Source organism: Streptomyces sp. NPDC057743, assembly GCF_042798755.1.
In the GTDB taxonomy this organism is placed as follows: domain Bacteria; phylum Actinomycetota; class Actinomycetes; order Streptomycetales; family Streptomycetaceae; genus Streptomyces.
Genome location: NZ_JBHVJX010000017.1, coordinates 1 through 55858 on the forward strand (window position 1 = coordinate 1; position 55858 = coordinate 55858).

51 protein-coding genes and 8 tRNA genes (1 of these 59 cut by a window edge) are annotated in these 55858 nt (G+C 73.1%); 40 read left to right on the plus strand and 19 right to left on the minus strand.

Going from position 1 to position 55858, the window contains the following annotated elements:
• Positions 1 to 120: 120 nt before the first annotated feature.
• A complete protein-coding gene (locus ACFVFQ_RS20475) occupies positions 121 to 378 on the minus strand; it encodes a hypothetical protein (RefSeq protein WP_383417984.1) in 258 nt (85 codons plus the stop codon).
• Between the two features lie 411 nt (positions 379 to 789).
• Complete coding sequence (locus ACFVFQ_RS20480; protein ID WP_383417985.1) at positions 790 to 1659, minus strand: 3-hydroxybutyryl-CoA dehydrogenase; 870 nt, start codon at positions 1657 to 1659, stop codon at positions 790 to 792.
• 158 nt (positions 1660 to 1817) lie between these two features.
• Here ACFVFQ_RS20480 and ACFVFQ_RS20485 point away from each other — a divergent pair, with 158 nt between their 5' ends.
• A complete protein-coding gene (locus ACFVFQ_RS20485; RefSeq protein WP_383417987.1) occupies positions 1818 to 3038 on the plus strand; it encodes a glycoside hydrolase family 10 protein in 1221 nt (406 codons plus the stop codon).
• Between the two features lie 47 nt (positions 3039 to 3085).
• On the opposite strand, the gene ACFVFQ_RS20490 is transcribed toward ACFVFQ_RS20485, so the two are convergent.
• Positions 3086 to 3295 (minus strand): DUF1918 domain-containing protein, encoded by a 210-nt coding sequence (locus ACFVFQ_RS20490; protein WP_383417989.1) that lies wholly within the window; start codon positions 3293 to 3295, stop codon positions 3086 to 3088.
• A 184-nt stretch (positions 3296 to 3479) separates the two neighbouring features.
• The gene (locus ACFVFQ_RS20495) at positions 3480 to 4436 is read right to left on the minus strand and encodes a DMT family transporter (RefSeq protein WP_383417991.1); all 957 of its coding nucleotides are present in this window, start codon (positions 4434 to 4436) and stop codon (positions 3480 to 3482) included.
• Between ACFVFQ_RS20495 and ACFVFQ_RS20500 the strand changes: the two genes are divergently transcribed.
• Positions 4435 to 5901, plus strand: coding sequence for a PLP-dependent aminotransferase family protein (locus ACFVFQ_RS20500; RefSeq protein ID WP_383417993.1), 1467 nt, complete (start codon positions 4435 to 4437; stop codon positions 5899 to 5901). The two genes, ACFVFQ_RS20495 and ACFVFQ_RS20500, sit on opposite strands and share 2 nt — an antisense overlap.
• A gap of 64 nt (positions 5902 to 5965) precedes the next feature.
• Positions 5966 to 6463, plus strand: a complete 498-nt coding sequence (locus ACFVFQ_RS20505) for a GNAT family N-acetyltransferase (RefSeq protein ID WP_383417995.1) — start codon at positions 5966 to 5968, stop codon at positions 6461 to 6463.
• Between the two features lie 36 nt (positions 6464 to 6499).
• Here ACFVFQ_RS20505 and ACFVFQ_RS20510 read toward each other — a convergent pair whose 3' ends face one another.
• Complete coding sequence (locus ACFVFQ_RS20510) at positions 6500 to 7273, minus strand: LuxR C-terminal-related transcriptional regulator (RefSeq protein WP_383417997.1); 774 nt, start codon at positions 7271 to 7273, stop codon at positions 6500 to 6502.
• Between the two features lie 309 nt (positions 7274 to 7582).
• Here ACFVFQ_RS20510 and ACFVFQ_RS20515 point away from each other — a divergent pair, with 309 nt between their 5' ends.
• The 7 genes from ACFVFQ_RS20515 (at position 7583) to ACFVFQ_RS20545 (ending at position 14812) form a co-directional block, all read left to right on the plus strand.
• Positions 7583 to 7774: a DUF1059 domain-containing protein gene (locus tag ACFVFQ_RS20515; protein ID WP_383417999.1), complete on the plus strand. Its 192-nt coding sequence runs from the start codon at positions 7583 to 7585 to the stop codon at positions 7772 to 7774.
• Positions 7775 to 7980: 206 nt separating this feature from the next.
• A complete protein-coding gene (locus ACFVFQ_RS20520; RefSeq protein ID WP_383418002.1) occupies positions 7981 to 9558 on the plus strand; it encodes a N,N-dimethylformamidase beta subunit family domain-containing protein in 1578 nt (525 codons plus the stop codon).
• A gap of 101 nt (positions 9559 to 9659) precedes the next feature.
• The gene (argC, locus tag ACFVFQ_RS20525) at positions 9660 to 10688 is read left to right on the plus strand and encodes an N-acetyl-gamma-glutamyl-phosphate reductase (RefSeq protein WP_383418004.1); all 1029 of its coding nucleotides are present in this window, start codon (positions 9660 to 9662) and stop codon (positions 10686 to 10688) included.
• Positions 10689 to 10815: 127 nt separating this feature from the next.
• Complete coding sequence (argJ, locus tag ACFVFQ_RS20530; RefSeq protein ID WP_383418006.1) at positions 10816 to 11973, plus strand: bifunctional glutamate N-acetyltransferase/amino-acid acetyltransferase ArgJ; 1158 nt, start codon at positions 10816 to 10818, stop codon at positions 11971 to 11973.
• Positions 11974 to 12049: 76 nt separating this feature from the next.
• Complete coding sequence (gene argB / locus ACFVFQ_RS20535) at positions 12050 to 13003, plus strand: acetylglutamate kinase (protein WP_383418008.1); 954 nt, start codon at positions 12050 to 12052, stop codon at positions 13001 to 13003.
• Complete coding sequence (locus ACFVFQ_RS20540; RefSeq protein ID WP_383418010.1) at positions 13000 to 14250, plus strand: acetylornithine transaminase; 1251 nt, start codon at positions 13000 to 13002, stop codon at positions 14248 to 14250. The genes argB and ACFVFQ_RS20540 overlap by 4 nt, the downstream gene beginning before the upstream one ends.
• A 19-nt stretch (positions 14251 to 14269) precedes the next feature.
• A complete protein-coding gene (locus ACFVFQ_RS20545; RefSeq protein WP_383418012.1) occupies positions 14270 to 14812 on the plus strand; it encodes an arginine repressor in 543 nt (180 codons plus the stop codon).
• Between the two features lie 121 nt (positions 14813 to 14933).
• Here ACFVFQ_RS20545 and ACFVFQ_RS20550 read toward each other — a convergent pair.
• Positions 14934 to 15007: transfer RNA gene (locus tag ACFVFQ_RS20550), tRNA-Pro, on the minus strand.
• 249 nt (positions 15008 to 15256) lie between these two features.
• Here ACFVFQ_RS20550 and ACFVFQ_RS20555 point away from each other — a divergent pair.
• The 5 genes from ACFVFQ_RS20555 to ACFVFQ_RS20575 all read left to right on the plus strand — a co-directional run bounded on the left by ACFVFQ_RS20555 (position 15257) and on the right by ACFVFQ_RS20575 (position 21612).
• Positions 15257 to 15418, plus strand: coding sequence for a hypothetical protein (locus ACFVFQ_RS20555; protein WP_383418015.1), 162 nt, complete (start codon positions 15257 to 15259; stop codon positions 15416 to 15418).
• A 200-nt stretch (positions 15419 to 15618) separates the two neighbouring features.
• The gene (argH, locus tag ACFVFQ_RS20560; protein ID WP_383418018.1) at positions 15619 to 17049 is read left to right on the plus strand and encodes an argininosuccinate lyase; all 1431 of its coding nucleotides are present in this window, start codon (positions 15619 to 15621) and stop codon (positions 17047 to 17049) included.
• 133 nt (positions 17050 to 17182) lie between these two features.
• Complete coding sequence (locus tag ACFVFQ_RS20565; protein ID WP_383418020.1) at positions 17183 to 17734, plus strand: TetR/AcrR family transcriptional regulator; 552 nt, start codon at positions 17183 to 17185, stop codon at positions 17732 to 17734.
• Positions 17731 to 19359: an MFS transporter gene (locus ACFVFQ_RS20570; protein ID WP_383418022.1), complete on the plus strand. Its 1629-nt coding sequence runs from the start codon at positions 17731 to 17733 to the stop codon at positions 19357 to 19359. Before ACFVFQ_RS20565 ends, ACFVFQ_RS20570 begins: the two co-directional genes overlap by 4 nt.
• 282 nt (positions 19360 to 19641) lie before the next feature.
• The gene (locus ACFVFQ_RS20575; RefSeq protein WP_383418024.1) at positions 19642 to 21612 is read left to right on the plus strand and encodes a bifunctional metallophosphatase/5'-nucleotidase; all 1971 of its coding nucleotides are present in this window, start codon (positions 19642 to 19644) and stop codon (positions 21610 to 21612) included.
• Between the two features lie 92 nt (positions 21613 to 21704).
• On the opposite strand, the gene ACFVFQ_RS20580 is transcribed toward ACFVFQ_RS20575, so the two are convergent.
• Complete coding sequence (locus ACFVFQ_RS20580) at positions 21705 to 22376, minus strand: lysophospholipid acyltransferase family protein (protein WP_383418329.1); 672 nt, start codon at positions 22374 to 22376, stop codon at positions 21705 to 21707.
• Between the two features lie 327 nt (positions 22377 to 22703).
• On the opposite strand from ACFVFQ_RS20580, the gene ACFVFQ_RS20585 reads away from it, so the two are divergent.
• Complete coding sequence (locus tag ACFVFQ_RS20585) at positions 22704 to 23885, plus strand: glycerophosphodiester phosphodiesterase (protein ID WP_383418026.1); 1182 nt, start codon at positions 22704 to 22706, stop codon at positions 23883 to 23885.
• A 217-nt stretch (positions 23886 to 24102) separates the two neighbouring features.
• The gene (locus ACFVFQ_RS20590; RefSeq protein ID WP_383418028.1) at positions 24103 to 24591 is read left to right on the plus strand and encodes a GNAT family N-acetyltransferase; all 489 of its coding nucleotides are present in this window, start codon (positions 24103 to 24105) and stop codon (positions 24589 to 24591) included.
• Positions 24592 to 24642: 51 nt separating this feature from the next.
• Here the strand turns inward: ACFVFQ_RS20590 and ACFVFQ_RS20595 are convergent, their stop codons facing one another.
• Positions 24643 to 25104 (minus strand): hypothetical protein, encoded by a 462-nt coding sequence (locus ACFVFQ_RS20595; RefSeq protein ID WP_383418029.1) that lies wholly within the window; start codon positions 25102 to 25104, stop codon positions 24643 to 24645.
• Positions 25097 to 25465: a hypothetical protein gene (locus tag ACFVFQ_RS20600; protein ID WP_383418031.1), complete on the minus strand. Its 369-nt coding sequence runs from the start codon at positions 25463 to 25465 to the stop codon at positions 25097 to 25099. The genes ACFVFQ_RS20595 and ACFVFQ_RS20600 overlap by 8 nt, the downstream gene beginning before the upstream one ends.
• 661 nt (positions 25466 to 26126) lie before the next feature.
• Here ACFVFQ_RS20600 and ACFVFQ_RS20605 point away from each other — a divergent pair.
• The 8 genes from ACFVFQ_RS20605 (at position 26127) to ACFVFQ_RS20640 (ending at position 37993) form a co-directional block, all read left to right on the plus strand.
• Entirely contained in the window at positions 26127 to 27179 is a 1053-nt protein-coding gene (locus ACFVFQ_RS20605; protein ID WP_383418033.1) for a methionine ABC transporter ATP-binding protein, read from the plus strand.
• Positions 27176 to 27910 (plus strand): methionine ABC transporter permease, encoded by a 735-nt coding sequence (locus ACFVFQ_RS20610; RefSeq protein WP_383418035.1) that lies wholly within the window; start codon positions 27176 to 27178, stop codon positions 27908 to 27910. The genes ACFVFQ_RS20605 and ACFVFQ_RS20610 overlap by 4 nt, the downstream gene beginning before the upstream one ends.
• A 102-nt stretch (positions 27911 to 28012) precedes the next feature.
• Positions 28013 to 28870: a MetQ/NlpA family ABC transporter substrate-binding protein gene (locus ACFVFQ_RS20615; RefSeq protein WP_383418037.1), complete on the plus strand. Its 858-nt coding sequence runs from the start codon at positions 28013 to 28015 to the stop codon at positions 28868 to 28870.
• A gap of 284 nt (positions 28871 to 29154) precedes the next feature.
• Positions 29155 to 29790, plus strand: a complete 636-nt coding sequence (locus ACFVFQ_RS20620) for a GNAT family N-acetyltransferase (RefSeq protein WP_383418039.1) — start codon at positions 29155 to 29157, stop codon at positions 29788 to 29790.
• Between the two features lie 171 nt (positions 29791 to 29961).
• Positions 29962 to 31182, plus strand: coding sequence for a precorrin-6y C5,15-methyltransferase (decarboxylating) subunit CbiE (cbiE, locus tag ACFVFQ_RS20625; protein ID WP_383418041.1), 1221 nt, complete (start codon positions 29962 to 29964; stop codon positions 31180 to 31182).
• A gap of 235 nt (positions 31183 to 31417) precedes the next feature.
• Complete coding sequence (cobT, locus tag ACFVFQ_RS20630; RefSeq protein ID WP_383418043.1) at positions 31418 to 35701, plus strand: nicotinate-nucleotide--dimethylbenzimidazole phosphoribosyltransferase; 4284 nt, start codon at positions 31418 to 31420, stop codon at positions 35699 to 35701.
• 175 nt (positions 35702 to 35876) lie between these two features.
• Positions 35877 to 37118, plus strand: a complete 1242-nt coding sequence (gene cobA / locus ACFVFQ_RS20635; protein ID WP_383418046.1) for a uroporphyrinogen-III C-methyltransferase — start codon at positions 35877 to 35879, stop codon at positions 37116 to 37118.
• Between the two features lie 53 nt (positions 37119 to 37171).
• Positions 37172 to 37993 (plus strand): TrmH family RNA methyltransferase, encoded by an 822-nt coding sequence (locus tag ACFVFQ_RS20640; RefSeq protein ID WP_383418048.1) that lies wholly within the window; start codon positions 37172 to 37174, stop codon positions 37991 to 37993.
• A gap of 495 nt (positions 37994 to 38488) precedes the next feature.
• Here ACFVFQ_RS20640 and ACFVFQ_RS20645 read toward each other — a convergent pair whose 3' ends face one another.
• A complete protein-coding gene (locus tag ACFVFQ_RS20645) occupies positions 38489 to 39883 on the minus strand; it encodes a serine/threonine-protein kinase (protein ID WP_383418050.1) in 1395 nt (464 codons plus the stop codon).
• A gap of 609 nt (positions 39884 to 40492) precedes the next feature.
• Between ACFVFQ_RS20645 and ACFVFQ_RS20650 the strand changes: the two genes are divergently transcribed.
• Positions 40493 to 40702, plus strand: coding sequence for a hypothetical protein (locus ACFVFQ_RS20650; protein WP_383418052.1), 210 nt, complete (start codon positions 40493 to 40495; stop codon positions 40700 to 40702).
• 256 nt (positions 40703 to 40958) lie between these two features.
• On the opposite strand, the gene ACFVFQ_RS20655 is transcribed toward ACFVFQ_RS20650, so the two are convergent.
• From ACFVFQ_RS20655 to ACFVFQ_RS20675, 5 genes are all read right to left on the minus strand, one after another.
• Positions 40959 to 41030 (minus strand) — tRNA-Val (locus tag ACFVFQ_RS20655).
• 39 nt (positions 41031 to 41069) lie between these two features.
• Positions 41070 to 41141, minus strand: a tRNA-Val gene (locus ACFVFQ_RS20660).
• Between the two features lie 25 nt (positions 41142 to 41166).
• Positions 41167 to 41238 (minus strand) — tRNA-Val (locus ACFVFQ_RS20665).
• A 1-nt stretch (position 41239) separates the two neighbouring features.
• A tRNA-Cys gene (locus ACFVFQ_RS20670) sits at positions 41240 to 41313 on the minus strand.
• A 38-nt stretch (positions 41314 to 41351) separates the two neighbouring features.
• A tRNA-Gly gene (locus tag ACFVFQ_RS20675) sits at positions 41352 to 41424 on the minus strand.
• Between the two features lie 177 nt (positions 41425 to 41601).
• Between ACFVFQ_RS20675 and ACFVFQ_RS20680 the strand changes: the two genes are divergently transcribed.
• The 3 genes from ACFVFQ_RS20680 to ACFVFQ_RS20690 are packed head-to-tail and all read left to right on the plus strand — an operon-like array spanning position 41602 to position 44361.
• Positions 41602 to 42672 (plus strand): chorismate-binding protein, encoded by a 1071-nt coding sequence (locus ACFVFQ_RS20680; protein ID WP_383418054.1) that lies wholly within the window; start codon positions 41602 to 41604, stop codon positions 42670 to 42672.
• Positions 42669 to 43493, plus strand: coding sequence for an aminotransferase class IV (locus ACFVFQ_RS20685; RefSeq protein ID WP_383418056.1), 825 nt, complete (start codon positions 42669 to 42671; stop codon positions 43491 to 43493). The genes ACFVFQ_RS20680 and ACFVFQ_RS20685 overlap by 4 nt, the downstream gene beginning before the upstream one ends.
• Before the next feature lie 37 nt (positions 43494 to 43530).
• Positions 43531 to 44361 carry a GNAT family N-acetyltransferase gene (locus ACFVFQ_RS20690; RefSeq protein ID WP_383418058.1) on the plus strand — a complete coding sequence of 277 codons (831 nt, stop codon included), beginning with the start codon at positions 43531 to 43533 and terminating at the stop codon, positions 44359 to 44361.
• A gap of 52 nt (positions 44362 to 44413) precedes the next feature.
• Here the strand turns inward: ACFVFQ_RS20690 and ACFVFQ_RS20695 are convergent, their stop codons facing one another.
• Positions 44414 to 44965 carry a DsbA family protein gene (locus ACFVFQ_RS20695; protein WP_383418060.1) on the minus strand — a complete coding sequence of 184 codons (552 nt, stop codon included), beginning with the start codon at positions 44963 to 44965 and terminating at the stop codon, positions 44414 to 44416.
• Between the two features lie 173 nt (positions 44966 to 45138).
• Between ACFVFQ_RS20695 and ACFVFQ_RS20700 the strand changes: the two genes are divergently transcribed.
• Together ACFVFQ_RS20700 and ACFVFQ_RS20705 are read left to right on the plus strand one after the other, a co-directional pair.
• Positions 45139 to 45594: a hypothetical protein gene (locus ACFVFQ_RS20700; protein WP_383418062.1), complete on the plus strand. Its 456-nt coding sequence runs from the start codon at positions 45139 to 45141 to the stop codon at positions 45592 to 45594.
• 68 nt (positions 45595 to 45662) lie between these two features.
• Positions 45663 to 45818, plus strand: coding sequence for a hypothetical protein (locus ACFVFQ_RS20705; RefSeq protein WP_274916978.1), 156 nt, complete (start codon positions 45663 to 45665; stop codon positions 45816 to 45818).
• 73 nt (positions 45819 to 45891) lie between these two features.
• On the opposite strand, the gene ACFVFQ_RS20710 is transcribed toward ACFVFQ_RS20705, so the two are convergent.
• Positions 45892 to 46458, minus strand: a complete 567-nt coding sequence (locus ACFVFQ_RS20710; protein ID WP_383418065.1) for a CGNR zinc finger domain-containing protein — start codon at positions 46456 to 46458, stop codon at positions 45892 to 45894.
• Positions 46459 to 46683: 225 nt separating this feature from the next.
• Positions 46684 to 47097, minus strand: a complete 414-nt coding sequence (locus ACFVFQ_RS20715; RefSeq protein WP_003959770.1) for an SsgA family sporulation/cell division regulator — start codon at positions 47095 to 47097, stop codon at positions 46684 to 46686.
• A 344-nt stretch (positions 47098 to 47441) separates the two neighbouring features.
• On the opposite strand from ACFVFQ_RS20715, the gene ACFVFQ_RS20720 reads away from it, so the two are divergent.
• The 3 genes from ACFVFQ_RS20720 (at position 47442) to ACFVFQ_RS20730 (ending at position 48224) form a co-directional block, all read left to right on the plus strand.
• A tRNA-Val gene (locus ACFVFQ_RS20720) sits at positions 47442 to 47513 on the plus strand.
• Positions 47514 to 47599: 86 nt separating this feature from the next.
• Positions 47600 to 48070 carry an SRPBCC family protein gene (locus ACFVFQ_RS20725; protein WP_383418067.1) on the plus strand — a complete coding sequence of 157 codons (471 nt, stop codon included), beginning with the start codon at positions 47600 to 47602 and terminating at the stop codon, positions 48068 to 48070.
• An 82-nt stretch (positions 48071 to 48152) separates the two neighbouring features.
• Positions 48153 to 48224: transfer RNA gene (locus ACFVFQ_RS20730), tRNA-Val, on the plus strand.
• Between the two features lie 124 nt (positions 48225 to 48348).
• Here ACFVFQ_RS20730 and ACFVFQ_RS20735 read toward each other — a convergent pair.
• Entirely contained in the window at positions 48349 to 49074 is a 726-nt protein-coding gene (locus tag ACFVFQ_RS20735) for an exonuclease domain-containing protein (protein WP_383418331.1), read from the minus strand.
• 221 nt (positions 49075 to 49295) lie between these two features.
• Between ACFVFQ_RS20735 and ACFVFQ_RS20740 the strand changes: the two genes are divergently transcribed.
• The 6 genes from ACFVFQ_RS20740 to ACFVFQ_RS20765 form a co-directional block, all read left to right on the plus strand.
• Positions 49296 to 49883: a DUF4365 domain-containing protein gene (locus ACFVFQ_RS20740; RefSeq protein ID WP_383418069.1), complete on the plus strand. Its 588-nt coding sequence runs from the start codon at positions 49296 to 49298 to the stop codon at positions 49881 to 49883.
• Positions 49883 to 51112, plus strand: a complete 1230-nt coding sequence (locus ACFVFQ_RS20745; protein ID WP_383418071.1) for a hypothetical protein — start codon at positions 49883 to 49885, stop codon at positions 51110 to 51112. The genes ACFVFQ_RS20740 and ACFVFQ_RS20745 overlap by 1 nt, the downstream gene beginning before the upstream one ends.
• Positions 51113 to 51209: 97 nt before the next feature.
• The gene (thrS, locus tag ACFVFQ_RS20750) at positions 51210 to 53189 is read left to right on the plus strand and encodes a threonine--tRNA ligase (RefSeq protein WP_383418073.1); all 1980 of its coding nucleotides are present in this window, start codon (positions 51210 to 51212) and stop codon (positions 53187 to 53189) included.
• Between the two features lie 72 nt (positions 53190 to 53261).
• Positions 53262 to 53819, plus strand: coding sequence for an HIT family protein (locus ACFVFQ_RS20755; protein WP_383418075.1), 558 nt, complete (start codon positions 53262 to 53264; stop codon positions 53817 to 53819).
• An 89-nt stretch (positions 53820 to 53908) separates the two neighbouring features.
• Complete coding sequence (locus tag ACFVFQ_RS20760; RefSeq protein WP_383418078.1) at positions 53909 to 54709, plus strand: polysaccharide deacetylase family protein; 801 nt, start codon at positions 53909 to 53911, stop codon at positions 54707 to 54709.
• Positions 54709 to 55858: the 5' portion of a YncE family protein gene (locus ACFVFQ_RS20765; protein WP_383418080.1), read on the plus strand. The gene runs 50 nt beyond the window's last position; only the first 1150 of its 1200 coding nucleotides appear in the window; the start codon lies at positions 54709 to 54711; its stop codon lies beyond the right edge, outside the window. The genes ACFVFQ_RS20760 and ACFVFQ_RS20765 overlap by 1 nt, the downstream gene beginning before the upstream one ends.

Here is a 55858-nt window from a genome sequence, read left to right on the forward strand (position 1 = left end):
GCACCGGGCGACGACCCCAGTACGTCCAGTACAGGGGCCGCCGCCCGGCACGCCGAGAGCACGCACCGACCACCGCCCGGCCCGCCCTCCGGGCGGACGACGGGAGTTTGACGACAGGACCTAGCGCCCGTACGCCTGCCACAGGGCGGCGGCCCCCGCTATCAGCCCGGCCAGGGCGGCGAGCGAGGGCAGTGGCCAGCGCCTGCTCTCCAACCGCGTGACACGGGCCTGGAGTTCGTCCGCGTCGCGGGTGGTCTGCTCGCAGCGCTGGGCCTGGAGCCTGAGTTGGCCGTCGACCGTGGCGGTGCGTACGTCGAGTAGGCGTCGCAGCTCCGCTAAGTCGGCGGCGATCAGATCGGGGTCCCGATGGGCGGTCACGTTCCGCTCCTCTTTCCTTCTCCGGGTGGCGGTCGGGTGGTTACCGGAACCAGTCAACTGCGCTGGGGGAGAAGGCGGGAGCGTGTGCGGCGGGGAGATACGGGTCAGCGCTTCACACCCCGTGCGAAGTGACGCTCCGTAAGCATTTCGCACGGGGTGCGAAGCGCGCGCGCCGAGTTGGCGCATTCACACTCTGTCATCAACGGCCGGAAGGGAGTTCACTCTTCTTACGGGGACAAACGCCGGCGGTCGGGCGCCCGCCGGCCGGGTCCGCCCGCCGAACTTTCCCCCGAGCGGCGGGCGGACGGCCCTCGTATCCCGCCCGGGCGGAGGGCCCCCCTCTTTCCGCCCGGGCGGCCGGCCCACGCAACCTCCCCCGGCGAAGCGGCGGCTCCGCCGGGGGAGCCGGCCTCAGTAGGAGTAGAACCCGGACCCCGACTTCCGCCCGAGCCGGCCCGCGTCCACCATCCGCTGGAGCAACGGCGGTGCGGCGTACAGCGGTTCCTTGTACTCCTCGTACATCGAGGCGGCGACCGAGGCGACGGTGTCCAGGCCGATCAGGTCGGAGAGCTTGAGCGGGCCCATCGGGTGGGCGCAGCCCAACTCCATGCCGTTGTCGATGTCTTCGCGGCTGGCGATGCCCGACTCGAACATCCGGACCGCGGAGAGCAGGTAGGGGATGAGCAGCGCGTTCACCACGAAGCCGGAGCGGTCCTGGGCGCGGATGGCGTGCTTGCCGAGCACGTCCTGGGTCAGCGACTCGGCGCGCTTGAGGGTCTCCTCGCTGGTGGTGAGCGCGGGGATCAGCTCGACCAGCTTCTGCACCGGTGCCGGGTTGAAGAAGTGGATGCCGATGACGTGGTCGGGCCGGGAGGTGGCCACCGCCAGTTTCACCAGCGGGATGGACGAGGTGTTGGAGGCCAAGATGGCGTCCGAGCGGACCACGACCTGGTCGAGGATCTGGAAGATCTCCGTCTTGACCTGCTCGTTCTCGACCACCGCCTCGATGACGAGGTCACGGTCGGCGAACTCGCCGAGGTCGGTGGTGAAGCTGAGCCGGCCGAGCGACGCATCGCGCTCGGCGACCGTCAGCTTGCCGCGCTCGGCGGCCTTGTCGAGCGAGTTGGTCAGGCGGGTGCGCCCCAACTCCAGTGCCTCACCGGTGGTCTCCGCGACCTTGACGTCCAGTCCGGCGCGGGCGCACACCTCGGCGATGCCAGCGCCCATCTGGCCACAGCCGACCACTCCGACGCGTGCAATGTCGGCGAATGAGTCCGTCACCTCGTGCCTTTCGCTGATCTACAGGACCGGCGTCCGCCGTAAGGGTTAGGCGGCCGCCTCGCCCTTGACGTTACTCCGCGCCGTACCCGAAGGAGGGCACAGGGGCGGGCATTCTGAGGCTGCTACTCGGGACGAATCGGACGAGATGGGGGCTTTTCATGCGAGGTATCTCACGCCGCGGGTTCGGTGCGGCGGCGCTGGGGGCGGCCTCCTGGCTGCTCGGCGCGGGTGCCGGGGCCGGCCGGGGTGCCCCGGCCGGTCGGCAGCTGCGCGGGATGTGGCTGGCGACGGTGGCCAACCTGGACTGGCCGTCCCGGCCCGGCCTGGACCGGGCGGCCCAGCAGCGGGAACTGGCCGGGCTCCTGGACGCCGCGGTCCGGCGCCGGTTGAACGCGGTCTTCTTCCAGGTGCGGCCGACCGCGGACGCGCTCTGGCCGTCGCCGTACGAACCCTGGTCGCAGGTCCTGACCGGGGTGCAGGGCCGCGACCCGGGCTGGGACCCGCTGGACTTCGCGGTCCGGGAGGCGCACCGACGCGGCCTGGCGCTGCACGCGTGGTTCAACCCGTACCGGATCGCCAACCACGCCGACCCCGGCCGGCTGGCCCCCGGCCACCCCGCCCGCCGACGCCCGAGCTGGGTGGTGCCGTACGCCGGCAAGCTCTACTACAACCCCGGGCTGCCCGAGGTCCGCCGCTTCGTCCAGGACGCGATGATGGACGCGGTCCGCCGCTACCCGCTCGACGGGGTGCACTTCGACGACTACTTCTACCCGTATCCGGTAGCCGGCCGGGCGTTCGGCGACGACGCGGCCTACGAGGCGTACGGCGGGGAGTTCGCGGGCCGCGGCGACTGGCGGCGGGACAACGTCAACCTGCTGATCCGGGAGATGCACGAGCGGCTCGCCGGCGCCGGTCGTCACGTGCCGTTCGGCGTCAGCCCGTTCGCGGTCTGGCGCAACAGTGCGACCGATCCGCACGGCTCCCGGACCGAGGCCGGGGTGCAGGCGTACGACGACCTCTACGCCGACACCCGGCGCTGGGTGCGGGAGGGCTGGGTCGACTCGATCGTGCCGCAGGTGTACTGGCCGCTGGGCTTCGCCGCCGCCGACTACGCGGAGCTGGTGACGTGGTGGGCCGAGGTCGTGGCGGGTACCCGGGTGGCGCTCTACATCGGCGAGGCGCTCTACAAGGCGGGCCGGACCGCGCAGCCCGCGGCCTGGCGGGATCCGGCCGAGCTCTCCCGGCACCTCACCTTCGCCGCCCGCCATCCGCAGGTCGGGGGGCACGTCTACTTCTCGACCAAGGACGTGGTGAAGGACCCGCTGGGCGCGCTGGCCCGGGTGGTGAGGGACCACTACGGCGGCCCGGCCCGGCCGTGAGCGCCGAAGCGGCGGTGGCGGGCGGCCCGCCACCGCCGCGCGGTCCGTCAGCGGATGGTGTGGGGTTCGGTGGACTTGGGGTGCTGGACGACGCAGTCCGGGCCGGGCCACATGATCGTTTCGTGGCCGTCCTCGGCGCGGACGCGGAAGGGCGGTTCGCCGTTGGTTCCCAGCACTTCCACGATCTCGACGACGTGGTCGCCGTGACCGACGGTCCTGCCGTGCACCAGCAGCCGGTCGCCCGTCTTCGCGTGCATCTGGGCTCCTCCCGCTTCGGGCGGCCGCCTACCGGGGCGGCCGACGCGCACGGCGGCCGGGCGGTGGGGCGGCCAACGGTTTGCGGGCCCGCGAGCGGCCCGGACGGCACTACCTGCCGTCGTTCGCCAGTCTAGGTCCGGGGTGCCGGGGCGCACCCGGTGAGGGCGCCCCGGCCCCCGGCCGTCAGCTGCGCGCCCGTTGGGTGACCACGATGCAGGCCAGCACGCCCAGCGCGGTCAGCGGGGCGGCCGGCGGCAGGTGTTCGCCGAGCAGCGCCACCGACCAGACCAGGGTCAGCAGCGGCTGGGCGAGCTGGAGCTGGCTGGCCCGGGAGATGCCGATGGCGGCCATCCCGCGGTACCAGACCATCATTCCGAGGAGCGTCGAGCCGACCGCCAGCCACACCAGCCCGGCCACCGAGTGGCCCGTCCACCGCGGCGCCGGCTCGGCGTACAGCGACAGCGCCCCGCCGAGCACGGTCACCGGCAGCGCCACCACCAGCGCCCAGCCGATCACCTGCCAGCCCGGCATCTGGCGGGCCAGCCGCCCGCCCTCGCCGTAGCCGGCCGCGCACAGCACCAGCGCCGCGAAGAGGTAGAGGTCGCTGGTGCTGGGGGTGCCGCCGCTCTGCTGCAGCGCGAAGGCGATCACGAGCACCGCGCCGACCAGGGCCGCGATCCAGAACGTCCGGGACGGGCGGGACCCGGTGCGGACCGCCGAGTACGCGGCGGTGGTCAGCGGCAGCAGGCCGACGACCACGGCGGCGTGCGAGGTGGTGGAGGTCTGCAGGGTGAGGGTGGTCAGGATCGGGAAGCCCAGCACGACGCCGGCCGCGACCACGGCGATGCCGAACCAGTGGCGACGTTCGGGCATCCGGGTCCGGCAGGCCACCAGGCATACGCCGGCCAGCACCGCGGCCAGCGCGTTGCGCAGCATCACCACCGTCCAGGGGCCCATCCCCTCAAGGGCCCAGGCGGTCCCCGGGAACGTCAGCGAGAAGGAGGCGACGCCGAGGACGGCGAGCGGGGCGCCGGAGCCGGCCGGGCGGCCCTGCGGCGCCGGGAGCGGTGCGGCGGGGGCGGAGGTCGGGGTGGCGACTGCTATCGGCGTCGGGACGGTAGCGCTATCATTGGCTCTCATGCATGAGCGTAGCAGTGGGGCTGAACTGGCCGCGAGCCTGCGGGAGGAGCTGAAGCGCTACTCTCCTGGTGAGAAGCTGCCATCGAGTCGGGTGCTGGTCGAGCGGCATCGGGTCAGCCCGGTGACCGTCTCCCGGGCGCTGGCCGTGCTCGTCTCCGAGGGGCTGGTCGTCACCCGCCCCGGCGCCGGGGCGTTCCGCGCCGAGCCGCGCGGTGCGGCGCCCCGCCGGGTCGACACCTCCTGGCAGGAGATCGCGCTGAGCGCCGAGCCGGCCGGCGACCAGGTGCCGCGCAGCGTCGACGCCACCGGGGTGGTGGCCACCCTCGCCGCCCCCGCGCCCGGCGTCATCGAGCTCAACGGCGGCTATCTGCACCCCTGTGTCCAGCCCGAACGCGCCCTGGCCGCCGCACTGGCCCGGGCCGGACGGCGGCCCGGCGCCTGGGGCCGGCCGCCCCTGGACGGGGTGCCGGAGCTGCGCGAGTGGTTCGCCCGGGAGATCGGCGGGCCCGGCGGACCGCTCGCCGCCAGCGACGTCCTGATCACCGCCGGCGGCCAGAGCGCGCTGACCGCAGCGCTGCGCGCGCTGGCCGCGCCCGGCGCACCGGTCCTGGTCGAATCGCCCACCTATCCCGGCATGTTGGCGGTCGCCCGCGCCTCCGGACTCCGCCCGGTCCCGGTCCCGATGGACGCCGACGGCGTGCGCACCGACCTGCTCGCCGACGCCTTCCGGGCCAGCGGCGCCCGACTGTTCGTCTGCCAGCCGCTGTTCCAGAACCCCACCGGCGCGGCGCTGGCCGCCGAGCGCCGCCGGGAGGTGTTGCGGATCGCCCGGGCCGCCGGCGCGTTCGTCGTCGAGGACGACTTCGCCCGCTTCCTGGGCCACGCCGATGCGCCCCCGCTGCCGCCGACGCTGCTCGCCGACGACCCGGACGGCACCGTCGTGCACGTCCGCTCGCTCACCAAGATCACCTCGCCGAGCCTGCGGGTGGGCGCGCTCGCGGCCCGCGGCCCGGTGCTCGACCGGCTGCGCGCCATCCAGATCGTCGACAGCTTCTTCGTGCCCGCCCCGCTCCAGGAGGCCGCGCTGGAGCTCGTCGGCTCGCCCGCCTGGGGTCGTCATCTACGGCTGGTGGCCGGGGAGTTGGCGACCCGTCGGCAGGCGATGCGGGCCGCGTTGGAGCGCGAGGTGCCGGCGCTGGTCGCCGCGGGGCCCGGCAGTCGCACCGCCCGCGGCGGCTGCCACCTCTGGCTGCGGCTGCCGGACGGCACCGACGAGGCGGCGCTGACCGGCGCCGGGCTGCGCGCCGGCGTCGCGGTGGCGGCCGGCCGCCCCTACTTCCCCGCCGAGCCGCCCGCCGCCCACCTGCGGCTGAGCTTCGCCACCGCGGCCGGCCCCGGCGAACTGGACGAGGGTGTCCGCCGACTCCGCACCGCCTGCGAGGAGTTGGGCATCCCGGTCGACTGACCGGGCCGGGGTCGACCTCGGGAGCCCGTTCGACTCCGCGCGCCCCATCTGCCAGTCTCCCGGCATGAACGCGCGCGCCCTCGACGGCTACCAGATCTCCACCGACCCCGACCGGCTCGATGTGGCCCTGGTCCACCACTGGCTGGCCACCGACTCCTACTGGGCCCTGGGCCGGACCCGCGCGCACCACGACCGTGCCGTCGCCGGATCGCTCAACTTCGGCCTGTACGAGGCCGCTTCGGGTCGCCAGGTCGGTTACGCCAGGGTCGTCACCGACTACGTCACCTTCGCCTGGCTCTGCGACGTCTACATCCGCTCCGACGACCGCGGCAAGGGCCTGGGCACCGCCCTGGTGGAGGCCGTCGCCGCGGAACTGGAGCCGCACGGGCTGGCCCGGATCACCCTCGCCACCAAGGACGCGCACGGCGTCTACGAGAAGGTCGGCTTCCGGCCGCTGGTCGCGCCCGAGCAGTGGATGACGCTCGGGCTGCTCGACCCGGGGCCCGTCGCGCCGGAGACTTCCCAGAGCCCGTCCGATGGATCAGGCCCGGACCGTCCCTGACGGTCAAGTCGCCGCGGCCGACGGGTACTTGGCCGCTCACGCCGGACCGTCGGCCCCGTGGTCCGGCGCCCCGCCCGTCCGCATCAGCCAGGCGTTGGCCGCCGCGACCCGGCCGCCGACCCGCAGCTTGGCGTAGGCGTGTTCCAGGTGCTTGTCGACGGTGCGCGGGCTGATCGCCAGCCGGTGCGCGATCTGTTGGTTCGTCAGGCCGTCGGCGAGCAGTCCGAGGACGGCCGACTCGCGGCGGGTGACCAGGTCCCGGGCCGGCTCCGGGGGCGGCGGGGCGAGGCGGCCCAGGGCCCGGGTCAGACGGGTGCGCAGCAGGCCGGCGGCGGCCACGTCGGCGTCGCTGAAGTCGCGGTCCCGGCGGCCCCGGCTGACCACCACCGCGACCCGGCGCGGCCCGCCCGCGGCGTACCCGGCGGGGAAGGACATCGCCAACTGCCGCTCGGCGCCGAACGGTCGGTAGACGTCGGGGTAGACGGGCAGGGCGTGGAACTCGCCGGTGGTCTGGAGGGCGGAGCGGCGCAACGCGGCCCCGCTGCCGAGCCGGGTGTGCCGCACGAAGGAGTCGCACCACCACCCGCGGTCGAAGGCGTCCAGCACGTCCCGGCTCAGCAGGTCGTCGGGGAGGGTGCGCAGCGGATGGGCCGGGTCCGGGCGGGGCGACCAGATGACGCTGTCGCCGGGGACCGCGTCGAGCAGCAGCGGCAGCAGCGCCGGGACCAGGACGTCCTCGTCCACGGCGTCGATGAGGAGGTCCACAACGGGGAGGATGCGCCGCACGCCGGCCTCCGCGGCCGTGCTCATACGTCCAGCGTGCCGAGCGCCCCGACAACGGTCAAGGCCGCTCGGGGCGGCTCCCGAGGCGTCCGGGAGCCGTCCGGAGCGGGGCCGCCCGGCCGGCCGGGGGAAGACCGGCCGGGGGCGTCGGGCGCGCGAGGCGCCCGACGGCAAGGACGCGCTTCCCGCCCGCGCGGGCGGAGACCGCCGAGACCGCCGTCTTCTCCCTTCTACTGCACCAGCCGCGGCCACCGCGGCGCCATACGCGGTTCCCCGTACCCGCTGGCGGGCCGGTTGCCGCCGGCCGACACTGGAAGGACGAGGAGGTGGTGGGGCATGCGCAAGATGATCGACTGCCGGGACTACCCGAGCGAGACGAAGTGCTCCCTCGTCATCGCCGGCGAGGAGGAGGAAGTCCTCCGCGCCGCCACCGCGCACGCGGTCTCCGTGCACGGCCACACGGACAGCTCCGAGCTGCGCGAGCAACTCCGTAAGTCCCTCAAGAACGAGATGCCACAGCCCGCTTGAGCCACCGGTGGAGCGGTGGGCGTGCCCGGTCGTCCCCGAGGCGGCCGGGCACGCGCGCTCCCGGTACCCGCGTTCGGGCCCGCTGCGGTCGTCGGGCCGCGCCACCCGGCGCAGGATCGTCCTGGAACGAGCACCGGCGCCCGGCGACACCGTCGCACCACGAGGCCGCCGGGCACCACCGGGAACGCACGGACGGGAGCGGGCCGATGGCGGACGGCGCGGCGCACGACGCGGGGGAGGGCGGCACCGGTGAGCCCCCGCGGCCCGGCCTGGACCGCCGGCGCTTCCTCGGCGCGGCCACCGGGCTCGCGGCCCTGGCCACCGGCCTGACCGGCTGCGACACCTCCGGCGGCGGCCCGGCCGGCGGCCGCCCCACCGACCCGCTCGCCGCCGAGCGGGACCGCCCCGGCAGCCCCGACTGGCGGCTGCGCGCCACCGGCCCGCCGGACGCGATCGAGGGCTACCCGGACCGCGTCAGCGTGCTCCCCGGTGAGGAGTTCGGCCTGCACGTCTCCACCACCGCGCCCGGCTTTCACATCCGTGCCTACCGGGTCGGCTGGTACGGCGGCGCCCAGGCCCGCCTGGTGTGGCGCTCGGACCGCCTCGCCGGACGCCGCGCCGCCGCCCCGCACCTGCTGCCCAAGACCCGTACCGTACGGGCGGGTTGGCCGCGCACCACCGTCGTTGGCACCGACGGCTGGCCGCCCGGCGCCTACCTGCTGCGGCTGGACGCCGACCACGGCCACCAGCGCTACGTCCCGCTCGTGGTCCGCTCACCCGCCGCCGCGGGCCGCACCGTGCTGATGCACGCGGTGACGACCTGGCAGGCGTACAACGCCTGGGGCGGCCACAGCCTCTACCGCGGCCCGGGCGGCGACTACGCCGACCGCTCCCTCGCCGTCGCCTTCGACCGCCCCTACGACGCCACCGGCGCCGAGAAGTTCCTGGTCTACGAGCGCGCCCTGGTGGTACTGGCCGAACGCCTCGGACTGCCGCTGGCCTACACCACCTCGCTCGACGTCCATCGCGACGCCGACGCGCTGCGCGGCGCCACCGCCGTGCTCTCCCTGGGCCACGACGAGTACTGGACGCCGCAGCAGCGCGCGCACGTCACCCGGGCCCGCGACGCCGGCACCAACGTCGCCTTCCTCGGCGCCAACGCCTGCTTCCGCCGGGTCCGCCTGGACGCCGGCCCGGACGCCGGGCCGCCCACCGTGACCTGCTACAAGACCGCCTACCGCGACGACCCCGCCTACGCCGCCCACCAGGCCCCGCCCACCCACGACTTCCGCGCCCCGCCCGCCGCCGACCCCGAGTCCTCGCTCACCGGCGTCTTCTACGAGGGGTACCCGACGGACGCGCCCTACGTCGTCCACGGCGCCGACCACTGGCTCTTCGAGGGCACCGGGGTCACGCCGGGGGACGCCTTCGCGCACCTGGTCGGGGTGGAGTACGACCGGGTCACCCCCGAGGCCCCCACCCCCGCCGACCTGGAGATCGTCGCGCACTCCCCGCTGGTCTGCCGGGGCCGCGCCAGCCACGCCGACTCCGCCTACTACACCGTGCCCAGCGGCGCCGGGGTCTTCGCCACCGGCACCATGCGCTGGGTCGAGGCCCTGATGGCCGGCACCCGGGACAACGGCCGCAACCACGGCCTCGACCGCCGCACCGGCGCCTTCGTCACCCGCACCACTGAGAACCTGCTGCGCGCCTTCGCCGCGGGCCCGGCGGCCCGCCACCGCCCGGCCCCGAAGCCCAACACCGACCACGTATACGGGAGATGAGCGGACGCCGCCGTGATCCTCGGCGACAGGCCAGCCGGGCCATTGCATAAAACTGCCGCCTTCCGTATAGTCATGCCATCGAAGAGGAGGGTCGACGGGCCATGACGGTACGAGCAGCAGTCGCCGGAGCGAGCGGATACGCGGGGGGTGAGCTCCTGCGCCTGCTCCTGGGGCACCCCCGGGTCGAGATCGGGGCGGTGACCGGGCACTCCAACGCCGGGCAGCGCCTGGGCGACCTGCAGCCGCACCTCGCCCCCCTCGCCGACCGGGAGCTCGCGCCCACCTCGGCCGAGGCGCTGGCCGGCCACGACGTGGTGTTCCTGGCGCTGCCGCACGGCCGGTCCGCCGAGGTCGCCGAGCAACTCGGCCCCGACGTACTGGTGGTGGACTGCGGCGCCGACTTCCGGCTCAGGGACGCCGCAGCCTGGGAGGCGTTCTACGGCTCGCCGCACGCCGGCACCTGGCCCTACGGCCTGCCGGAGCTGCCCGGTGGCCGGGCGGCGCTGACCGGGGCCCGGCGGATCGCGGTCCCCGGCTGCTACCCCACCGCCGTCTCGCTCGCGCTCTTCCCCGCCTACGCGGCCGGCCTCGCCGAGCCGGAGGCGGTGATCGTCGCGGCGTCCGGCACCTCCGGCGCCGGCAAGGCCGTCAAGCCGCACCTGCTGGGCTCCGAGGTGATGGGCTCGATGAGCCCGTACGGCGTCGGCGGCGGCCACCGGCACACCCCGGAGATCGCGCAGAACCTCGGCGCGGCCGCCGGCGAGCCGGTCTCGGTCTCCTTCACCCCGACCCTGGCGCCGATGCCGCGCGGCATCCTCGCCACCTGCTCGGCCAAGGCCCGGCCCGGCGTGACCGCCGAGTCGGTCCGCGCCGCGTACGAGAAGGCGCTGGCCGGCGAGGTGTTCGTCCGGCTGCTGCCCGAGGGACAGTGGCCCGCGACCGCGGCCGTGTACGGCTCCAACGCCGCGCAGATCCAGGTGGCGCTCGACCCGGCGGCCGGCCGGATCATCGCGATCAGCGCGATCGACAACCTGACCAAGGGGACCGCCGGCGGCGCGGTCCAGAGCATGAACATCGCCCTCGGCCTCCCCGAGGACCTGGGCCTTTCCGCGACCGGGGTCGCGCCGTGAGCCGGGCACTTCCCGGCGGAGCAGGCGCGGCCGCCGGGCCGTGGTCCACGACCGAAGGGGCGTCGCCGCACCACGCGGCCGACGACGACACGAGCCGCTGCTGCGGCGGGGCGAACGAGGAGAAGCAGTGAGTGTGACGGCAGCCAAGGGCTTCCTCGCGGCGGGCATCGCCGCCGGGATCAAGGAGAGCCAGAACCCCGATCTCGCCCTCGTGGTGAACAGCGGGCCGCGGCTGGCCGCCGCCGGCGTGTTCACCGCCAACCGCGTCAAGGCCGCGCCGGTCCTCTGGTCCGAGCAGGTCCTCAAGGGCGGCCGGGTCTCCGCGGTGATCCTCAACTCCGGTGGCGCCAACGCCTGTACGGGCCCGCTCGGCTTCCAGGACACCCATGCGACCGCCGAGAAGGTCGCCGAGGTGCTGGACGGGCACAGCGCCGGCGAGGTCGCGGTGGCCTCCACCGGCCTGATCGGGGTGCGGCTGCCGATGGACAAGCTGCTGCCCGGCGTGGAGAAGGCCGCCGCCGAACTCACCGGCCACGGCGGCGAGAAGGCCGCCATCGCCATCAAGACCACCGACAGCGTCCACAAGACCGCCCAGGTGACCACCTCCGAGGGCATCACCGTCGGTGGCATGGCCAAGGGCGCCGGCATGCTCGCGCCCGGTCTCGCCACCATGCTCGCGGTGCTGACCACCGACGCCGACGTCCCCGCCGAGCAGTTGGACGCCGTGCTGCGCGGCGCCACCCGCACCACCTTCGACCGGGTCGACTCCGACGGCTGCATGTCCACCAACGACACCGTGCTGCTGCTGGCCTCCGGCGCCGCCGGCGTCGTCCCGGACCCGGACTCCTTCGCCGCGGCGGTCCGCGAGGTCTGCGACGACCTGGCCCGGCAGCTGATCGGCGACGCCGAGGGCGCCAGCAAGGACATCCGCATCGAGGTGATCAACGCCGCGAGCGAGGACGACGCGGTCGAGGTCGGCCGCTCCATCGCCCGCAACAACCTCCTCAAGTGCGCCCTGCACGGCGAGGACCCCAACTGGGGCCGGGTGCTCTCCGCCATCGGCACCACCGCCGCCGCCTTCGACCCGGACCGGCTCAACGTCGCGATCAACGACGTCTGGGTGTGCAGGAACGGTTCGGTGGGCGAGGACCGCGAGCTGGTGGACATGCGCTACCGCGAGGTGCGGATCACCGCCGACCTCGCCGCCGGCGCGCACTCCGCGGTGATCTGGTCCAACGACCTCACCGCCGACTACGTCCACGAGAACAGCGCGTACTCCTCGTGACCGGCCCCACGGCCAGCCCCGCAGCACCCCTCCTCACACCCCACGCCTCCCTCACCGAGCGGAACGAGACCGTCGCATGACGACCCGTAAGCACACCGCGCTCCCCAAGGCCCGCACCCTCGTCGAGGCGCTGCCCTGGCTGACCCGGCACCACGGCAGGACCGTGGTGATCAAGTTCGGCGGCAACGCGATGGTGGACGAGGAGCTCAAGCGCGCCTTCGCCCAGGACGTGGTCTTCCTGCGGCACGCCGGACTGCGCCCGGTCGTGGTCCACGGCGGCGGCCCGCAGATCAGCGCCCAGCTCGAACTCCTCGGCATAGCCTCGGAGTTCAAGGGCGGCCTGCGGGTCACCTCGCCCGAGGCGATGGACGTCGTCCGGATGGTGCTGGCCGGCCAGGTCCAGCGCGAGCTGGTCGGCCTGCTCAACGAGCACGGCCCGCTCGCCGTCGGCATGACCGGCGAGGACGCCCAGCTGATGTCCGCCACCAAGCACTACGCCGACGTCGACGGCGAGCGGGTCGACATCGGCCGGGTCGGCGAGATCACCGCGATCGACCCGGGCGCCGTGCAGGCGCTGTTGGACGACGGCCGGATCCCGGTCATCTCGTCCATCGCCCGCAGCAGCGACGAGGGCGAGCTCTCCGGCGTCTTCAACGTCAACGCCGACACCGCCGCCTCCGCACTGGCCGCGGCGCTCGGCGCGGAGACGCTGATGGTCCTCACCGACGTCGAGGGCCTCTACGAGGACTGGCCGCACAGCGACGAGGTGATCTCCCGGCTCACCGCCAGCCAACTGGAGCGGCTACTGCCCGAGTTGGCCAGCGGCATGGTCCCGAAGATGCGGGGCTGTCTGCACGCGGTGCGCAACGGGGTGCGCACCGCCCGGGTCATCGACGGCCGGGTCCAACACTCCATCCTGCTGGAGATCTTCACCGACGAGGGCATCGGCACCATGGTCGTCCCGGACCCCGAACCGCGCTCCGACGACGCCCAGCCCACCGCACACCACACCGCACAGGGGACGGAATGAACACCGCGGCAGCGACCCCGACCACCGGGGACACCACGACCGACCACGGGCCGGCCACCAACGAAGGGCTCACCCGGCGCTGGGGGGCCGCCATGATGGACAACTTCGGCACCCCCCGCCTCCCGCTCGTCCGCGGTGCGGGCGCCACCGTCTGGGACGCCGACGGCAACGCCTACCTCGACTTCCTCGGCGGCATCGCGGTCAACGCGCTGGGCCACGCCCACCCCGCGGTGGTCCGCGCCGTCACCGACCAGATCGCCACCCTCGGCCATGTGTCGAACTTCTTCGTCGCGCAGCCCACCGTCACCCTCGCCGAGCGCCTGCTCGCGCTCGCCGGCCGGCCCGGCCGGGTCTACTTCTCCAACTCCGGCGCGGAGGCCAACGAGGCCGCCTTCAAGATCGGCCGGCTGACCGGCCGCACCCACATCGTCTCCACCACCGGCGGCTTCCATGGCCGCACCATGGGCGCCCTGGCGCTCACCGGCCAGCCCACCAAGCAGGACCCGTTCCGCCCGCTGCCCGGCGACGTCACCTACGTCCCGTACGGCGACGCGGACGCCCTGCGGGCCGCCGTCACCACCGACACCGCCTTCGTCATCCTCGAACCCGTCCAGGGCGAGAACGGCGTCATCGTCCCGCCCGCCGGCTACCTCAAGGCCGCCCGCGAGATCACCGCCGCCACCGGCACCCTGCTGGTCCTCGACGAGATCCAGACCGGCATCGGCCGCACCGGCCACTGGCTGGCCTCGCAGGCCGAGGGCGTCGAGGCCGATGTCATCACCCTCGCCAAGGGCCTCGGCGGCGGCCTCCCGATCGGCGCCACCCTCGCCTTCGGCCCGGCCGCCGAGCTGCTCACCCCGGGCTCGCACGGCTCGACGTTCAGCGGCAACCCGGTCGTCTGCGCCGGCGCCCTCGCCGTCCTGGACACCATCGAGGCGGACGGCCTGCTCGACCGCGTCCGGCTGACCGGCGAGCGGCTGCGCTCCGGGATCGAGGCCGTTGCGCACCCGTTGGTCGGCCAGGTCCGCGGAGTCGGCCTGCTCCTCGGTATCGTCTTGACCGGGCCCCACGCATCCCAGGTGCAACAGGCGGCCCAGGACGCGGGCCTTCTGGTCAACGCGGTCGCGCCGGACGTCATCCGGCTCGCCCCGCCCCTGATCGTCTCCGACGAGCAGGTGGAGACCTTCCTCCAGAAGCTCCCCGGCGTCCTGTCGACGGCCGAGCAAGCGGCCAACGGGGAACGATGATCCGGAGACTGACGCAACGATGACCGAGCCGCAGGACACCGAGCCGCCGATCAACGGCCCGGCCGTGCCGCAGACCCGCACCGCCCGCCACCGCCGGATCGTGGACATCCTCAACCGGCAACCGGTCCGCTCCCAGAGCCAGCTCGCCAAGCTGCTCGCCGACGACGGCCTCTCCGTCACCCAGGCGACGCTCTCCCGCGACCTGGACGAGCTGGGCGCGGTCAAGATCCGCAACACCGGCGGCGAGCTGATCTACGCGGTGCCGAGCGAGGGCGGCGACCGCAAGCCGCGGGCGCCGCTGGGGGAGTCCGCCAAGGAGGAGCGGATGCGCCGCCTCTCCGGCGAACTCCTCATCTCCGCCGAGGCGTCGGCCAACCTCGTCGTCCTGCGCACCCCGCCGGGCGCCGCCCAGTTCCTGGCCTCCGCCATCGACCAGGCGGAGCTCCACGACATCCTCGGCACCATCGCCGGCGACGACACCCTCATGCTGATCAGCCGCGATCCGTCGGGCGGCCAGCAGCTCGCCGACCATCTCCTCCAGCTCGCGCAGGGGGCGCGCTAGCACCCGCGGGGGCGTTCCGCAGCGCACACGCCGCGGAACGCCCCACTTGCGCACGCACAACGACCGGAGGCCGCCTCTCGCATCCCTGCGAGAGGCGGCCTCCGGCCTGCGTTCTGCACCGTCGGGACGACAGGATTTGAACCTGCGACCCCTTGACCCCCAGTCAAGTGCGCTACCAAGCTGCGCCACGTCCCGGTGCTCGTACCGACCGGGCGTTCCCGGTCGGGGCGTGCAGACAGAAAAATACCCTGTCCCGGCCGATGAATCCAAAGCGGGGTCTTTTCGGGGCGCTCCCGAGCTCCCCGGCGGGGCCCGTCGCCCCCTCCGAAGCGCCCCGAGCGACCGCGCATCGCCCCGCTGACCTGTGCTTCCCCTCTCGATTGACGAATCATGCAGTCGAATGCATACTTATGCCTACCAGGGCATGCACGTAAGGAGGGCCCCATGACCGAGCGCGTCGTACGCGCCTACGCGGGCGGACCGGACACCTCCGTCTGCGTCGGCCGGCTCGCCGGGGAGGCCGGCGCCGAGGAGCTCGACGCCGGGGACGGGTTCGCCGACGCCCTCCTGCGACTTCGGCCCCGCGGGCGCCTGCGACACCGGTGACACGTTCGACCGGTCGCCCTCCAAGGGGTTCATCGAACTCTTCGGCATGGTGAGCAAGATTGCCGGGCAGCGCGATCTGGCAGGCGGAGCCCAAAGCGACAGGGCAGGCAGAGCCGGACGCGGGCTCCGTGGCCCGGGCACGGGCGCACCCCCACCGGCGGGCAGCCGGCCACCACTCCATCCACCAAGGAGCAGCACAAGTGAGCAACGGCAACACCGGTGACGTCCGGCTCTGGGGCGGGCGGTTCGCGGACGGACCGGCCGAGGCGCTGGCCAAGCTGTCCGCCTCGGTGCACTTCGACTGGCGCCTGGCCCCCTACGACATCGCCGGATCGCGCGCCCACGCCCGGGTGCTCCACAAGGCGGGCCTGCTCACCGAGGACGAGCTGGCGCGGATGCTCGACGGGCTGGACCGACTCGAAGGCGACGTCGCCTCCGGTGAGTTCGTGGGCACCATCGCCGACGAGGACGTGCACACCGCCCTGGAGCGGGGGCTGTTGGAGCGGCTCGGCCCGGACCTCGGCGGCAAGCTGCGGGCCGGCCGGTCCCGCAACGACCAGGTGGCCACGCTGTTCCGGATGTACCTGCGCGACCACGCCCGGATCGTCGGCGGGCTGCTCGCCGACCTCCAGGAGGCGCTGGTCGGCCTCGCCGAGGCGCACCCGGACGTCGCGATGCCCGGCCGCACCCACCTCCAGCACGCCCAGCCGGTGCTCTTCGCCCACCACGTGCTCGCCCACGTCCAGGCGCTGTCCCGGGACGCCGAGCGGCTGCGGCAGTGGGACGAGCGGACCGCCGTCTCGCCTTACGGATCGGGGGCGTTGGCCGGCAGCAGCCTGGGTCTGGACCCGGAGGCGGTCGCCGCGGACCTCGGCTTCGAGCGCGGCTCGGCGGGCAACTCCATCGACGGCACCGCCTCCCGGGACTTCGTCGCGGAGTTCGCCTTCATCACCGCGATGATCGGCGTCAACCTCTCGCGGATCGCGGAGGAGGTCATCGTCTGGAACACGAAGGAGTTCTCCTTCGTCACGCTCCACGACGCCTTCTCCACCGGCTCCTCGATCATGCCGCAGAAGAAGAACCCGGACATCGCGGAGCTGGCGCGCGGCAAGTCCGGCCGGCTGATCGGCAATCTGACCGGCCTGCTGGCGACGTTGAAGGCCCTCCCGCTCGCCTACAACCGTGACCTCCAGGAGGACAAGGAGCCGGTCTTCGACTCCTGCGACCAACTGGAGGTGCTGCTCCCGGCGTTCACCGGGATGATGGCCACCCTCACCGTCAACCGGGAGCGGATGGAGGAGTTGGCGCCGGCCGGCTTCTCGTTGGCCACCGACGTCGCGGAGTGGCTGGTGAAGCAGGGCGTGCCGTTCCGGGTGGCGCACGAGGTGGCCGGCGAGTGCGTCAAGGAGTGCGAGGCGCAGGGCATCGAGCTGGACCAGCTCACCGACGAGCAGTTCGTCAAGATCTCGCCGCATCTGACGCCCGAGGTCCGGGGCGTGCTCAACGTCCCCGGCGCGCTGGCCTCCCGCAACGGCCGCGGCGGCACCGCACCGTCGGCGGTGGCGGTGCAGCTCGCCGAGGTGCGGGCCGACCTGGCCCGGCAGCAGGAGTGGGCCGCGGCCCGGAAGTGACGTCGACGGCCGGGCCGCGCCCGGACGTTGAGGGCGGCCCCCACTCGATGCGAGTGGGGGCCGCCCTCGTGCGTGGTGGGAGCGCGAGATAATCAATGAGACATCGACGTCTCATTCGGTTAACCTCTGTCTCATGGCTGTGGATCGAGAACGCGTACTCACCGAGGCCGCCGCGCTGCTCACCCGCCGCTCCACGACGTCCATGGACGAGATCGCGCGCGCCGCGGGCATCAGCCGGGCGACCCTGCACCGGCACTTCGCCGGCCGCGATGCGCTGATCCGCGCCCTGGAGGAGCACGGCATCGAGCGGTTCGCGCGGGCGATGGACGCCGCCCGCCTCGACGACGACAGCGCCGTCGAGGCGCTGCGCCGCCTGGTCCGCGAGGCCGAACCGGTCGCCGCCGTACTGGCCTTCCTCTTCACCGAGAACCAGCTCTTCGAGGGCGGCACGGTCAACGCCGGCTGGGCCCGGCTCGACTCCCGGCTCGCCGCGCTGTTCCGGCGCGGCCAGGAAGAGGGCGACTTCCGCGTCGACCTCAGCTCGGTCTGGCTGACCGAGGCGTTCTATGGCCTCCTCGGCGCGGGTGCCTGGTCGGTCCACGAAGGACGCCTGGCCCGCGGCGACCTCAACCACTCGATCGCCGAGCTGCTGCTCGGCGGCATCCGACGGAGCATGGAGAAATGAGCGAGCGCACAGCGCCATCCCGGGCCGGTGCGGCCCATGTCGACGACCAACCCCGTCCGGGCCGTTGGCTCGCGCTCTCGGTCCTCGTTCTGGCGGTGCTGCTGGTCGGCGTCGACGCCACCGTCCTCGGCCTCGCCACCCCCTTCCTGAGCGAGGACCTGCGGCCGTCCGGCACCCAGTTGCTGTGGATCGGCGACATCTACTCCTTCGTCATCGCCGGACTGCTGGTCTCCATGGGCAGCCTCGGCGACCGGATCGGCCGCAAGAAGCTGCTGCTGATCGGCTCGATGGCGTTCGGCGCGATGTCGGTGCTCGCCGCCTACGCCAGCACCCCGGAGATGATGATCGCCGCCCGGGCCCTCCAGGGAGTGGCCGGCGCGACGTTGATGCCGTCCACCCTCGCCCTGATCCGCAACCTCTTCCACGACCCCAAGGAACGCAGCCTGGCGATCGGCATCTGGGGCGCGATGGCCTCGGCCGGCACCGCGGTCGGGCCGGTCCTCGGCGGCTTCCTGCTGGGCCACTTCTGGTGGGGCTCGGTCTTCCTGATCAACCTTCCGGTGATGCTGCTGCTGGTCGTCGTCGGCGCCAAGGTCATCCCCGAGTCCCGCAACCCCGACCCGGGCCCGTGGGACATCCCCAGCGTGCTGCTGTCGTTGGTGGGCATCGTCGGCGTCGTCTACGCCATCAAGGAAGCGGCGGTGCACGGCTTCCGCTGGGACATCGGGCCGGCCGCCGTCATCGGCCTGCTCGCGCTGGTGTGGTTCGTCCGCCGCCAGCTCACCCTCGATTCACCGCTGTTGAACATGAAGCTCTTCCAACACCGGGGCTTCTCCGGCGCGGTCCTGGCCGACCTGCTGACCATCCTCGGCCTGTCTGGACTGGTCTTCTTCCTCTCCCAGTTCCTCCAGATGGTGCAGATGCGCTCGCCGCTCAACGCCGGCCTGGTCGAACTCCCGGCCGCGGTCGGCGCGGTGGGCGCCGGGCTGGCCGCCGGCTGGGTCGCCCGCCGGCTGTCGGTGCGGCTGGTGGTGGCCGGCGGCCTCGCGGTGGTCGGCCTCTCGTTGGCCGGCTGCACGGCCCTGCACGGCGACACCGGCACCCTCGCGCTGTCCATCATCCTCTTCGTCGTCGGCATCGGCGCCGGCTTCGCCTTCACCGTCACCGCCGACGTGATCCTCTCCAGCGTGCCCAAGGAGGAAGCCGGCTCCGCCTCCGCGGTCTCCGAGACCGCCTACGAGCTCGGCGCCGCGCTCGGCATCGCCCTGCTCGGCTCCATCGTTACCAGCATCTACCAGGGCTTCACCGCCCCCGCCGGGGTGCCCGGGCACGTCGTCGACGCCGCCCGCTCCTCGCTCGGCGGCGCCGTGGACGCCGCCGCCCAACTCCCCGCCGAGCAGAGCGCCACCCTGCTGAAGACCGCTCAGGACGCCTTCGTGAGCGGCGTGGACACCGCGGCCGGCATCGGCGCGGTGGTACTGCTCGGCGCCGCGGTCGCCGCGTGGTTCCTGCTCCGCGGCCAGGAACTGGCGGACAGCGCCCCCGTTGCGCAGCCGGCGCCGGACCCCGAGGCCGCACCGGTGGTCGGCTCGGACCCCGCCGCCCGCGGCCCCGAACTCCCCTGACCCAGCCCGGCGCGCCTCCCCGCGCCACCCCCCCTCTGAGCACCCGTAAGGGCCCACCCGGCGGGCGAACGAGGGACACCACCGCGCACCGCACCCCCGTCCAGGCGTGTCCCGTGGATCGTGACCGCGCGCACCGGCCATGATCCACGGGACACGCCCCCGGGGGCGACTGTCCCCCGCCGTTCACGCCCGGTACGCGTCCTGGTGGCCGGTTGTCCCGCGCGGCGCGTTTGACTCTCCCGTCGTCCCCCAACGGTCGGACCCGCTCAGGAGAGTGACGCAGTGCGCGACATCGGACGACGGTCCTTCGTAACCGCCGCGGGGGCGATGGCCACCGCCAGCGCGATCGGCACCAACGCCTACGCCACCGGCCACGCCCGCGACGCCGCCACGGCACACGAGTACGTCGACGTCCAACTGCTCAACATCACCGATCTGCACGGCTATCTGCAAAGCGCCCCGGGCGCCAACTCCGTCATCACCGGCGCCGGCGGCAAGCGCTACACCGTCGGCGGCGTGGCCTACATGGCCGCCCACTTGGCGCGGTTGCGCGCCGGGCGGCGCAACTCCATCTTCTTCGCCCCCGGCGACCTCTTCTCCGGCTGGGAGTTCGACGCCGCCTCCTTCGCCGACGAGCCCACCATCGAGGCGCTCAACGCCCTGCGGCTGGACTTCGCCTCGGCCGGCAACCACGAGTTCGACAAGTCGACGGTCTTCCTCCGCGACCACATGGAACGCGGCCGCGCCTTCCCCGTCGTCGGCCGCGACGTCTCCTTCACCGACTCCACCGGCCACCGCTTCCGCGGCGCCAACTTCCCTTACTACAGCGCCAACATGGTCCGTCGCGGCACCGGCGAGCGGGTGCTGCCGCCGTACAACATCGTGCACGTGGACGCCGGCCGCGGCCGCCGGCTGCCGATCGGCTTCATCCACCTGACCGCCATCGGCACCGAGTCCTTCCCCGGCTCCTACCAGCCGGGACTGCGCACCCTGGACGAGTTGGAGACCGCCAACCGCTGCGCCAAGGCGCTCAAGAGTCAGGGCGTCAACGCGATCGTGCTCAGCATGCACGACGGCGCGGTCGCCGGTGGCAACTTCGAGAGCGGCAGCAACCCCTCCGGGCCGGCCTACGAACTGGCGCTGCGGGTCTCGCCCGACATCGACGCCATCGTCACCGGCCACTGGCACTGCGCCTTCACCATGATGCTGCCGGACCCCAGGGGCGTGCCCCGCCCGTTCGTCGAGGCCGGTTGCTACGGCCAGATCATCAACGAGATCAACCTCCGGCTCGACCCGGTGAGCGGAAAGGTCATCAGGTCCCTGACCACCTCCGTCAACCACCCCAACACCCGTGACATCGCGCCCGATCGGGAGCTTAAGGAGATCGCCGACTACTGGGCCGGCTACGGCGCCCGCCGCGCCCGCACCCGGATCGGCACCCAGACCGCCTCCTTCACCCAGCGGCGCAACGCGGTGGGGGAGTCCACCATGGGCAACCTCGTCGCCGACTGGGCGCTCTGGGCGGGCAGTCAGCCGCACGGCCCGATGGACGACCCCGGCGGGCACCGCAACGTCCCGGCCGAACTCGCGGTGATCGCGGTGGCCCCGCGGGTCGGCGCCGCGATCATCTCCGGTGACCTGGTGCGCGACGAGGCGTCCGACGGCGCGGTCACCTTCGGGCAGGCGTGGAACGCGGTCGGCTTCGGCGACCCGATCGTCACCGTCACGGTCACCGGACGGCAGATCCACGACGCCCTGGAGCAGCAGTGGGCGTCGACCGCCGGCGACGGCCTCTCCTTCGCCCCGCTGGCCGTCTCCGGCAACGTCCGCTACCGCTTCGACGCCGCCGCCCCGGCCGGGCACCGGATCGACCCCGCCGAGGTCCTGATCGACGACGAGCCGCTCAGGCTGACCCGCCGCTACCGCCTGGCCGCGCCCTCCTACACCCTGACCAACCAGGACGGCTTCAGCGCCTTCACCGGATTCACCGAACCGGTCCGGCACACCCGGGACTTCGAGAGCTTCGTCGCCTATGTCCGCGCCAGGCAGCGGCTGTCGCCGGCCGAACGGGACCGCGTCACGGCCAAGAACGCCCATCTCCCCGGCGCCCGCATCGGATCCGTCGCCGAGCACCAGCAACTCCTCGCCGCCGACGGCAGCCTGGTCCCGCGGGCGGAGGCGGCGCTGCGCACCGCGCTGACCGTCGACATCGGGGGAGAGCGGGCGCCCGGCGGCTTCCGGGTGCCGTGCTGACCGCCCGTCGGTAGCCGCCCCGGGCGCAACGACGCCGAGGGCCCCGTCCGTTGAGCGGACGGGGCCCTCGGCGCGAGTGCGTGGGCGGGGTTTCAGGCGGCCGTGCGCGCCTTCGTGGCGTACACGTCGACGTACTCCTGACCGGACAGCTCCATCACGTCGCTCATCACCTCGTCGGTGACGGCGCGCAGGACGTAGCGGTCCCGGTCCATGCCCTCGTAGCGGGAGAAGTCCAGCGGTTCGCCGAAGCGCACGGTCACCGGGGCGATGTGCGGGCGGCCCTTGCCGCCGGGCTGCACCTTGTCCGTGCCGATCATGGCGAACGGGACGACCGGGGCGCCGGTCATCAGCGCGAGCCGGGCGATGCCGGTCCGGCCGCGGTAGAGGCGGCCGTCGGGGGAGCGGGTGCCCTCCGGGTAGATGCCGAAGGCGTGGCCCTCGTCCAGGATGCGGCGGCCGGTCATCAGTGCCGCGACGCCGCCGTGCCCGCCGTCCCGGTCCACCGGGATCATCCCGGCGGAGGTGAAGAACCAGGCCATCAGCCGGCCCTTGAGGCCCTTGCCGGTGACGTACTCGTCCTTGCCGATGAAGTACACCGGCCGCTTGACCACCAGCGTCAGGAACATCGAGTCGATGAACGTGACGTGGTTGCCGGCCAGGATCACCGGCCCGGTCCCGGGGATCCGCTCCAGTCCCTCGACCTTCGGACGGAACAGGACGCGCATCACGAGTCCGAGAATCGCCTTCAGCACAATGCGGGACAACGGGTCCTCCGGGTCGTGGCTGGTCAGGTTCAAGGGGCGCACAGCACTCTGCAGCCCAGGACCATACTCGTGAGTCACTCCCGCGCGCACATCGGGTTCACCGGGCCGATACGCAGAGTTGACGTGCGTTACGTCCATGTTCCCCACAGTCCTCCCGGACGTCTCCCCGACCTCACCCGTCCGTGCTTACGATCAGGGGGCTTTCCGGGAGGGGTGTCAGCGACGCCTTCCTGGGCAGCCGAGAGGCCGAGAGTCAAGCACAGAACCTGCCGGGCCGGGACGTCACCGGGCCCGGCAGGGGCGCAACGGACAGCAAGGAGCGCGGGCATGGAGAAGCGGCACGAGCCGGGGCGGCGGACGGTACTGGGAGCCGCCGCCTTGGGCGCGGGGGCGGCCGTACTGGCCGGTGCGGGGCAGGCGAACGCGGCCGGCCGGACGGAGTCCGCCGCGGCGCCGGCGGCCCGGTCGACGCCCGCGGGGCGGCCCGCGAAGCTGCCGTTCCCCTTGGTCGTCGGCCACCGGGGCGCCAGCGGCTACCGCCCCGAGCACACCTTCGGCTCCTACCAACTCGCCCTCGACATGGGCGCGGACGTCATCGAGGCCGGTGACCTCGTCCCCACCAAGGACGGGCACCTGATCCTGCGGCACGAGCCCGACATCAGCGGCACCACGGACGTCGCGGACCACCCGGAGTTCGCCGGCCGCCGGACGACCAAGACCATCGACGGCAAGAAGATCACCGGTTGGTTCACCGAGGACTTCACGCTCGCCGAGATCAAGACGTTGCGCGCCAAGGAGCGCATACCGGACGTCCGCCAGCACAACACCCTCTACAACGGCGTCTGGGAGATACCCACCTTCGAAGAGGCCCTGCGCTGGGCCGAGAAGAAGGGGCGCGAGCGCGGCCGCCCGGTCTGGCTGCACATCGAGACCAAGCACCCCACCTACTTCCGCAAGCTGGGCCTGGGCCTGGAGGAGCGGCTCGCCAAGCTGCTGCGCCGGTACGGCCGACACACCGCCCACGCCCCGAACTTCCTGCAGTCCTTCGAGCCCAGCAGCCTCAAGCGCCTCGGTGAACTGGGCGTGAAGTGCCCGAAGGTCGTCCTGCTCGACGAGCCGTCCGTCCGACCCTGGGACTTCGTCGAGGCCGGCGACCCGCGCACCACCGCCGACCTGCTCAAGCCCGCGGGGCTCAAGTGGATCGCCGGCTTCGCCCAGGGCATCGGCCCCTGGCTGCCGCAGATCATCGCCCAGGACGACAAGGGCAAGTTGGGCAAGCCCACCACCCTGGTCAGCGACGCGCACGCGGCGGGCCTGGTCGTCCACCCGTACACCGTGCGGAACGAGAACAGCTTCCTGCCGCTGGACTTCCGGGTCGGTAAGAACCCGGGCGATTACGGCAATGCGCTCCCGTACTTCAAGGCGCTCTTCGCCACCGGCATCGACGGCCTGTTCTCGGACAACCCGGACACCGCGCTGGTCGCCGCCGAGGAGTTCCGCCGGCACTGACCCGCCCGACGCCCCGGACCGGCGCCGGCCCCCATCTCCCCGCTTACTCATCTGAGTTGGGAATGTCACAGGGGAGCTTGGCGCCGGTCCGTTCCGCTTGTCCCATATGCCCGCGCAGAATGCTCACCGCGGAGATTGCCGCGGCCGCAGTCCGGGGAGTCCGGAAGCGGACAGCGAACCGCAGCGGACATCGAACCAAATGGGGAGGCACACGCGCATGGGCACGAGCGTGACGATCTCGACGGCGACCGACGACGACGCCGAGCAGATCCTCAAACTCCAATACCTCTGTTACCAGTCCGAGGCCGCGCTCTACGACGACTACGGGATCGAGCCTTTGACCCAGACCCTGGACTCGCTGCGCGCCGAACTCGCCGACGGCTGCGTCATGGTGGCCAGACTCGGCCGGGAGGTGGTCGGCTCGGTGCGCGGCACCGTCGACGCCGACGGCACCGCGAAGATCGGCAAGTTGATCGTGCACCCCCGGCTCCAGCGGCACGGGCTCGGCGGACGGTTGCTGGCCGCCGTCGAGCAGCGGCTCGCGACGGAGCGGGCCGCCAAGCGCTACCGCCTGTTCACCGGCCACCGCAGCGAGGCCAACCTCCGCCTCTACCGCGACCACGGCTACGCCCCCGTCGGCACCGAGCAACTGACCCGCCGGCTCAGCCTGATCACGCTGGAGAAGGAGCTCACCGCCGCGCCGTGACGCCGTCACCGGGCCCGCACCACGGGCGGGCCCGGAGGATCTTCCAGGCGGTCAGTCCTGCGCGGTGCGGGCCCGGCGCAGCCACATCAGACCGGTGACCGGCAGCGCGACCGGGATGAAGAGGTAGTCCATGCCGTAGTACGACCAGACCGTGGAGTCCGCGAACGCCGCCGGATCCACCAGCGTCCAGGTGCCGATGCCCACCACCCCGAGGATCTCCAGCGCGCAGCAGACGATCGCCGCCCGCCGGGCCACCTCGCCGCCGCGCACCAGCGAGAAGGTGATGAAGCCGTAGATCAGCGCGGAGAGGGCCGACAGCAGGTACGCCAGCGGCGCGCGGTCGAACTGGGCGAGCAGTTGGTAGAGCGAGCGGGACGCGGCGGCCACGGTGAAGACGCCGTAGACGGTGACCAGCAGCCGCCCCGGGCCGGCGCCCAGCCTCGTGCCCGGATCCCGGTCCGTGGTCCGCTGCGCGGCCTTTGCCGCGGTGGTCTTCGGGGCAGCCTCAGGCACTGCCGCCTCCCCAGATGTCGAAGAGCCGTACTTCCAAAACCGCCAGCACCACGGAGCCCGCGGCGACGGTCGCCGAGCCCCACCGGGTCCGCTCGGAGAGCGACATGAGCCCGGTCGCCGGCACGCACGCGGCCGCCCCGATCAGATACGCCAGGAACAGCGCGGTGCCCTTGTCCGGGTGCTGCCCGCGCGCCAACTGCACGAGGGAGATGACCAGTTGGACGAGGCACAGCAGGGACACCACGGCCATGCCGATGAAGTGCCAGTCCTTGGTGGGCTCGTTGCGGTACGCGGCCAAGCCGCACCAGGCGGCCAGCGCGACAGCGGTCACGCCGACCGCGAGCATCAGCGCATCGATCACCGCGGCCTCCGGGCGAGGCGGCCGCGCGCCGTGGGGTTGTGGGGCATGGGCCCGATGCTAATCGGCGCCGGGCGGCCCGCCGCGTCCGGCCCCGCCGTGGTCCGCGGCCCGGCGCCGGCCCGCTGCCGGCACGTCGTTCGGTGGGCGGCCGGCCCGCCGACCGTGGTGTTGGCCACAGCCCGCACCGCCCCCGCCCGCCGGCCTGGTCGCCGGGCCCCGCGCCCCCGGCGACATCCGCCCAGGCCACCGGCGACCGCACCGAGATCGTCCGGCTCCGGCGGCCCGGTCCACGGGACGAGCGGCGCTGTCCGTTATGCGGACAGGCTTGATTCGGCCACACCGCCGTCTGGTTTACTGACCGCCATGACCACGACGAGCCGCCGCACCCCCGCGACCGAGGCATTCCTCATGCCCGGTGCTCGTTGCATGTGTCGAATGTGTGACCGCTGAGGGCCCCCGCCTTACGCCTCGCGCCCCGAAGCGAGCCTTCCGCCATGAGCCGGACGACGCAGCACGCGCCCTTCGGCCGCCCCGCGTCACCGGAACCAGGAGCCGGGCCCCCGTGCCCTTCGACGCTCCCCGTTTTCCCCTGCCGCACTCGCCAGAATGCCCCGTGCCCGGCGGGCCAGCCGCCGAGCACTCGACAGTGACGGAATTCCCTGTGATCACCACAACGGGCCTGACCAAGGTCTACCGATCCGGAGGCCGCGAGGTCACCGCCCTGGACGGCGTCGACCTACACGTCCGCGAGGGCGAGGTGTACGGCGTCATCGGTCAGAGCGGCGCCGGTAAGTCCACCCTCATCCGCTGCCTCAACCTCCTGGAGCGCCCCACCTCCGGCACGGTCACCGTGGCCGGTCAGGACCTCACCGCCCTCGGCGGACGGGGCCAGCGCGCCAATGCCGCGCTGCGCGCCGCGCGCAGCCACATCGGCATGGTCTTCCAGCACTTCAACCTGCTGTCCTCGCGCACCGTCCAGGACAACGTCGAACTGCCGCTGGAGATCCTCAAGGTCTCCCGCCGCGACCGCGCCCGCAAGGCCCTGGAGCTGCTGGACCTGGTCGGCCTCGCCGACAAGGCCCACGCCTACCCCGCCCAGCTCTCCGGCGGCCAGAAGCAGCGCGTCGGCATCGCCCGCGCGCTGGCCGGCGACCCCAAGGTGCTGCTCTCCGACGAGGCCACCAGCGCCCTCGACCCGGAGACCACCCGCTCCATCCTGACGCTGCTGCGCGACCTCAACCGGCAGCTCGGCCTGACCGTCGTCCTCATCACGCACGAGATGGACGTCGTCAAGACCATCTGCGACTCCGCCGCGCTGATGAAGGGCGGCCGGATCGTCGAGCAGGGCACCGTCGCCGATCTCCTCGCCACCCCCGGCTCCGAGCTCGCCCGGGAGCTGTTCCCGGTCGGCGGCGAGCCCTCCGCCGAGGACCGCACCGTCGTCGACGTCACCTTCCACGGCTCGGCCGCCACCCGCCCGGTCATCTCCGAGCTGGCCCGCACCTACAACGTCGACGTCTCCATCCTCGGTGCCGCCATGGACACCATCGGTGGCAAGCAGGTCGGCCGGATGCGCATCGAGCTGCCCGGCCGCTTCGAGGACAACGTCGTGCCCATCGGCTTCCTGCGCGAGCAGGGCCTCCAGGTGGACGTCGTCGGCGAGGACGCCGACCCGACGTCCACCACCCCGCTCCAGAAGGAAGGTGCCCAGTGAGCTGGAACGACATGCAGCCGCTGCTGTCCGACGCCACCCTCGACACCCTCTTCATGGTGTGGTGGTCCACGTTCTACGCGGTCCTCATCGGCATCCCCGTCGGCGTCCTGCTGCACCTGACCGTCCGCGGCGGCCTGCTCCAGAACGTCGTGGTGAACAAGGCCCTCGGCGCGGTCGTGAACATCGGGCGGTCCTTCCCGTTCCTGATCCTGATCGTGGTGCTGATCCCCTTCACCCGGCTCGTCGTCGGCGTCTCCATCGGCCCGACCGGCGCCGTGGTCCCGCTGGCCATCGCGGCCATCCCGTTCTTCGCCCGCCTCGTCGAGGCCGCGCTGCGGGAGGTCGACAACGGGCTGGTCGAGGCCGCCCAGGCGATGGGCGGCGGCACCTGGACCATCATCTTCAAGGTGCTGCTCCCGCAGGCGCTGCCGGCCCTGATCGCCGCCGTCACCACCACCGTCATCACGCTGATCGGCTACTCGGCGATCGCCGGTGCGGTCGGCGGCGGCGGACTCGGCAACCTCGCCTACACCTACGGCTACCAGCAGTACGAGACCTCGCTCATGATCATCACCGTGGTCGAGCTGATCGTCATCGTCACCGTCGTCCAGCTGCTCGGCGACCTGATCGTCCGCCGGCTCGCCCGCCGCGGCGCCCGGGCCTCCTCCCTGCGGGTCGGCCTGCGCCGGGTCCGCACCGAGGAGCCGGCGCCGGTCACCGAGGCTGCCTGACCCCGGGCAGCACCCCGTAGCATCCGCGTCACCCGCAAGCCCGGACCCTTTGCCGGGCGAAGCCCACACGGACCCCGTGTGCACAAGAAAGAGGCACTCTTCGTGCGTAACACCATCAAGATCACCGTGGCGATAGCCGCCGCCTCCGCCGTCGCGCTCGGCGCGAGCGCGTGCAGCGCCCCCTCCGACGCCACCGCGAGCGGCGACAAGAACGACAAGAACGCCCCGCTCGTCATCGCCGCCAGCCCCACCCCACACGCCACGATCCTCGACTACGTCAAGGACAAGCTGGCGCCGCAGGTCGGCCTCAAGTTGGTCGTGAAGACGTTCAACGACTACAAGATGCCCAACAAGGTCACCGACGACGGCCAGGTCGACGCCAACTTCTTCCAGCACAAGCCGTTCCTGGACACCTTCAACAAGGAGAACGGCACCCACATCGTCCCGGTCGTCAACGTCGAGATCGAGCCGCTGGGCGTCTACTCCAACAAGATCCACAAGCTCTCCGACCTCAAGGCCGGCGACACCGTCTCGGTCCCCAACGACCCGTCCAACGAGGGCCGCGCGCTCAAGCTGCTCGCCGACAACGGCGTTATCACCCTCAAGCCGGGCGTCGGCTCCGACGCCAAGCTGACCGACGTCAAGGACAACAAGGGCATCAAGATCACCGAGTTGGAGGCCGCGCAGACCGCGCCGCGCCTGGCCGACGTCGAAGCCGCCGTCATCAACGGCAACTTCGCGGTCGGCGCCCACCTCAAGCCCTCCAAGGACGCCCTCGCCCTGGAGAAGGCGAAGGGCAACCCCTACGCCAACTTCCTCGCCGTCAAGAAGGGCAACGAGGACGACCCGCGGGTGAAGAAGCTGGCCAAGCTCCTCAACTCCGACGAGGTCAAGAAGTTCATCGAGGACAAGTACAAGGACGGCTCGGTCATTCCGGCCTTCGGCCCGGTTAAGGGTTAAGGGCTGACGCCTACGGGGCGGGTGGGCCGTCCCCTTATAGCCCGCCGCCCACCCGCGCCTCCTGTTTTTTCCCCGCCGCCCACCCCCCTTCGGGGGGTGGGCGGGACTGGTCAGTGGCCCCCGCCCGCCCCACCCCGCGCCCCCGCCCGCCCGCGCGTGGCACGCCCGCCGGCCGATGCTGCATGCTGGTGCATTCAAAGACGGTCAGGACGGCCCCGGCCGCGCGGTGCACACGGCCCGCGCGACGTTCGGGAGCACCCAGTCAACGGCGTTGGAGCATCGGCATGACATCCACCTTCCCGGACATCTCCCTCAGCACGGACCGGTTGGTGCTGCGCCCGCTCGACGAGGACGACGCCCCCGCCCTGGCCGCGATGATGGACGACGAACTCATCGCCGCCTGGACCGCGGTGCCCCAGCCGTACTCCGAGGACGCCGCCCGCGCCTGGATCACCAGATACGCCCCCACCGAACGCATCGCGGGCCGCGGCCTGGACCTCGCGGTCACCGAGTTCCTCACCCAGCGCCTCGTCGGCATCATCCAACTCAGCCGCACCAACTGGCGCGTTCGCTCCACCGAACTCTCCTACATCGTCGCCTCCTGGGCCCGCGGCGAGGGATACGCCTCCGAGGCCGCCCTCGCCACCGCCCGCTGGCTCTTCCAGGACCAGAAGTTCGAGCGCCTGGAGCTGCGCACCGCCGCCGGCAACACCGCCTCCCAACAGGTCGCCCAGAAGATCGGCTGCATCAGCGAGGGCGTGCTGCGCAACGCCTGCATAGCCCGGAACCGCGCCGAGGACGGCACCTGGACCGACCTCCGCACGGACCAGATCGTCTGGAGCCTGCTCCCCGAGGACCTCGACGGGCTCCCGCCCCAGATGGTCGACGCCAACGGCTTCGCCTACCCCGAGTGGAACTGACCCCGCGCCACCTCCCGCCCGCCACCCTCGCGGTACCCTCGGCCTGCCGGACACCGGCCGGGCCCGCCCTCACCAGCGCGGACCCGCACCCCGCAGCGCCCCCGCAGGCCGGCCGCCGCGCCCGCCAGCCGCCCCCCGGAAACCCCACCAGCCCCCAGGAGACAGACCAGCATGGCCGACCGGGTCACGGTGATCGGATGGGACGGCTCTCCGCTGACCGCAGTCGCCCGCGCCGCCCTCGGCGCCGCGACCCTGGTCGCCGGCGCCGCCCACCACCTCGCGTTGCCCGAGGTCCCGCCGGCCGCCGAACGGATCCGGCTCGGCAGCGTCACCCTGGCCGCCCGCCGCATCGCCCAGCACCGCGGCACCGCCGTCGTCCTCGCCGACGGCGACCCCGGCTTCTTCGGCGTCGTGCGCACCCTGCGCGCCCCCGAGTACGGCCTGGAGGTCGAGGTGGTGCCGGCCGTCTCCTCCGTCGCCGCCGCCTTCGCCCGGGCCGGCATGCCCTGGGACGACGCCCAGATCGTCGTCGCCCACAGCCGCGACCTGCGCCGCGCGGTCAACGTCTGCCGCGCCCACCCCAAGGTCGCGGTGCTCACCTCGCCCGGCGCCGGCCCCGCCGAACTCGCCCTCCTCCTGGACGGCGTGCACCGCACCTTCGTCATCTGCGAGGACCTCGGCACCGAACGGGAACGGGTGACCGTCCTCACATCCGACAAGGTCGCCGACCACGTATGGCGCGACCCCAACGTCGTGATCGTCGTGGGAGGTTCGCCCGCCGGCGCCGCCGCACAGGGCACCGGCTGGCTCGCCGGCCATGAGGTCGGCTACCCGACGGGCCCGCGCGGCTGGGGACTTCCGGCCCGCGCCTACGGAGGGGCGCTCGGCGAGGGCGAGTCCGTCCCACTGCGCACCGCCCAACTCGCCCGCCTCGGGCCGCGGATGGGCGACCTGGTCTGGGACATCGGCTCCGGCAGCGGGGCCGCGGCGGTGGAGGCCGCGCGGTTCGGCGCCGCGGTCATCGCGGTCGATGCCGACCCCGACGCCTGCGACCGCGCCGCCGCCCTGGCCCGCCGGCACGGCGTCCAACTCCAGGCCGTGCAGGGCCGCGCGCCGCAGATCCTGGAGGACCTCCCCGAGCCCGACGTGGTGCGGATCGGCGCCGGGGGAGTGGCCGTGGTCACCGCCTGCGCGGCCCGCCGCCCCGAACGGATCGTCACCCACGCCGCCACCCGCGACGAGGCCGAGGAACTGGGCCGCGCGCTCGCCGACGGCGGTTACGAAGTCGAGTGCGCCCTTCTCCAGTCGGTAGAACTGGACACTTCCGTTTGGGTCGAACGTGAACGCGCTGTGGTGTTTTTGCTGAGCGGCTATCGCGTTCCTCACCCGTGACCAGGAAGAGCACCCGCGCGGGGTAGGCTGGCGGATCGTTGCGCCGCCGTTCCGCGTTCGGCTTCGTACGCCAATATCCCGAATTTGCCGTGGTTTTGGACGAAAATGAAGCTCTTGAGGGCGGACGTGCCGGGAGGCGTGCTCGCTCGTTCTCGCTATTGGGGCGTCGGTGCGCACCGGTCGGCGCGTCGCACGAGCGGTTGGAAGGAGCACTAGCAGTGGGCGAGGGGTACGCATGACCGACACCGGCCAGGTCCCGGGCCAGGGACAGCCGGAGAGCGCAGGCGGACACCGGGGGCAGCCGCAGGCCGTTCCCGCCCCTGCCGACCCCGGCTCCGCCCAGCACCCCGGCGACTACCCCTACCTCGGCCCCGGTGACGGCGCCGTCGAGGAGGACGACCTGCTGATGCCGGGCGCCCAGGGCGCCTGGAGCGAGCAGGGCGCCCAGCAGACGCCGCAGCCCGCGCAGCAACTCCCGCAGCCGCAGGCCGTACCGCCGCAGCCGGCCGCACCGTACGACCCCGCCACCGGCGCCCCCGCCGCCTACGAACCGGTGGCCGCCCCGGTCGGCGACCACGAGACCGGCGGCCGGGATTCCGGTTCCGTCGACCTCGGCGCCGTCCGCGTCCCGCCGCCCGCCGCGCCCCAGCAGCCGGCTCGCGCCCGCGGTGCCGCCGCGCCCCGCCGCCCGCTCCACATGGGCCCGCCGGTCCCGGACGCGACCGGCGGCGTGGTCCGCTCGCTGGCCGACCGCGGCCCCGCGGAGGCGCCCCAGCAGGCCGCCCGCCAGGCCGCCGCGGCCCCCGGCCCCGAGTACCTCGACGCCCCCGTCGAGACCGCCCAGCCGCTCCCGCAGCCCGCCGAGGGCCAGCCCGTGGAGCCGCAGCCCGCCGCCGCGCAGCCCGTTGCCGACGGTGCGGCGCCCGGCCAGCCCTCCCCGCAGCCCGTCGCGCCCGAGGCCGCCGCCCACCAGACCCCGCCGGCCGCACCGCTGCCGACGCCCGGCCAGCAGCCCTACGTGGGGCAGGCGTACGCCGAGCAGTCCTACGGGGCCGCGGGGCAAGGCCCGTTGCCCGGGCCGCAGTTGGGCCAGATTCCTTCCCACGCGCCGGTCCAGGCGCAGCCGTGGCCGGAGGCGCCCGCCCAGGCCGCGGTGGATGCGCTCGCGCCGCAGGGCCCGACGCCGGAGGTCCAGGCGCCCGCCAACCAGGCGCCGCAGGGCCCCGGTTCGCAGGCCCAGCCGCCGGTCGCACCGGTGCCGCAGGACGCCCAGGAGGATGTCCAGGCGGGCATCCAGCCGAACGTTCAGCCCGACGTCCAAGGTGGTGCGCTGCCCACCGAGCAGCCGCCGGCCGCACACCTGCCGGCCGAGCAGCCGTCCGTTGAGCAGCCCCCCGCCGAGCAACTGCCGGCCGAGCAGGCCGCGGTGGCGCAGGCGGCGGCGGAGCAGATGCAGCAGGCCGAGTCCGTGCAGGCGGAGCAGCCGCAGGAGATGCCCACGGAACAGCCGCAGCAGGAGCCGGCGGTGGAGACCGTCGCCCCTGAGGCCGTCGACGGTGCCGAGGGTGCCGCCGCTCCCGTCGTCGTGGACGCGACCGGTGTCGCCACCCAGGACGCTCCGGCCGAGCAGGGTGCTCCGGTGGAGGCCCCCACGGAGGCCGGCGCCCCCGAGGCCACCGCCGCTCCGGCCCCCGCCGAGCAGCCGTCGCCCCAGACCGAGGCCCCGGCCCCAACTGCGGCCCCGGCCGCGGCCGCAGAACCGGCGGTCGACGCCGCTCAGCAGGCCGCCGCCGCCCAGCACGTCGACGCCGCCGAGCCCGCCGCCCCGCAGGCCCAGCCCCAGCCGACCCCCGAGCAGCCCGCCGCCGACACCGTCCCGGCCGCCCAGGACCCCGTCCCGGCCGCACCGCAGCAGCCCGAGGCGGCGGCTCAGGCGCCCGCCCCCGAGGCCGCCGGCCAGCCGCCGGTCGCCGAGCCCGCCCCGGCCCCCGCGGAACCGGCCGAGCAGCCCGCCGCTCCACAGCCGGCCGACGCCCCCGCGGACCAGGCACCGGCCCCCGCCCCGGACCAGCCGCAGCCCGAGGCGGCCACCGCCCCGCAGCCCACCCCCGAGGCCGCGGAAGCACCGGCCCCCGAGGCCACCGTCGAGGCCACCGAGCCCGCCGACGCCCCGGAACAGCCGGCTCAACAGCCCGAACAGCCCGCCGCCGAGGCCCCACAGCCCGCCGCCGACCAGCAGTCCACCGAGGCCGCGCCGACCCCCACGGACGCCACCGAGGCCGACGCCCAACCGGCCGCCCAACAGCCCGTAATAGAGACGCCCGAGGCCCAACCCCAGGACGCAGCCGGCCAGTCGCAGCCCACCGCGGACGCGGACGCCGAGGCCCAACAGCCGGCCGCGGAGCCCGCGCAGCCGCCGGCCGCCCCGGCCGACGCGCAGCCGACGGCGCAGCCCGAGGCCGCCGACGTCGCTCCGACTGAGGCCCCCGCGCAGCCCGAGGCCGCCGACGAGACCACCGCCCCCGAGGCGCCGGCCGCCGCCCCCCAGATCCCGGCCCAGGCCACCGACGAGCCGGACCCCGTCCCGGCCGCCGCCGAAGCCACCCCGCAGGAGCCCGCCGCCGAGGCCCCGCAGGCTCCCACCCCCGATCCGCTCGTCCCGGCCGAGGCCGACGACCGCCCGCACGCGCAGGACGACGCCCAGTTCGTCGAGCACGTCGAGGGCGACGACGCGCACCCCGCCGACGAGGGCCAGGCCCCCGCCGCGGAGCCCGAGCCGGCGACCGCCCCCGCGGCCGCCTACGACGACTCCGAGCGCGCCGCCGTCCACCGCGTCATCCGCGAACGCCGCGACATCCGCAACGGCTTCCGCCCCGACCCGATCCCCAACGAGGTCCTGCTGCGCGTCCTGGAGGCGGCCCACACCGCGCCCAGCGTCGGCCACTCCCAGCCCTGGGACTTCGTCGTCATCCGGTCCGACGAGACCCGCGCCAAGATGCACGAGCTCGCCATGCGGCAGCGCGAGGCGTACGCCCAGTCGCTGCCCAAGGCCCGCGCCAAGCAGTTCCGCGAGCTGAAGATCGAGGCGATCCTCGAAACGCCGGTGAACATCGTCGTCACCGCCGACTCCACCCGCGGCGGCCGGCACACCCTCGGCCGGCACACCCAGCCGCAGATGGCCCCGTACTCCTCCGCGCTCGCCGTCGAGAACCTCTGGCTCGCCGCCCGCGCCGAGGGCCTGGGCGTCGGCTGGGTCAGCTTCTTCGACGAGCGGGAGATGGTCCGCGAACTGGGCCTGCCCGAACACCTCGAAGTCGTCGCCTACCTCTGCGTCGGCTACGTCGACGAGTTCCCCGACGACCCCGAGCTCCTCCAGGCCGGCTGGTCCAAGCGCCGCCCGCTGTCCTGGGTCGTCCACGAGGAGACCTACGGCCGCCGCGCCCTCCCGGGCGAGGACCCGCACGACCTCCTCCAGGAAACCCTCGCCGGCATCCGCCCGTTGGACGCCAAGGCGCTCGGCGAGGCGTGGGAGCGGCAGAAGCGGATGACCAAGCCGGCCGGCGCGCTCGGCATGCTGGAGATCATCTCCGCGCAGCTCTGCGGCCTGTCCCGCAAGTGCCCGCCGCCCATCCCGGAGCCGGCCGCGGTCGCGATCTTCGCCGGTGACCACGGCGTGCACGCCCAGGGCGTGACCCCCTGGCCCCAGGAGGTCACCGGCCAGATGGTCGCCAACTTCCTGGGCGGCGGCGCGGTCTGCAACGCCTTCGCCAACCAGGTCGGCGCCGAGGTCTGCGTCGTCGACGTCGGCGTCGCCGGTGAACTCCCGGCCACCCCCGGCCTGTTGCCCCGCAAGGTCCGCCCCGGCACCGCCGACTTCACCCAGGGCCCGGCGATGACCCAGGAGGACGCCCTCAAGGCCATCGAGGTCGGCATCGAGACCGCCCGCGACCTCGTCGCGGCCGGCAACAAGGCGCTGCTGACCGGCGAGATGGGCATCGCCAACACCACCGCCTCGGCCGCCCTGATCGCCGCCTACACCGGCGTCGACCCGACCGAGGTCACCGGCCGCGGCACCGGCATCAACGACGAGACGCACGCCCGCAAGGTCGAGGTGGTCCGCCGCGCCCTGGAGCTCCACCAGCCGGACCCGGCCGACCCGATCGGCATCCTCACCGCCCTCGGCGGCCTGGAGCACGCGGCCATGGTCGGCCTGATCCTCGGCGGCGCCTCGCTGCGCACCCCGGTGATCCTGGACGGCGTCAGCGCCGGCGCCGCCGCCCTGGTCGCCCGGGCCATCGCCCCCGAGGCGCTGGCCGCCTGCATCGCCGGCCACCGCAGCGCCGAGCCCGGCCACGTCGCCGCGCTCAACAAGCTCGGCCTGCGCCCGCTGGTCGACCTCGACCTGCGGCTCGGCGAGGGCACCGGCGCCCTGCTCGCCCTCCCCGTCGTGCAGAGCGCCGCCCGCGCCATGCACGAGGTCGCCACCTTCGACGCCGCCGGGGTCACCGAAAAGAGCTGAACACCGGGGCCCGGCCGATACCCGGCCGCCCCCGCATGACCCCCGGCCCGCAGCCCCATAGGCTGTGGGCCGGGGCCGTACGTCCCCCTCGGCCGTCCCCCTCTCAGCCGCTCCGGCGCCGCAGCGACTGACACGGTCGTCGAACTCGCACCACTCCACGAGGAGCCACACCACCATGGCCGAGCCCGCCGCCGAACACGTCGCCTACCCCGTCGGACTGCGGCTCTCCGGCCGTAGCGTGGTCGTCCTCGGCGCCGGCCAGGTCGCCCAGCGCCGCCTGCCCGCGCTGCTCGCCGCCGGCGCCGACGTGCTGCTGATCTCCCCGTCCGCCACCGCCTCCGTCGAAGCCATGGCCGACACCGGCGAACTGCGCTGGGAACGCCGCCGCTACCGCCCCGGCGACCTCGACGGCGCCTGGTACGCGCTGATCTCCACCGACGACCCCGAGGCCAACGCCGCCGCCTCCCAGGAGGCCGAGGAACGCCGCGTCTGGGCGGTCCGCTCCGACGACGCCGAGGCCGCCACCGCCTGGACCCCGGCCACCGGCCGCAGCGAGGGCGTCACCGTGGCCGTCCTCACCGGCCGCGACCCGCGCCGCTCCGCCGCCGTCCGCGACGCCATCGTCGAGGGCCTGCGCGACGGCAGCCTCGCCGCCCCGCACCACCGCCGCCCGCACACCCCCTCGGTGGCGCTGGTCGGCGGCGGCCCCGGCGACCCCGACCTGATCACCGTCCGCGGCCGCCGCCTGCTCGCCGAGGCCGACGTCGTCATCGCCGACCGGCTCGGCCCGCGCGACCTGCTCGCCGAACTCCCGCCGCACGTCGAGGTGATCGACGCCGCGAAGATCCCGTACGGCCGCTTCATGGCCCAGGAGGCCATCAACAACGCCCTCATCGAGCACGCCAAGGCCGGCAAGGCCGTGGTCCGCCTCAAGGGCGGCGACCCGTTCGTCTTCGGCCGCGGCATGGAGGAGGCCCAGGCGCTCGCCGAGGCCGGCATCCCCTGCACCGTCGTCCCCGGCATCTCCAGCACCATCTCCGTCCCCGGCGCCGCCGGCATCCCCGTCACCCACCGCGGGGTGGCCCACGAGTTCACCGTCGTCAGCGGCCATGTCGCCCCCGACGACGAGCGTTCCCTGGTCGACTGGCCGGCGCTCGCCAAGCTGCGCGGCACCCTCGTCATCCTCATGGGCGTGGAGAACAGCGGCGCCATCGCCGCCAAGCTCATAGCGTGCGGCCGCTCCGCCGACACCCCCGCCGCCGTCGTCCAGGAGGGCACCACCGCCGCCCAGCGCCGCGTGGACGCCACCCTCGCCACCCTCGGCGAGACCGTACGGGCCGAGGGTGTCCGCCCGCCCGCCGTCATCGTCGTCGGCGACGTGGTCGGCCTCACCCCGCCCGCCTCCGTCGCCGAATAGCCCCCGCGCGCCCGCCCCTTGGCACTCCGACACCGACAAGGCACCCTCTCCCCGTGGCAGAAATCATCACCGTCGAGGACCCGGACGACCCGCGGCTGCGCGACTACACCGACCTCACCGACGTCGAGCTGCGCCGCCGGCGCGAACCGGCCGAAGGACTCTTCATCGCCGAGGGCGAGAAGGTCATCCGCCGCGCCCGGCACGCCGGTTACGAAATGCGCTCGATGCTCCTCTCGTCCAAGTGGGTCGACGTGATGCGCGACGTCATCGACGAGGTCCCGGCCCCGGTCTACGCCGTCAGCCCGGACCTCGCCGAGCGCGTGACGGGCTACCACGTGCACCGCGGCGCCCTCGCCTCGATGCAGCGCAAACCGCTGCCCACCGCCGCCGAACTCCTCGCCGGCACCCGCCGGATCGCGGTCATGGAGGCGGTCAACGACCACACCAACATCGGCGCCATCTTCCGCAGCGCCGCCGCCCTCGGGATGGACGCGGTCCTCCTCTCCCCGGACTGCGCCGACCCCCTCTACCGCCGCTCGGTGAAGGTCTCCATGGGCGCGGTGTTCTCCGTCCCCTACGCCCGGTTGGAGAGTTGGCCGCGCGACCTGTCCGCCGTACGGGAGGCCGGTTTCCGCCTGCTCGCCCTGACCCCGGCCGAAGGCGCCACCGACCTCAACGAGGCGGCCCCGCACACCCTCGAACGCGTCGCCCTCATGCTCGGCGCGGAGGGCGGCGGCCTCACCTCGGGCGCCCTCCGCGCCGCCGACGCATGGGTCCGCATCCCCATGGCCCACGGCATCGACTCCCTCAACGTAGGCGCCGCCGCCGCAGTCTCCTTCTACGCGGTCACCGCCCCCCACCCACCCACGAAGTAACCCAACACCCCACCCACGCACCACCCGGCCCCACCCACGCATGGATCGCCCGGCCTCGCCCACCCACGCAACGCCTGACCTTCCCCACACATGGATCGCCCGGCCCGCCCACCTGCGGAACGCCTAGCCTTCCCCACGCATCGACCCCGCCTGGCCTCGCCCGCCTACGGAACGCCCAGCCTTCCCCATGCATGGACCCTGCCCGGCCTCGCCCGCCTACGGAACACCCGGCCCCGCCCCGCCGCGGAACGCCCAGCCGTCCTCACCCATGGACCGCCCGGCCCCGCCCCACCCGCGAAACAGCCCCACGCCGCGCCTTCACACGGAATAACCCCCACCCCCAAACCAGTTGTGGCTCCGCAGGGGGCCCACGCACCCCCTAGGGGACACCCCTCAGCCACCCCCACCACCAACCAACACGACGGAGTGCCTCACCCCTGATCCCGCATCAGGGACGGGAGGCACAAGCGCGCGAGGCCCCCGACCCCACCAGCCTCAACCCAACTCCCCAGCCACTCGGCCACCGGCACCCGCACCCGCACCCGAGCCCCCACCCTCATACGACGCCACGCTCACCGGCCGCTCGCCGCCCAGCCCGCGGGCCGGCCCCTGGCACCCCTGGGCGGCCGCGATCCCCAGCGCCACCAGCAACGTCACCACCACGAACACCACGACGCGCTGTCTCAGCAGCCGCCGGTCCGGCCCCGGCCGCCGGCCACCAGAGCCGGTACGCACCGCAGGACGCGAACCGTTTCGCCCCGTAGGACGGGAGGTTGGCCCCCGCCCCCCGTTGCGCCCGCCGGTCCGCGGATTCGCCCCCGACGCCGGGCCCTGCGCCCGCGCCGCCGAATCCCGCGCGGCCGAGTCCCGCGCCACCGCCTCCCTGGCCGCCGCCGGGCGGGCCGGCCGCGGCCGCCCCCCGGACGCGCCCCCCGTACCCCGCTCCGTCCGCTGCCGCGCGTACTCCTCTGCCCGCTGCCCGGTCGGACGCTCCGACGGCCGCCGCTCGGCGCGCCCCCAACCGTCCCCGCTCCCGGGCCCGTTCTCCCACGTCCCGCCCGACAACCCGTGCGCCTCACGGGCCGCGATCTCCTTCAGCCGCAGCGACAGCGACAGCGTGCTGGGCCGGTCCGCCGGATCCTTGGCGAGGCACGCCGCGAGCAGCGGCGCCAGCGCGTCCGGCACCCCTGCCAGGTGCGCCTCCTCGTGGACGACGCGGTAGAGCATGACCTCCGAACTGCCCTGCCCGAACGGCGAGTCCGCGGTGCAGGCGTACGCCAGCGTGGCGCCCAGCGAGAAGATGTCGGTGGCCGGCGTCACCGCGGCGCCGCGCACCTGCTCGGGCGCCAGGAAGCCGGGCGAGCCGACCGCCGTCCCGACGTGCGTCAGCGTGCTGGCCCCGGTCGCCCAGGCGATCCCGAAGTCGATGATCCGCGGCCCCTTGGGCGACAGCAGGATGTTGGACGGCTTCAGGTCCCGGTGCACCACGCCCGCGTCGTGGACGGCCAGCAACCCCTCGGACAACGCGGCGCCGACGGCGGCGACCTGCGCGGGGGAGAGCGGCCCCTCCTCGTTCACCTTGTCGTGCAGCGAGGGCCCGGGGACGTACTGGGTCGCGAACCACGGGCGGTCGGCGTCCAGATCGGCCGCCACCAGCCGGGCCGTGCAGCCGCCGCGGATCCGTCGGGCCGCCGAGACCTCGCGGGCGAACCGCGACCGGAACTCTTGATCCTCCGCCAGATCCGGCCGGATCACCTTCAACGCGACCCGCTGCCCGCGCTTGTCCGAGCCGAGGTAGACCACGCCCATCCCGCCAGCGCCGAGCCGGCGGTGCAGCCGGAACGATCCGACGACACGCGGGTCCTCGCGCCGGAGCCGCATCATCGCCATGTCCGTCCCCTGCCTGCGGTGGGGAGGCCCCACTCCGCTCAACCGTCTGACGTGGCACAGCTTACGGATTGACGGCTCGCTGTGCTGAGAGGCCGCGCATGCGTCGGTAACCGGATTACCGGTGGCCGCCGCGATCCCCGCCACACGGAAGGAATTCGCTCCGCCCTGCCGCCTCGCTACCCGTGCGTGGCCCCAATGATCCCTTTCTCAACGGAATTTGACGGTAAGAAAGGTGACGGCGCGACGGACCCGGCGGACGCCGCGGATTTCGCGCCGCTGTCCGCGCAGCGGCGCGCGGGGGAGCGCCCCGCGTGATCGAAGTCACCGTTTCGACGCCGGTGCAACCGGTAATCCTCTCCGCCCGCCGTGCGCCCTGTCCCCGCGTCGCGCGCCCCTCTCAGGGATCTCCCAGGGTTCCGCTCCCCGCTCTCCACCCAGGGGAGTACGGCGGGCCCCGCCCCATCATCCTCCTGGAGGCCCGACAAGCGGTACGACGGCATGACGCCCGGCCTTTCCCGCGCACCTAGGCTTGAGGTCAAGCGGCGGGCGCAGCACTCGTCCCCCGAGGTCAGACGCCCGCCGCCCTGGATCACGACAGGAGCGGGTTCGATGGCGGACAGCACGGGGCGGACGGCCCTCCGGACGCGGGGCCGCAGGGCCACCACCGCGTTCGGCGGCACCCGGCCCTCGGGCACCCGGCATCCCCTCGTCGCGGTCGCCATGGTGCTGCCGTTGGCGTTCCTCCTGGCCGTGGTCTTCGGCGGCTGGGAGGCCGTCGTCACACAGGCGTCGTCCGTGGTCGGAATGCTGGGGCGCTGAGCGGCGCCCCGGTCCCGGGAGAGCGGCCCGGGACGGGGACTTCCGACCGAAACCCCGTGGGGACGGGGGTGCGGCGGACGGCACGAGTGGCCGGGCATCTGGGGAGATGCCCGGCCATCGGGCTTTCCGGGCAGAGCACCAAAAACGCTGCGCGCTCTCCGAACTGCCCGCCTGCCCGCGGAAGTTGCCCCCCGAGGCACCCCTTTGAACAAACACCAAGGGCCGGAGCTTCTCGCTCCGGCCCTTGGATTTCCGGTGGACGATACTGGGATTGAACCAGTGACCTCTTCCGTGTCAGGGAAGCGCTCTCCCGCTGAGCTAATCGTCCTCGGGACCGCGGATTTCGTAGATCACCGCGGGTACTGCGTGCGCGATACTGGGATTGAACCAGTGACCTCTTCCGTGTCAGGGAAGCGCTCTCCCGCTGAGCTAATCGCGCGGGGACCTGCATGGTGCCAGGTCAGTGGACGATACTGGGATTGAACCAGTGACCTCTTCCGTGTCAGGGAAGCGCTCTCCCGCTGAGCTAATCGTCCTTGGAGGTGGAGACGGGATTTGAACCCGTGTAGACGGCTTTGCAGGCCGTTGCCTCGCCTCTCGGCCACTCCACCAGGAGTGTGCAGGGGGCTCGGGATGATCCCCCACATCGAGCGGACGACGAGACTCGAACTCGCGACATCCACCTTGGCAAGGTGGTGCTCTACCAACTGAGCTACGTCCGCGGGTGGCTCTCCCAGACCAGGTCGGGGAGCTCCCTGTCCTCCGGGGCGCTTTCGCGTCCCGGCGACGTGTTGAACTCTAGCGGATTCCTGGGCCAGTACAAAAACGCGTTTGTGCAGCGTGCTGCGGTGCTCGCTCGACCCGGGCGATCGACGGTGCCCCGCCATAGACTCACTGACGTGCACGATTTCGCTCCGATGGCCCGCTTCGGCGGGCTGATAGCCACCGACCTGCGCGATGTCACCAGCGATCCCGCGGCACTGGATTCCGCGGGTTGGTGGGCGGTGACCGCCGACTTCGAAGGGGGCGTGGTCTGCGCCCGCTTCGCCGACGTGCGGCCGGCCACCGCCGCGGACGCCCCCGCGCCCGATGCCTGGCGTGGACCCTCCCGGACGGACTGGCGCAGCTCCATGGACCGCGCCGCCTATACGGACGGCGTCCGCCGCATCCGTGCCCACATCGCGGCCGGCACGGTCTACCAGGTCAATCTCTGCCGGGTGTTGACCGCAGTGCTGCCCGACCCGGAGCGCTCCGATGTGGATGCGCTCTCCGCCGTCCTGGCTCGCGGGAACCCCGCGCCGTATGCCGGAACGATTCGGCTGCCCGCTCACGGCGTCGAGATCGCCACCGCCTCCCCGGAGCTCTTCCTGCGTCGGGACGGCCGCACCGTCGAGTCCGGCCCCATCAAGGGCACCGGGCGCACCGCTGCGGACCTTTCGGAGAAGGACCGGGCGGAGAACGTGATGATCGTGGACCTGGTCCGCAACGACCTGGGGCGGGTGTGCGGCACCGGCTCGGTCACCGTGCCCGCGCTGTGCGCGGTGGAGGAACACCCGGGCCTCGTCCACCTCGTCTCCACGGTGCGCGGCGAACTGGCCGAGTCCCACGAGAAGACGGCCTGGGCCGACCTCCTGGACGCCACCTTCCCGCCCGGGTCGGTCACCGGAGCCCCCAAGTCCAGCGCCCTGCGGATCATCGACGAGTTGGAGACCGCCCCGCGCGGCCCGTATTGCGGCGGCATCGGCTGGGTGGACGCCGACCGCCGCACCGGCTGGCTCAACGTCGGCATCCGCACGTTCTGGATCGACCGCGCCGCCCCCGAGGGCCCGGCGCTCCGGTTCGGCGCCGGGGCCGGGATCATCTGGGACTCGGACCCCGAGCGGGAGTGGGCGGAGACCGAGTTGAAGGCGCGCCGACTGCTCGCGGTAGCGTCCGGTGAGCACGAAGTGAGCGGAGGACGGAAACGATGAAGATCTGGTTGGACGGAGCGCTGCGGGACGCCGAGGGCGCCCGGGTCTCGGTCTTCGATCACGGCCTGACGGTCGGCGACGGGGTCTTCGAGACGATCAAGGCCGAGCGGGGCCGACCCTTCGCCCTCACCCGCCACTTGGAGCGCCTGGCGACCTCCGCCCGCGGTCTCGGGCTGCCCGCCCCCGACCTCGACGAGGTCCAACGCGGCTGCGCAGCCGTCCTGGAGGCCAACCCGATGCCCCTGGGCCGGCTGCGGATCACCTACACCGGGGGCGTCTCCCCGCTCGGCTCGGACCGCGGCGAGGCCGGCCCCACCCTGGTCGTCGCGCTCTCGGAGACCGGCCGGCGGCCCGACACCACCGCCGCCGTCACCGTCCCCTGGACGCGCAACGAGCACGGCGCCCTCGCCGGCCTGAAGACGACTTCGTACGGCGAGAACGTCGTCGCCCTCGCCCGCGCCCGTGAACAGGGCGCCTCCGAGGCGCTGTTCGCCAATACGGCCGGCGCGCTCTGCGAGGGCACCGGTTCCAACGTCTTCGTCGTCCTCAACGGCGAACTGCACACCCCGCCGCTGGCCTCCGGCTGCCTGGCCGGCATCACCCGTGCCCTGACCATCGCCTGGGCCGGCGCCAAGGAGACCGACCTGCCGCTCGCGGCCCTGGAGAGCGCCGAGGAGATCTTCCTGACCTCCACGTTGCGCGACGTCCAGGCCGTGACCCGGATCGACGGCCGCCAACTCGCCGACGGGCCGGGCCCGGTGACCGCCGAGGCGATGCGGATCTTCGAGCGGGAAGCGGCCGCGGACTTCGACCCGCGCTGATGATGACGGGCCGCGGGCAGGCGAGTAGAAAGTCCTCGTGACGACTACTCTGCGCCCCGCGGGCCCCGAGGTACGACACGACGACGGCCGTCGGTCCCGCCCCTACGACATCTGCGTCAACAGCCGCCGGGTCGGCGGGATCCAGCTGGCCACGGACGCCCGGTTCGGGCCGACCGCCGGGCGGATCGAGGCCCTGGCCATCGACGCCCCCGACCGGCACCGCGGCCGCGCCACGGTCGCCGCGCTGGCCGCCGAGGAGGTGCTGCGCGGCTGGGGCTGCCGGCAGATCGAACTGACCGTGCCCGCGGAGGCGGAGGCCGCGGTGCGCCTCTCGGCCGCCCTCAACTACACCGAACGCAGCCGCATCATGTCCCGGTCCCTGACCCGCCCGGGCCCGCTCCCGGACGGCAGCACCGATCGCCCGTTGGCCGACGCCGAGTTCGCGGCCTGGCGGGACGCCGCGATCGCCGAGCACATCCGGCAGGAGACCGCCCAGGGGATGCCCCGTGAGCGCGCCGAGGAGACCTCCCCGGGTGGGTTCGACGCCCTGCTCCCCGAGGGTGCGGCCACCGCCGGCCAGGTACTGCGGGTCCTCGTCCACGAGGGGAGCGAGGTCGGCACCCTCTGGCTCGCCCTGCGGCTCCCCGGGCAGCCCGGCGGCTACGTCATGGACGTGCGGGTCGCGCCCGAGCGCCGCGGGGAGGGGCACGGCCGCAGCCTGATGCTCGTCGCCGAACGCGAAACCCTGGCCGCGGGACGCTCCTCCCTGGCGCTCAACGTCTACCCGGACAACGCCCCGGCGCTCGGCCTCTACCGCGCACTGGGCTACCGGACGGCCGCCTACCGGCTGTGGAAGCCGATCCTCTGACCGGTCCGGAGCGTCCATCTCGGGCCGCTCCGGCGCCGCCGGCCGCGGCGCGTCAGCCCGCCGCGGCGTCCTGCCCGGCCAGCAGCCGCTCGACGAGCTCCTCGATCCGGGCCCGCAGGCCCTCCTGGCTCTTGCCACCGTCCAACCGCTCGCCGCCGATCACATACGTCGGAGTGCCGCTGACCCCGATCGCCTTGCCCTCGGCCTGGTCGGCGTCCACCACCAGCAGGTGCCGCCCGTCGATCAGGGCGGTGTCGATCTCCTCGGCGTCCAGCCCGAGTTCCCCGGCGACGTCCAGCAGCGCCTGCTCGCCGCGCTTGCCCACCTCCTCGGTCCGCGCCAGCACCGCCTCGATGTACGGCCAGCCCTGGCCCTGCTCGACGGCCTCCTCGGCAGCCTGGGCGGCCGCGTAGGCGTGCTTGTGCTTGGCCAACGGGAAGTGGCGCAGCCGGATCTCCAGGCGGTCGCCGAAGCGCTCGCGCAGCGCCCGTACGTCGGTCAGGGCGGTGGCGCAGTCCGGGCACTGCAGATCGCACCACACGTCGAGGACGGGGCGGGCGGGGCTGGCGGGGTGGTGGGGGCCGGAGACGGCGGCGTCGTTCATGGGGCCAGTGTTCCAGCCCGCAGCCCTGGCCAGGAACCCGGACCTGCGGAGGAGGGCGACCCCGAGATCTCCCTGAGGTCGTCGTCGGAACATGGCCTGCGAGGGGCCCGAGAGGGCAGGATGGAGGTGAGCGCGGAACGGCCGCTCGCCCCCTCGACCGGCAGGAGGACCGGATGCTGACCTCGACAGTCTGTGCCGCGGTATCGGCAGCGGGCCTGGGCATTGCCGCGCTGACCGCCTACCGCAAGCGTTTCCTGGCCGCGACCCGGATCGCCGCCTTCGCCCTGATCCCGATCGGCCTGGTGATGACGGGCGTCATCGACTGGGTCACCAGTATCGTCTTCAAGCCCACGGTCTGGGCCGGGTTCGGGGTGCTCGCGCTCTCCGCGGTGCTGTTCGCGATCGGCAGGCTGGCCGAGCGGCGCCGCGGGATACCGGGCCGCAAGGAGCGCCGGGCCGCGGCGGGTTCCGGGGCTCCGGCGGTGGCGCCGACCGCCTCCGCGCCCTCCCTCGGCTCCGCCCAGAAGGCCACCAAGGCCCCCAAGGCCACCGCGGCCCCGGGCGCGGACGTTGCCCCCAAGGATGACTTCTCGGACATCGAAGCGATCCTGAAAAAGCACGGGATTTGATGAACTCCCGCTGCTGACAGGGCTTTTGGGGATTCCGGGACGATCATCTGCGCCATGATGCGCACGAGATGAACGATGAGTGCGCCCTCGCCCAAGACGACGCCCCGTCCGCCGAACCGCGCGGTTGTCTTTTCGCGCTGTCCCAGCCGCCGTTGATGCTCTTCCTCGCCATCATCGGCCTACTGCTCCTCCTAGGCGCAGTACACGACCTCTACATCCTCTGAACGCCGACGGGCGCGTTCGGAGCGGGTCGGACGGACCCCGTTGCCGAAGGGCGGGCGGCCGCACCGCGGTCGCTCAGCTCGCCGCCTCCCGCCGCCGTGCGCGGTACGCCGCGACGTGCAGCCGGTTCCCGCAGGTCCGGCTGTCGCAGTAGCGCCGCGAGCGGTTGCGCGAGAGGTCCACGAAGGCGTGCCGGCAGTCCGGGGCCTCGCAGTGCCGCAGCCGCTCGCGCTCCCCGGCAACGAGGATGAAGGCCAGCGCCATCCCACCGTCCGCGGCCAGATGGTCGGCGACGGAGGCGCCGGGCGCGAAGTAGTGGACGTGCCAGTCGTAGCCGTCGTGGTCGGTCAGCCGCGGGGTGGTGCCGGCCGAGGCGACCAGCGTGTTCAGCCGCGCTGCCGCGGTGCGATCGTCGTCGGCGGCGAAGACCCCGGCGAACCGCGCCCGCACGGCCCGCACAGCCGCCAGGTCGTCCGGCCCCAGCGCCCCCACGTCACTGATCGCGTTGCGCCGGACGAAGTCCTGTAGGGCCGGAAGGTCTCTCAGGCTGTCCGGGGCGCCGGGGGACTCGCCTTCGGGTGCGGTGTTCAGCAGATCGACGACCGCGTCCAGCGCGCACCGGGTGTCATGGGTGATCAGCACGGTTCCGCTCCCTGGCCGGGTGGGGTCGGCCGGCGCCGCCCCGGTGTCGTTGGCGAATGGTCGCCGACTCTAGCGCCTGGAACGGGCTTCGGCGCCGTCCCCGCGGTGCTCCGCGGCGACGGCGCCGAAAGTGTGCCGTGTGAACTTGTCGGTCCTGCGCCGTCGCCCCGAGTCGGACGGTCGCAAGTGTGAGCGGGCGGATGCGGTGGGTGTGCGTGCTGCGTCTCAGCTCTCCGCCAGGATGTGGGAGAGCTCGGTGTCGAGATCGAAATGCCGGTGCTCCGTACCGGGCGGTACGGCGGCATCGGTCCGCTTCAGGAACGATTCCAGCGCCCGCGCCGGGGCCTCCAAGAGGGCTTCCCCCTCCGGGGAGCTCAGGGCGATGCAGACGACGCCCTGTCCGTGGCTCCGGGACGGCCAGACGCGGACGTCTCCGGTGCCCGTGGGCCGGTGCAGGCCCTCGGCGAGGAGGTCGCGGGCGAAGACCCACTCAACCGTTTCCTCGGCTCCGGTATGGAAGGTGGCATGCACGGCATACGGATCGGCCGTGTCATACCGCAGGCCCGCGGGTACAGGCAGTGAGGACTCGCTCGACACAACGAGGCGCAGGTGCAGCTCGCAGCTGACCGTGGTGTTCATAAGCGCCAGGGCCTTTCGCTCAGTGTGCGCTCGGGGATTCGCACGTCGGCGAAATCGACATGCCACCTACGGTGCCGTTGTAAACCCCTCTGACGGTTTTGGGTGGCTTCTGGTACCTCTGACGGCGGATTGCGTGATCGTCCTGGGAGGTGTTTCGGCCAGGTGATCTTGGCGGCGCGTGGCCGGTTTGGATACGCAGAGTAACGGGTGCCGGGGTGGTGCGTGGTGATCTTGGGTGGCTCGGCGTGCCGGGGCTGGCGGGGGTGTCCTCGTGCGGGCCGCGGGGAGGTCGTCCGGGGTGGTCGGGGGCGGTCCCGACGTGCGGTAATGTTGGCGGTGCGCCCGGGCGATTAGCTCAGTGGGAGAGCGCTTCGTTCACACCGAAGAGGTCACTGGTTCGAACCCAGTATCGCCCACCCGGGACGGCGGCCCGGAGACTTCAAGTCTCCGGGCCGCCGCGTTTGTTGGGCACTTCGCAGGCGGCGGGGAGCACACTGGGATCATGCCCGCCCCGCCCGCTCGTCCGCGTCGTCTGCACCGCTACCGCTTCCGTAGTGTCTGGCTGCTCGGTGCGCCGCCCACGGTGGTCTATGCGGTGTTGGGGCGGGCCGAGAGCTATCCCGGGTGGTGGCCGCAGGTGCGGGCGGTGGCTCCGTTGGAGGACGGCGGTGGGACCGCGCGGTTCCGGTCCTTCCTGCCGTACGAACTGGCCGTGGTGGTGCGGGAGACCGTGCGGGATCCGGGGGCGGGGGTGTTGGAGATAGCGATGGGCGGGGATCTGGTCGGCTGGGCGCGGTGGACGGTGGTGCCGGGGGAGGGTGGCACCCGGGCGGTCTTCGAGCAGGACGTGGAGGTCCGCAAGCCGGCGTTGCGGCGGTGGGCGCTGCTGGGGCGGCCGCTGTTCCGGATCAATCACGCGCTGATGATGCGGGCCGGGCGGCGCGGGTTGGCGGCCTGGCTGGCCCGCGGGTGAGGGGGCGGAACAGGAATTTGATGGAAGGGCGCGGCGGCCTGTATTGTTCAGGTCGTTCGCAGGGGAAACCCCGCGGGAACCCGGGCGATTAGCTCAGTGGGAGAGCGCTTCGTTCACACCGAAGAGGTCACTGGTTCGAACCCAGTATCGCCCACCGGGATCAGGGAGCCGGGCCGCCAACAGGCGGCCCGGCTCCCTGCGTTGAGGTGGTGCGTTCGCGGGCGGTGCGGTCAATTCCGTTGCGGTGTCGGAGGCTTGGGGGCTTGGGTGGAGCGAAGTCAGGCGGCGGCGGGGAGTTCGGGGCGCAGCGGCCAGTGTGGGTCGACGGCCTCGGGGGAGCCGGTGCGGGCGAACCACGCCTGGAGCCCGCGGGCCTGGGCCGCGTACCAGACCGTCTGTCGGGTGTGCAGTTCGGCCGGTTCCAGCCCGGCCAGGCGGTCGGCGAAGCGTCGGCCCAGCTCCCGGACCACCCGGAGCGCGGCCATGGCGTCCGCGGCCGCCTCGTGGGCGTCGGTCAGCTCGACCTCGTAGTGCGCGCACAGGTCGGTGAGGGTGCGGCGGCCCTTGCGGTAGCGGTCCAGGTGTTTGTCCAGGACGCGGGGGTCGAGGACGTGCAGTGGTTGTGCCCCCAGGTAGGTGGTCAGGGAGCTGGCGCGGTGGCGCTTCAACTCCCGTTCCACCAGCGTGAGATCGAACGGCGCGTTCATCACCACCAGGGGGCGGCCGGCCACCGCCTGCGCGGCCAGCGCGCGGGCCACCTCCTCCAACACCGGTGCCGGCCAGCGGCCGTGCAGCGCGAGGTGGTCGGCCGTCAGGCCGTGCACGGCCTGGGCGGCCTCCGGTATCTCCACCCCTGGGTTGATCAACCAGCGGGTGACGCGCGGCGCGGCGCGCGGGGTCTCCTGGACCACCAGGGCGGCGGAGACGATGCGATCGCGCTCGACGTCGATGCCCGTGGTCTCGGTGTCAAAGGCGGCCAGTGGACCGTCATACCAGCGCGGCATCATCCAACTCCTCGCGGTCGTACGGGGGATGACGGTGTGCGCCATCCGTGCTGGTGATACCCGACTGACAGTCGGCTCGAACCGCCCTTGTTTGCGGCCCTCTTGACGCGGAGACAACCAAGGTGACGGATGGCGCGCACCGCGCGGCCGGCGGCGCACCACACCGGCCCCGGCCCCGCCGCCCGCCCCCAACGATCGGCACAGCCCGGAAGGCACCCGCGATGACCCTCGCGCAGCCCGAACCGGGCGGGCTGTTCCCTCCCAGCGACAGGTACCCCCCGCCCCCCACCGCGCCGCTGCGCGGCCAACTCGCCACGACGGCCTGCATGGAGACGTTCCAGGTGGGCTATCTGCACGCGATCGCCGCCGCCTCCGGATGCTCGCTGGCGCAGCCCTTCCCGGACAACGGCATCGACTGGCACGTCAGCCACGCCGCGCCCGGCCACACCGTCGACGACGAGGTGACCGTCAAGGTGCAGCTCAAGTGCACCTACCAGATCGCCCCCCGCCCACCGGGGCCCACCTTCGCCTTCACGCTCGACAACGACCACCTGGTGAAGCTGGCCCGCACCCCGGTGGCGGTGCACAAGATCCTCGTCGTGATGCTGGTCCCGCGGGAGCCGGACGACTGGCTGCGGGCCGGGCACGACCACCTCGAACTGCGGCACTGCTGCTACTGGATCAACCTCGCCGGCCATCCGGTGACCGGCCGGCGCAGGACCACCGTGCGGATCCCGACCACGCGGATCTTCGACGACCGTGCGCTGCGCGAGATCATGACGCGGGTCGGGGCGGGAGGGAGACCCTGATGGACCGGCTGACCGATGACTACGGCGCGCGGCCGCCGGATCCCGCGCGGCTCGACCCGGCCGTGCTGGGCGCCCTGTTGGCCCGGCACGGTTGGCGGCGGCGGGGCGGCGCGGCCGGCCCGTATTCCCGCTGGACGCCGCCGGGTGGGATGGGTGGTACCAGCCTCCTGGTGCCGCACGACCGTCGCTTTCCGGACAGCGCCGAGCTGCTCGCCGAGGCGCTGACCGCGCTGGCGCGCAGCGGTACCGCCTCGGCCCGCGAGGTACTGGTCGGGCTCGCGGTGCCCAGCGACGAGGTCCGCTGGGAGCGGGAGGTCCCCGACGGCGCCACCGGCGGGGCGCGCGGGGCGGCGCAGGAGCAACTGCGCGGCGCGGCCCGGGCGATGCTGACCGCCGGCGCGCTGGCGAGTTACTCCCGGGCCGGCTTCTACGGCGCCCGTCACCAGCGCCGTGCCGAGGGCTTTCTCGGGCAGGTGCTGATCGGCCCGGCGCCCGCCGGCCGGCACTTGGCCGCGTTCGTCCCCGTTCCGGCCGGGCGGGGCGCGGTCGCCGCGCTCCAACGGGCGCTGCACGCGGCCCGGGACGCCACCGACTACCAGCGGGCCACCGGCCGCATGGAGGCGTTCGACGCCGCCGTCGGGCTGGGCGTCTGCCACGAGTTGGCGCAGTCGTTGATCGCGTTGGTGCTGGGTGCGGAGGGGGTGCGGATCGCCCTCGCGTGGTCGCCCGCGGCCGGCACCCCGCCCGGGTTCGCGGCCCGCCCCGAACCCGTCGAGTTCTCGCCCGGCGATCTGCCGGCGCTCCAACAGGCCGCGCAGCGTTACGTCCGGGCCGAGCCGCCGTTGCCCGTGCGCGTCACCGGCACCGTCGTACGGCTGCGCCGGGAGCGGCCGGACGGTCCGGGGGCGGTGCGGCTGCGGGTGCTCTCCGGCGCGGACGTGCGGCAGGTGCGGGCCGCCCTGGGTGAGGAGGACTACCGGATCGCCGGGCATGCGCATCTGGCCGGGCTGCCGGTCCGGGTCTGCGGCCGCCTGGAGAGCCGGGGCGGTTTCCGGCGGATCACGGGAGCCCGGGACGTCACGCCGGTCCCGGTCGATCCGGCCGACCGGGACCGGTTGTTGAAGGCGCTGCTGGACGACCCCGCCGACCCGGTGGACACCGCGGATCCCGGGGGCGCGGGTTTCGACGATCCGGACGCGGCGTGCGACGGGTCGCGGGCGGGCGCCTGAGCGGGGCGCGGTAACCGTTTCGCGGTGCGGTCCCCTCGCTCGGTACGATTCGGGGGCGCAGCAAACGCTGACGCGAGTAAAGAGTCAGGAGAGACCGGTGTCAGACGTCCGTGTGACCGTCCAACGCGATTCCGAGCGGGAAGAACGCGTGGTGACCACGGGCACTACGGCCGCCGACCTCTTCGAGGGTGAGCGCAGCATCGTGGCGGCGCGGGTGGCCGGCGAGCTGAAGGACCTCACCTACGCGCTGGCCGACGGCGACGAGGTCGAGCCGGTCGAGATCACCTCCGAGGACGGCCTGAACATCCTGCGGCACTCCGCCGCGCACGTGATGGCGCAGGCGGTGCAGGAGCTCTTCCCCGAGGCCAAGCTGGGCATCGGCCCGCCGATCAAGGACGGCTTCTACTACGACTTCGACGTCGAGAAGCCCTTCCACCCGGACGATCTCAAGCGCATCGAGAAGAAGATGCAGGAGATCCAGAAGCGCGGCCAGAAGTTCGCCCGCCGCGCGGTGTCCGACGAGGCGGCCCGCGAGGAGCTGGCGGACGAGCCGTACAAGCTGGAGCTGATCGGCCTCAAGGGCTCCGCAGCGGACGCCGCCGAGGGCGCCTCCGCCGAGGTCGGCGCCGGCGAGCTGACCATCTACGACAACCTCGACGCCAAGACCGGCGAGCTGTGCTGGAAGGACCTGTGCCGCGGGCCGCACCTGCCCAGCACCCGGCACATCCCGGTCTTCAAGCTGATGCGGTCGGCCGCCGCCTACTGGCGCGGCAGCGAGAAGAACCCGCAGCTCCAGCGCATCTACGGCACCGCGTGGCCGACCAAGGACGAGCTGAAGGCGTACCTGGACTTCCTCGCCGAGGCCGAGAAGCGCGACCACCGCAAGCTGGGCGCCGAGCTGGACCTCTTCTCCGTCCCGGAGCAGATCGGCTCCGGCCTCGCCGTCTTCCACCCCAAGGGCGGCATCGTCCGCCGGGTGATGGAGGACTACTCGCGGCGCCGCCACGAGGAAGAGGGCTACGAGTTCGTCTACACCCCGCACGCGACGAAGGGGAAGCTCTTCGAGACCTCGGGCCACCTGGACTGGTACGCCGACGGCATGTACCCGCCCATGCAGCTCGACGAGGGCGTGGACTACTACCTCAAGCCCATGAACTGCCCGATGCACAACCTGATCTTCGATGCGCGCGGCCGCTCATACCGTGAACTGCCGCTGCGCCTCTTCGAGTTCGGGACGGTGTACCGCTACGAGAAGTCCGGCGTGGTGCACGGCCTGACCCGGGCCCGCGGCTTCACGCAGGACGACGCGCACATCTACTGCACCCGCGAGCAGATGGCCGACGAGCTCGACCGGACGCTCACCTTCGTGCTCAACCTGCTGCGCGACTACGGCCTGGACGACTTCTACCTGGAGCTGTCCACCAAGGACCCGAAGAAGTTCGTCGGCTCGGACGAGGTCTGGGAGGAGGCCACCGAGACCCTCCGTCAGGTGGCGGACAAGCAGGGCCTCCCGCTGGTCCCGGACCCGGGCGGCGCCGCCTTCTACGGCCCGAAGATCTCCGTCCAGACCAAGGACGCGATCGGCCGCACCTGGCAGATGTCGACGATCCAGCTCGACTTCAACCTGCCGGAGCGCTTCGACCTCGAATACACCGCGGCGGACGGGAGCAAGCAGCGCCCGGTCATGATCCACCGCGCGCTGTTCGGTTCGATCGAGCGGTTCTTCGCGGTGCTGTTGGAGCACTACGCGGGCGCCTTCCCGGCGTGGCTGGCCCCGGTGCAGGCCACCTGCATCCCGATCGGCGACGCGCACGTCCCGTACCTGGAGGACTTCGTCAAGGAGGCGAAGGCCAAGGGGCTGCGGCTGGAGGTGGACGCCTCCTCGGACCGGATGCAGAAGAAGATCAGGAACGCCCAGAAGTCCAAGGTGCCGTTCATGATCCTGGCCGGTGACGACGACCTGGCCGCCGGCGCGGTGTCGTTCCGTTACCGCGACGGTTCGCAGGAGAACGGCATCCCCAAGGAGGAGGCGCTGGCCAAGCTCCTGGACGTGGTGGAGCGCCGCGCGCAGGTCTGACGCGCAGGACGTGACGAGGGGCGGTCCCACCGGGACCGCCCCTCGCCGCATCTCCGGCCGGCCCGGGAGAATATGCTTCGCAACATGACGAGTGAGCCGGAACAGCAGATCGGAGTCGGGACGCAGGACGCGTTCCAGCGCCTGTGGACTCCCCATCGGATGGCGTACATCCAGGGGGAGAACAAGCCGAGCGGCCCGGGGGCCGGGGACGGCTGTCCGTTCTGCAACATTCCCGCGAAGTCGGACGAGGACGGTCTGGTGATCGCCCGCGGGGAGCGGGTCTACGCGGTGCTGAACCTCTACCCGTACAACGGCGGGCACCTCATGGTCGTCCCGTTCCGGCACGTCGCCGACTACACCGACCTCGACGAGGCGGAGACGGCGGAGCTGGCGGACTTCACCAAGCGCGCGATGACGGCGCTGCGCACCGCGTCCGGGGCGCACGGCTTCAACATCGGGATGAACCAGGGCTCGGTCGCGGGCGCCGGTATCGCCGCCCACCTGCACCAGCACGTCGTTCCCCGCTGGGGCGGCGACACCAACTTCATGCCGGTGGTCGGGCACACCAAGGTGTTGCCGCAGCTTCTCGCCGACACCCGGGCGATGCTCGCCGCGGCCTGGCCGGTGTAGGCGTCGCACCCCGGTGAACGGGACGACACGCACCCCGATAAACCGTATAAATCGCCCCGATTGGGAATTCTTCCGCCTCTAATGGGGTGGTGACTTCCCTAGATCGTCGTTCCGTGCTGCGCGCGGCCGCCTCGGCGGCGGCCGTCGGCGCACTCACGACGGGCTGCGACCCGAAGCGCTCGGCGGACGACTCCGCCTCCGCACGTCCCCCCGGCGGACCGAGCCCCCAAGGGACGGGCCGGCCCGCCGCCCGGCACCCCGCCGCCCGGCCGCCGACCCGGGCGCCCGGCCTCCCCGCGGAGATCGAACACGGGTCGCGCGAGGGCCATGCGGTGGCCCTCACCTTCCACGGCCGCGGCGACCCGAAGCTGGGGCGGGCGCTGCTGGGCGAGGCCGAGCGGGCCGGCGCCCGCGTCACCGTCCTCGCCGTCGGCGACTGGCTCGACGAGCATCCCGAGATGGCCCGCCGGGTCCTCGACGGCGGCCATGAGCTCGGCAACCACACCATGCACCACCGCAACATCTGTGCGCTGCCCGCGGATGCCGCGTACGCCGAGATCAGCCAGTGCGCCGACCGGCTGCGCAGGCTCACCGGCAGCATCGGTAGCTGGTTCCGCCCCTCGCAGACCCAACGGGCCACCCGGCAGGTGATCCAGCTGGCCCGGAAGGCGGGCTACCCGCACGTCCTGTCGTACGACGTGGACTCCCTCGACGCGAACGATCCCGGGGCCCGGGCCGTCCAGCGCACGGTCCTCGACGGCGTCCGGCCGGGCTCGGTCGTCAGTCTCCACCTCGGGCACGCCGGCACGGTGGCCGCGCTGCCCCCGATCCTCGACGGCCTCCGCCGGCGCGGTCTGCGCGCGGTGACGACAACGGAGCTAGTGACCTGATGGCTGACCGGAACCGTACCCATCCCCGCCCGACCGGCCCCCGCCCCCTCCGCCGCGCCGCGCTGCTGGTCACCGCCTGCGCCCTGGCGGCGGCGGGGTGCAGCGGCGGTGGGCAGTCCGCCTCCACCGCGCGGCCCGCGTCGGCCGCGCCCCACAAGGCCGTCGTCCAGGGCCTGCCGGGCATGCCGCCGGTGCTGGACGCGCACGACCTGTACGCCGCGGACCGGCCCAACCAACTGGCGCCGCACGTCAAGAACTTCCCGTCGCGGGTGTACGTGCCCAACACCGGCTCCGACACGGTCAGCGTGATCGACCCCAAGACGTACAAGGTCATCGAGACGATCCCGGTGGGCGTGCAGCCGCAACACGTGGTGCCGTCCTGGGACATGAAGACGCTGTGGGTCAACAACAACCGGGGGCACGACCTCACCCCGATCGACCCGGCCACCGGCAAGGCCGGCAAGCCGGTGAAGGTCCACGACCCGTACAACCTCTACTTCACGCCCGACGGGAAGTACGCGGTGGTGATGGCCTCCATGGACCGGCAGTTGGTGTTCCGGGACCCGCACACCATGGAGATCCGCAAGACCCTGCCGGTCGACTGCGCGGGCGTCAACCACGCCGACTTCTCGCCCGACGGCAAGTACTTCATCGTCTCCTGCGAGTTCTCCGGGGAGCTGCTCAAGGTCGACACCGCGAAGATGGAGGTGGTCGACAAGCAGAAGCTGCCGTTCGAGGGCGCGATGCCGCAGGACGTGAAGATCTCGCCGGACGGCAGGACCTGGTACATCGCCGACATGATGGCCGACGGTGTGTGGATCCTGAACGGCGACACCTTCGGCAAGCCCAGGCTGCTGCCGACCGGCAAGGGCGCGCACGGCCTCTACGTCAGCCGCGACTCCCGCACCATGTACGTCTCCAACCGGGGCGAGGGCTCCATCTCGCTGCTGGACTTCAAGACCGGTGACCTGGTCGGCAAGTGGCACATCAAGGGCGGCGGCAGCCCCGACATGGGCGGGGTCTCGTCGGACGGCAAGGTGCTGTGGCTCTCGGGGCGGTACAACTCCGAGGTCTATGCGCTCGACACCGCGACGGGGAAGACGTTGGCGAAGATCCGGGTGGGGGAGGGGCCGCACGGGCTGGCGGTGT

Excerpts from the sequence above, each read along its gene's own strand:
- ACFVFQ_RS20485 (WP_383417987.1), top strand. The coding sequence starts at position 1,818 with ATGCGAGGTATCTCACGCCGCGGGTTCGGTGCGGCGGCGCTGGGGGCG.
- ACFVFQ_RS20490 (WP_383417989.1), bottom strand. The coding sequence starts at position 3,295 with ATGCACGCGAAGACGGGCGACCGGCTGCTGGTGCACGGCAGGACCGTC.
- ACFVFQ_RS20500 (WP_383417993.1), top strand. The coding sequence starts at position 4,435 with ATGCATGAGCGTAGCAGTGGGGCTGAACTGGCCGCGAGCCTGCGGGAG.
- ACFVFQ_RS20495 (WP_383417991.1), bottom strand. The coding sequence starts at position 4,436 with ATGAGAGCCAATGATAGCGCTACCGTCCCGACGCCGATAGCAGTCGCC.
- ACFVFQ_RS20505 (WP_383417995.1), top strand. The coding sequence starts at position 5,966 with ATGAACGCGCGCGCCCTCGACGGCTACCAGATCTCCACCGACCCCGAC.
- ACFVFQ_RS20510 (WP_383417997.1), bottom strand. The coding sequence starts at position 7,273 with ATGAGCACGGCCGCGGAGGCCGGCGTGCGGCGCATCCTCCCCGTTGTG.
- ACFVFQ_RS20515 (WP_383417999.1), top strand. The coding sequence starts at position 7,583 with ATGCGCAAGATGATCGACTGCCGGGACTACCCGAGCGAGACGAAGTGC.
- ACFVFQ_RS20520 (WP_383418002.1), top strand. The coding sequence starts at position 7,981 with ATGGCGGACGGCGCGGCGCACGACGCGGGGGAGGGCGGCACCGGTGAG.
- argC (WP_383418004.1), top strand. The coding sequence starts at position 9,660 with ATGACGGTACGAGCAGCAGTCGCCGGAGCGAGCGGATACGCGGGGGGT.
- argB (WP_383418008.1), top strand. The coding sequence starts at position 12,050 with ATGACGACCCGTAAGCACACCGCGCTCCCCAAGGCCCGCACCCTCGTC.
- ACFVFQ_RS20540 (WP_383418010.1), top strand. The coding sequence starts at position 13,000 with ATGAACACCGCGGCAGCGACCCCGACCACCGGGGACACCACGACCGAC.
- ACFVFQ_RS20545 (WP_383418012.1), top strand. The coding sequence starts at position 14,270 with ATGACCGAGCCGCAGGACACCGAGCCGCCGATCAACGGCCCGGCCGTG.
- ACFVFQ_RS20555 (WP_383418015.1), top strand. The coding sequence starts at position 15,257 with ATGACCGAGCGCGTCGTACGCGCCTACGCGGGCGGACCGGACACCTCC.
- ACFVFQ_RS20565 (WP_383418020.1), top strand. The coding sequence starts at position 17,183 with ATGGCTGTGGATCGAGAACGCGTACTCACCGAGGCCGCCGCGCTGCTC.
- ACFVFQ_RS20570 (WP_383418022.1), top strand. The coding sequence starts at position 17,731 with ATGAGCGAGCGCACAGCGCCATCCCGGGCCGGTGCGGCCCATGTCGAC.
- ACFVFQ_RS20585 (WP_383418026.1), top strand. The coding sequence starts at position 22,704 with ATGGAGAAGCGGCACGAGCCGGGGCGGCGGACGGTACTGGGAGCCGCC.
- ACFVFQ_RS20590 (WP_383418028.1), top strand. The coding sequence starts at position 24,103 with ATGGGCACGAGCGTGACGATCTCGACGGCGACCGACGACGACGCCGAG.
- ACFVFQ_RS20620 (WP_383418039.1), top strand. The coding sequence starts at position 29,155 with ATGACATCCACCTTCCCGGACATCTCCCTCAGCACGGACCGGTTGGTG.
- cbiE (WP_383418041.1), top strand. The coding sequence starts at position 29,962 with ATGGCCGACCGGGTCACGGTGATCGGATGGGACGGCTCTCCGCTGACC.
- cobT (WP_383418043.1), top strand. The coding sequence starts at position 31,418 with ATGACCGACACCGGCCAGGTCCCGGGCCAGGGACAGCCGGAGAGCGCA.
- cobA (WP_383418046.1), top strand. The coding sequence starts at position 35,877 with ATGGCCGAGCCCGCCGCCGAACACGTCGCCTACCCCGTCGGACTGCGG.
- ACFVFQ_RS20645 (WP_383418050.1), bottom strand. The coding sequence starts at position 39,883 with ATGGCGATGATGCGGCTCCGGCGCGAGGACCCGCGTGTCGTCGGATCG.
- ACFVFQ_RS20650 (WP_383418052.1), top strand. The coding sequence starts at position 40,493 with ATGGCGGACAGCACGGGGCGGACGGCCCTCCGGACGCGGGGCCGCAGG.
- ACFVFQ_RS20685 (WP_383418056.1), top strand. The coding sequence starts at position 42,669 with ATGAAGATCTGGTTGGACGGAGCGCTGCGGGACGCCGAGGGCGCCCGG.
- ACFVFQ_RS20695 (WP_383418060.1), bottom strand. The coding sequence starts at position 44,965 with ATGAACGACGCCGCCGTCTCCGGCCCCCACCACCCCGCCAGCCCCGCC.
- ACFVFQ_RS20700 (WP_383418062.1), top strand. The coding sequence starts at position 45,139 with ATGCTGACCTCGACAGTCTGTGCCGCGGTATCGGCAGCGGGCCTGGGC.
- ACFVFQ_RS20705 (WP_274916978.1), top strand. The coding sequence starts at position 45,663 with ATGAACGATGAGTGCGCCCTCGCCCAAGACGACGCCCCGTCCGCCGAA.
- ACFVFQ_RS20715 (WP_003959770.1), bottom strand. The coding sequence starts at position 47,097 with ATGAACACCACGGTCAGCTGCGAGCTGCACCTGCGCCTCGTTGTGTCG.
- ACFVFQ_RS20725 (WP_383418067.1), top strand. The coding sequence starts at position 47,600 with ATGCCCGCCCCGCCCGCTCGTCCGCGTCGTCTGCACCGCTACCGCTTC.
- ACFVFQ_RS20735 (WP_383418331.1), bottom strand. The coding sequence starts at position 49,074 with ATGCCGCGCTGGTATGACGGTCCACTGGCCGCCTTTGACACCGAGACC.
- ACFVFQ_RS20740 (WP_383418069.1), top strand. The coding sequence starts at position 49,296 with ATGACCCTCGCGCAGCCCGAACCGGGCGGGCTGTTCCCTCCCAGCGAC.
- ACFVFQ_RS20745 (WP_383418071.1), top strand. The coding sequence starts at position 49,883 with ATGGACCGGCTGACCGATGACTACGGCGCGCGGCCGCCGGATCCCGCG.
- ACFVFQ_RS20755 (WP_383418075.1), top strand. The coding sequence starts at position 53,262 with ATGCTTCGCAACATGACGAGTGAGCCGGAACAGCAGATCGGAGTCGGG.